Source organism: Streptococcus pseudopneumoniae (assembly GCF_001072375.1).
In the GTDB taxonomy this organism is placed as follows: domain Bacteria; phylum Bacillota; class Bacilli; order Lactobacillales; family Streptococcaceae; genus Streptococcus; species Streptococcus pseudopneumoniae_L.
Genome location: NZ_JVKV01000033.1, coordinates 1 through 50536, shown reverse-complemented (window position 1 = coordinate 50536; position 50536 = coordinate 1). Strand labels below are relative to the sequence as shown.

Sequence of the window (50536 nt, the reverse complement as noted above, 5' to 3'; positions counted from 1 at the left end):
CAAGGCGAAGCTGACGTGGTTTGAATTTGATTTTCGAAGAGTATGAGATCACTCAGCTCCCTGTCAACCTAGTTCATTCTAACAAATAGATTTGTTGAGCAGGTCATAGCATGGCTATTTCGCCGTTCCATAAATAAAAGCAGACCCTAATTAGAGTCTGCTTGTATCCAAAGATTAATCTTCAAATTTTTCATGATTTTTTTCATAGAAATCAATTAATCCAAGGGCTGTTTCAAAGGAAATATTTTTAACTTTTGCACGTCCTTGAGCTAGAGCAATGATAGACATTTCACGTGCATTCGTTTCTTTAGAAATACGATAACCAGTGATCTTCTTATCACGAACCCAGCTAACAACTGATTCTACTTTTTCAAAGTTAGTCTTAGCCATGTTTTTCTCCTATTTTATTCTTTACGATATTTAATTGTATACGTTTTTATGGCATTTGTCAATAAAAAAACATATATCCAATCAAATAAGACGTTAAGATTACATTTACTTAGCTTTCAAAGCCGATAATATATGGGTTCGTATATCTTCAACTCCGTTAGGATTTGCTGGTAAGAAAATTGTATTATTACCTTGTTTTTCTGCAAAATTATTCAATGTATCTAAATACTGGTTAGTTAACAAGATTGACATGATTTGCTCTTCAGTTAATTCAACATTGGCTCCTTTTAACTCTTTAATAGAATCAGCAAGTCCATCAACAATTGCTTTTCGTTGCTCTGCGATCCCCACACCATGTAAGCGATCCTTTTCTGCCTCTGCTTCGGCCGCTGTTACGATCTTAATTTTATCTGCTTCGGCCAATTCTTGTGCTGCTACTCTCTTACGTTGAGCAGCATTGATTTCATTCATCGATTGCTTGACTTCCGCATCCGGCTCTACTTTGGTAATGAGCGTTTTGACGATAATGTACCCATACGTTGACATTTCTTCCGCTACTTGTTTTTGAACTTCTAATGCAATTTCATCCTTTTTCTCAAACAATTCATCCAAAGTTAACTTAGGAACTGATGAGCGCAATGCGTCTTCAATATAAGATTTGATTTGAGCCTCAGGTCTCATTAGTTTATAGTAAGCATCTGTAACATTTTGTTCATTTACTCGGTACTGTGTCGCAACATTCATCGTCACAAATACGTTATCTTGAGTCTTGGTTTCCACAACGATTTCACTTTGCAAGAGACGCAGTTGTACACGAGCTGCAATTTTATCAATCCCAAATGGTGCTCTTAGGTGAATACCACTATTGCTCAATTTTTGATACTTACCAAATCGTTCAATGATAGCTACTGATTGTTGTCGAACAACATAGATTGAGCTCATTAGTATAGCTCCTACAATAAGCATTAGAATAATTAGAACAAGTATAACTTTTAAAACCATGGGAATCTCCCCCTTTCTTCACTTACATTATAGCACTAGTAAATAGGTTAGGCAAATAATATGATAAAAATTTCATAGCATATTAAACAAGCATATTATATAGGGTTTCATTCCCATTTAAGTTAATATAAGACGGGTCGAATTTTTCCATCCGGTGAATCAATCCCGCATAATCATGTTTATCAGCAAGTGCAATCCCTATTAGTACTGGACCAGTTCCCTTGCTAGCTCGTTTGATATATTCAAAACGAGTAATATCATCATGAGGTCCTAAGATATCATTTACAAACTCTCGAAGTGCTCCCGGACGTTGTGGGAAATTCACTACAAAGTAATGCTTAATACCATCATAAATCAAGGCACGTTCTTCCATCTCTGGCATACGGTTGATGTCATTATTCCCTCCAGAAATGATACAACAAATGGTCTTGCCCTTAATATAGTCTGATAATACTTCTAGGGCTGCAACACTAGCAGCACCCGCAGGTTCTGCTACGATACCTTGTTTAGAGTAGAGATCAATTAAGGTCTCAGAAATCAAACCTTCATCCACTCCGATAAGAGTTTCTACATGTTTGCGTGTTGCTTCATAGGTCAACTGTCCTACTTTTTGCACTGCAATCCCATCCGCAAACTTATCAATTTCTTTAAGTTTAACCGGTCCTCCAGCTTCAAAGGCAGCCTTCATCGAACGAGCACCTTCAGCTTCTACTCCGATGACCTCAATCTGAGGATTTGTTTCTTTAATATAAGTAGAAACACCTGAAATGAGACCTCCGCCTCCAACAGGTACCAAGACAGTATCAAATTCAATAGATTCTTTACGAGCTTCTTCTAAAATTTCATAGGCTACTGTCCCCTGACCAGCTTGAACATAGGGATCATCAAAGGGATCAATAAAAGTACGATTTTCAGCTACGGTAAAGTCTTGAGCAGCCTTGGCTGAAGCATCAAAAGTATCCCCTACTAATTTAATGGTTACAAAATCACCACCAAAAAAACGAACCTGACCAATTTTTTGTTGAGGTGTCGTAATTGGCATAAAGATTGTTGCAGGAATCTTCATCTCATTACATGTGTAGGCAACTCCTTGAGCGTGATTTCCCGCTGAAGCACACACTACACCACGTTCACGTTCCTCTTTTGTCAATTGGGAAATTGCGTAATAAGCCCCACGAATTTTAAAAGAACGGACACGTTGAGCATTTTCCTTTTTAAGATAAATTTTCGCTCCGTATTTTTCGGATAAATAATGGTCGTAGTCAAGTGGCGTATTGGCTACTACACCACTCAAAACCTTGTGGGCTTTCACCACATCTTTTGCACTTAGCATAATCTCCTCCTCGATGAGTTTTCAAAATAAAAAGCGAGTTAGGTTCCCCCCAACTCGCCTTCTGTTTATATTCTTAAAAATTAGTTGTAGATCTTGAATGCATCATCGTCGTTTTTACCGACAAATGGCATTGCTTTACGCAATTCTGCACCAACTTTTTCAATTTCAAGGTTAGCTGCTTGTTCACGGTAAGCAGTCAATTTTGGACGTCCAGCTTTGTAGTCATTTACAAAGTCGTTGGCAAATTTACCATTTTGGATGTCCGCAAGAACTGCTTTCATGTTTTCTTTGACTTGTTCAGTGATTACACGTGGACCTGAAACATAGTCACCATATTCAGCAGTGTTTGAAATTGATTGACGCATTTTCTTGAATCCACCTTCGTAGATCAAGTCAACGATCAATTTCATTTCGTGAAGAACTTCAAAGTAAGCCAATTCTGGAGCATAACCAGCTTCTGTCAAGACTTCAAAACCAGCTTCAATAAGGGCAGTCAAACCACCACAAAGTACTGCTTGTTCACCAAACAAATCTTCTTCAGTTTCTTCTTTGTAAGTTGTTTCAAGAAGACCTACACGAGCTGCACCAACACCTTTACACCAGTCCATAGCGATGTCTTTAGCATTTCCTGTTGCATCTTGGTAGACAGCGTAAAGCGCTGGAACACCAAATCCTTCTTCGTAAGTACGACGTACCAAGTGTCCTGGTCCTTTAGGAGCACACATGAAGACATCAACATCTGCAGGAACTTTGATGAATTCGAAGTGGATGTTGAAACCATGTGCAAAACCAACTGCATTTCCAGCTTCCAAGTTTGGTGCAATTTCTGCTTCGTACAATTCTTGTTGGATTTCGTCTGGAGCCAAGATCATGATAACATCAGCTAACTTAGTTGCTTCTGCTACTGTGTATGTATCAAAACCATCTTCTTTTGCTTTGTCAAAAGATTTACCTGGGCGTACACCGATGATCACATCACGACCTGAATCACGCAAGTTTTGAGCGTGAGCATGACCTTGTGAACCATAACCGATAACGGCGATTTTTTTACCGTCAAGTGCTGCTACTTTTACATCTTTTTCGTATTCCATTTGAACTGCCATAGTTTTTTCTCTCTTTTCTATTTTTATTGCCTATTAGGCTAGTTTAACAAATTGAGGTTGGATTTTTAGTCGCGGGTAAATCCAGTTGCACCCGTACGAGCGATATTCTTAATACCATATGGTCGAATCACTCGAATTAAGGCTTCACTCTTTTCTGCATTCCCAGTCATCTGAATGGTAATGGAACTTGGAGCTACATCGACTACTGTTGCACGGAAAGGTTGGATGATAGCCAAAATTTCTGCACGTTTTTCAGCAGGCGCTGAAACCTTTATAAGAATTACTTCTCGTTCTAAGTGGGGCTGATCCGTAATATCACGAATACGAATTACATCAATCTGACGATTCAGTTGTTTGATGATTTGCTCCACCTCATCATGTGAGGCAACATCGATGATAATGGTAATTCGTGACACATTAGGATTTTCCGTTGCGCCAACAGAAATGCTTTCGATATTGACTTGACGTCTCGATAAGACTCCTGTGAAGCGATTGAGAACACCTGAACGGTTTTGAAGTTTGGCTGTTAACATTCTACGCATTAAACTTCACCCCCAACATCTCATGATTACTCTTACCAGCTGGTACCATCGGCAAAACATGTTCTTTCCGAGAAATGTCTACTTCAATAAACATTGGTTCATCTTCCATGATGACTTCCAAATCCTTCTCAAGAGTTTCAGGATTATCAAACTTATAATTCTTAATTCCATAGGCTTGAGCCATCAATTGGAAATCTGGAAGGCTATCAAAGACCGACTCTGAAGTTCGACCATCATAGAAGGCTTCTTGCCACTGGCGAACCATCCCGAGTGAATGGTTATTAAGCATGATGACCTTGATTGGAATCTTGTAAATATTTAAGATTGCCAATTCTTGATTGGTCATCTGGAAACCGCCATCTCCGACAAAGAGAACAACTTCTTTATCTGGATTAGCAATCTTAGCACCAATAGCTGCTGGGACTCCGAATCCCATAGTTCCTAGACCACCTGATGTTACCAATTGACGCTCGTTTTGGTAAGGATAATATTGAGCCGTCCACATTTGGTGTTGTCCAACGTCTGTTACGACAATGGCATCGCCATTGGTCAACTCACCGACGCGTTCAATAACTGCTTGAGGTTGAACCACACGTTCCTTCTTATCATAAGAACGAACACGATTCTTATCTTTGGTAACTTTTTCAATCCACTTTTCAGTATTGTTACGAACGATTGGCTCAGCTAGTAACTGCTGCAAAGCCTTTTTCGCATCACCGACAACTGGAATATCAACTGCGATAATCTTACCAATCTCTGCAGGATCGATATCAATATGCGCTACTTTTGCATTCTTAGCAAAGGTTTTAGGATTTCCAGTCAAACGGTCATCAAAGCGGCAACCAATAGAAATCATAAAATCAGCCTCAGTCATGGCAATATTTGCTGCAAAGGAACCATGCATTCCGCCCATTCCCAAAAACAGTGGATGGCTAGTTGCAATTGTTCCCTGTCCCAAAAGACTTGTCACAACTGGAATTTGATAACGCTCTGCAAATTCATTTAACTCCCCTGCAGCCTCAGCATAGCTAATTCCACCACCAGCTAACAAAACTGGCTTCTTAGCCTTAGAGAGTTGCTTCAAGATCTTCTTGATTTGCATATCATTTGGCTCAAGTGTTGGCTGATAACTTGGTAAATCTATCTCTGGAGAGTAAATGAAGTCTGTCTCAAGCGCAGAAACATCTTTTGGTAGGTCAATGACGACTGGCCCTGGACGACCTGTAGTCGCAATATGCACAGCTTCTGTAATAATTCGTGGAATATCCGCAGTTTCTCGAACCTGATAATTGTACTTAGTGATTGGCATGGTGATACCAACGATATCAGCTTCTTGAAAAGCATCCTTACCGATTCCCGCTCTTGCAACTTGTCCTGTGAAGACCAAAAGGGGAACACTATCGCTCATAGCATCTGCGATCCCTGTAATGGCATTTGTAGCTCCTGGTCCGCTTGTGACAACTGCTACACCCAGTTTTCCTGTTGACTTAGCATAACCTTCAGCTTCGTGAAGACAGCCCTGCTCATGGCGACCTAGAATATGGCGGATTCCCTTAAAATTATAAATAGCATCATATAAAGGAAGTACCGCTCCACCAGGATAACCAAAAATCGTATCGATTCCCAAGTCACGAAGTGTTTCCAAAACAAGATCCGATCCCGACTTAGGTGAGTCTAAAATGATTTTCTCCATCGTTCCCCTTTCTCTTCTCTTAAAAATAGCTTGTTACTATGATACCATTTTTTCAAAAATTTTCAAGGGAAAAGAGCAAATTTTCTGAATTTTCTATCTAGATACTTTACAATATCAAATAGATTAGAAAGTTTATACGTATTTTTATTTTTTTAATAGAAAAAAGGTTGAGACAAACTTGTCTTCAACCTTTCATGTTAAATTATTACTAATTAAAGTGAGTTAACGTCAACCTTGATACCAACACCTTGAGTAGTTGTGATTGTCAAGCTTGTTACGTAAGTTCCTTTAGCAGTAGCTGGTTTAGCTTTTTGGATTGTTTCGTTGAATGCTTTGAAGTTTTCAACCAACTTGTCAGCTTCAAATGAAACTTTACCGATGATGGCTTGTACGATACCTGCACGGTCTGCACGGTAAGTGATTTTACCACCTTTAGACTCTTCAACTGCTTTAGCAACATCCATTGTTACAGTCCCAGTTTTAGGGTTTGGCATCAAGTTACGAGGTCCAAGGACACGTCCAAGACGTCCAACAAGAGCCATCATGTCAGGTGTAGCAATAACTACGTCGAAGTCCAACCAACCGTCGTTGATTTTAGCAACAAGGTCGTCTTCACCAACGAAGTCTGCACCAGCAGCTTTAGCTTCTTCAGCTTTTGCACCACGTGCAAATACAAGAACGCGAGCTGTTTTACCAGTACCGTTTGGCAATACCATTGCTCCACGGATTTGTTGGTCAGCTTTTTTAACGTCGATGTTCAAGTTGTAAGCAACTTCTACAGTTGCGTCAAATTTTGCGAAGTTAGTTTCTTTTGCAAGAGCTACAGCTTCTTCTACGCTGTATGCTTTTGTGCTGTCGATCTTCTCAAGAGCAGCACGAAGTTGTTTGCTTTTTTTAGCCATTTTCTATTCTCCTTGTAAGTGGTTCAATCGATTTTCATCTCCCACGTCACTTCTCGAAATGATGAAGTCTTGCGGGTTATATAGGGATGTTATTGATTAGTCAACAACAGTGAATCCCATAGAACGAGCAGTACCTTCGATCATACGCATTGCAGACTCAATGTTTGCAGCGTTCAAATCTGGCATCTTAGTTTCTGCAATTTCTTGTACTTGTGCACGAGTAACTGTAGCAACTTTAGTTTTGTTAGGTGTACCTGATCCTTTTTCAACACCTGCAGCTTTTTTCAAAAGAACAGCAGCTGGTGGTGTTTTTGTAACGAAAGTAAATGATTTGTCTTCGTATACTGAGATAACAACTGGAATGATCATACCAGCTTGGTCAGCAGTACGAGCGTTGAACTCTTTTGTGAATCCCATGATGTTGATACCAGCTTGACCAAGAGCAGGTCCAACCGGTGGAGCTGGTGTAGCTTTACCAGCAGGGATTTGCAATTTTACAAGTTTTTCGACTTTTTTAGCCATTTTTAAATCCTCCTTTGTGGTTTTGGCGGTAATTTAGAGATTTTTACCTCCCACAAGTATGCTTTACACATACCCATCTATTATACACTATTTTTTAAAAAATGCAAGAGAAATTTTTATTTTTGATATTTCTTTCTGTTACAATTTTTTGGTGAAATCAATCTTTAGAATCTTCTATCACGATGGAGTGAATTCATTCAATCAAAGTCAGTACAAAACTCACTCCATTTTCAGTAGTACCACTTTCCACAAATCCAAGAGACTCAAAACATCTTCTAGAGATACGGTTGAAAGTGTAGATTTCTTGAACTTTCAATTGTTTCCAACCCTTTTGCCGAGCTAGATCAATCAAAGCCTTCAAAACCTTGCGTCCAAGTCCTTGATGTTGATAAGTTGGATTGCCAATCACAATAGGAAGATTTCCCTGAGATAAGGTTACATCCCCAATTGGAAGCCACTCTCCCTTTTCTCGAAACTCAATCCAGAACAAATCCCCGTGTCTTTCTAAATAGGAATACATGGCATTTAATTTTTCTGAACTATAAGGTATTCTAATACCGTCTACAAGTTCCACCAAATCCACATCTTGATACCAGGCCAAAGCTGCATCCTGATGATCTGCTAAAAAATAGGGAACTAGACGCAAGGAATCATCTATCTGAATGATTTTTGTCATCATTTTCTAATCCAAATATTAGCTCCGCTGCTTGATTAAACCCATCACACCAGTTATACCATTTTGCTTCATACTCATCTTGAGGTAAGATATGATTTTTTAAATCCAGAACAGAGCATATCCTTCTTTTCTCACAAGCTTGCGCATAGAGTTGATAGAGTTCATCACCTCCATCTCTATCCCACTCAGCAGAAATCGTATTCTGGCCTATCAATAAAGCCTGATAAGCCCTGTGATGCCCGTCTGTAATCAACAAATAATCTCCAAATGTAAGAACACTGATTGGATTGATATTGTGCTTTTCTACCGATTGATAAAGCATCTGGATATCTTGTAATTTCTTTTCTGATAAGTATAGTTGACTCGGATGAAGATCTTTTATGTTGACTTCCATTTCTTCCTCCTCAAGAAGGGTTAATGCCTACTTCTGCTTTCCTTTGAAGCGCCATTGAAAACGCAGTTTATCGTAGAAAGGAAACTCCATAAACAAAACTCCTAGGCCTACACAAAGGCTGGCAATCACATCTGACGGGTAGTGAACTCCCAGATAAATTCTTGATACCAATACACTGACGATGTATAAACTTAGCAAGATTTGAACGATTTTTCTCCAGACTGTATTCTTAATCCTTTGACTTAAAATCACAATCAAAGTTCCAACCATAATCGTTACTGCCAGAGAATGTCCGCTTGGAAAAGAAAAACCTTTTTCTTCTACCAAGTGTAGAATTTCTGGTCGTGGTCGTTGGTAGATATTTTTAAAAGTTACAATTAAGATTCCAGCTAAAGTCAAATTCCCCAGCATGAGATAACTTTCCATCTTCCATTGCTTACGATAAAATATAAAAGCTACAATTAAAACCCAGCTAATAATGACTGGGATATCAATTAAGTGCGTAATTGCCCGAAAAAGAAGCGTTAAGGTCTCAGGTAAATCACCTCTAATGGCAGTCTGAATCGGCTGATCAAAACTGACCAGCATTTCTGGATAAAACTTGACAATATAGCCAATAATCATAAAAAGTAAAAGGGCAAAAGAGCCCTTCATCATAAATGTTTGTTTATCTTTCATAGTATTTTAAAGTTGGTTTCAAAAGGACAAACAACAACCAGAAAGAGATGGCAAAGATAATACCTTCAATCAGATTAAAAGGCAAAACCATAGTCATCAGGTAGTTGCTCAATCCTAAGATTTTCTCAATATCAAAATTAGCAAACTTAGCGTACAAAGGAACAGCATAAACATAGTTTAGAACTAGCATAGCTAGAGTCAAACCAAGCGTACCAGCTAGTGAAGCTAGGACGAAACGCATGGTTGTTCGCTCTTTTTTCCAAATCAAACCAAAAGCAAGTACAAAGACTCCCAAGGCAACAATATTCATCGGTAAACCAATATAGGTACTAACCCCTTGATTGTTCAGAAGGATTTTCAACAAGGACCGAAGGAAAAGCACTCCAAAAGCTGCTGGTAAATCCAAGATTACCAAGCCCACAAGGACCGGTAAAATACTGAACTCAATCCTCAAGAATGATGCCGCTGGCAAAAGCGGAAAGTCAAAGTACATCAACACAAATGAAAGTGCTGATAAAATTGCAATGGTCGAAAGTCGACGTGTGTTTGTCATAACAGGTTCCTCCAATTTTCTATAAAATCAGAAGAAGTTGGAAAGGATTCCTCTATCTATCCTTTATTTTTATATTCCAAAAGTTCCCCCTCACTCTTTTTTAGCAAGCGGTTGCAATTTACCTATAAAAAATCAATTAGAATAGACAAAGCCATTCTTTCGTCTTCTCCCATCCAGACTATACTGTCGGTTGTGGAATCTCACCACATCAGCTTGCGCTCGCGGACTTATTTGGCTAAGATATTTTAGATTTATCTAGGCGTCGTAGTCGAAGATAATACTTAAAGTATATCGAGACAAGACAACGACGAGAAAGCTAAAATAGCTAGTCAAATTTACCGCCGGTCGGGAATTTCACCCAGCCCTGAAGACCCCTTTATGATAACAAAAAAAGCTTGCAAGCGCAAGCATTTTATCTAAGTGTTTATTTCAACTTATCTGTTTCGTAAGTGTGAACCAGTTCTAGGCCCGCAAAGTTTTGTTGACGAAGTGCCTCATAAACAATCATACAAACTGTATTTGAAACATTGAGACTACGAACATGCTCATCATTCATGGGAATGCGGAGAGCTTTTTCTGGATGCTCACGCATAAATTCCTCAGGCAAGCCCTTATCTTCTCTCCCAAAAAGAAAATAATGATCTCCTTCTGTCGTGAAATCTGCATCTGAATAGACTTTTTCTGCAAACTTGGAAATCAAGTAGAGCTGACCATCCATTTTTTCCATAAAATCAGCCAAACTATCATAAAAATGAATCTCAAGCTTGTCCCAATAATCTAGACCTGCTCGCTTCATCTTACGGTCATCGATAGGAAAGCCCATCGGTTTAATAATATGAAGGGGCGCATTCGTTGCTGCGCAGGTACGAGCAATATTACCCGTATTTTGTGGAATTTGGGGTTCAAATAATACAATGTGATTTGCCATGCCTCGTTTCCTCTCACTAGTGCAAAAAAATAGCCACACTGCCCGGAGTCTAGCTCAGCAAACAGCGTGGTTAAGGCATCGTTAACTTACCTCACAACAGGTTTGAAGTAAATCAGCGAAACTACTGTTTTAGTATATCACTTTCAGCTTGATTGTCAATAGAAATGACTTGATTTTTTCAATTTTTTTACAAACATATTTGCATTAGTTAAAAATACTTCTGTATTCATTAGAATTAGACGAAAATAGCTGATTTATATTTTAAATTTTGAACAAGTAAGATTATCAATGAGACAATTTTCCACCCTAATAATGAAAAGAGTCGGTTGCCGAGTGCATTTTATTCTAAAAAAGAGTATGATAGATACATATTGAAAAAGTAGGTTATATAACATGAAGATTATTCTTGTCGGAGGGGGGAAAGTTGGTTCTGCCCTTTGTCGTTCACTTGTCGCTGACAATCATGATGTTGTCTTAATTGAACAGAACGAAACAGTTCTTAATTACATGACAAGCCGTTTTGATATTATTGGAATTGCAGGTAATGGGGCTGACTTTGCCATGCTAGAAGCTGCCAATGTTCAAGACTGCGATATTTTCATTGCTATGACTCAATATGACGAGGTCAATATGGTCTCTGCTGTCTTAGCTAAAAAGATGGGGGCTAAAGAAACCATCGTCCGTGTCCGCAATCCTGAGTATTCCAACCCTTACTTTAAAGAAAAAAATATTCTCGGATTTTCTCTCATTGTCAATCCAGAACTCCTAGCGGCTCGTGCTATTGCTAACATCATCGACTTCCCAAACGCTCTTTCTGTTGAGCGTTTTGCAGGTGGTTTGGTTAGTTTGATGGAATTTGTTGTCCGTAAGGATAGCAATATCTGTCAGATGTCTATCGCAGACTTCCGGAAAAAGTTTGGTAATGTGATTGTCTGTGCTATTGAGCGCGATCATAAACTGATGATCCCTAGTGGCGACCTTATTTTAGAAGATAAAGACCGTATCTTTGTAACAGGTCATCGTGTCGATATGATGCTTTTTCATAACTATGTCAAATCTCGTGTCGTTAAGAGTTTACTCATTATCGGAGCCGGCAAAATCGCCTACTACCTTGTTGGTATTTTGAAAGATAGCCGTATTGATACCAAGGTCATTGAACTCAATCCAGATCGGGCAGCATTTTTCAGTCAAAAATATCCAAAACTCTATATTGTCCAAGGGGATGGGACTGCAAAAGATATTCTCCTAGAAGAAAGTGCCCAACACTACGATGCTGTCGCAACCCTTACTGGAGTTGACGAAGAAAACATTATTACATCTATGTTCTTGGATAGTGTTGGTGTTCAGAAAAACATTACTAAGGTCAATCGAACTAGTCTCCTAGAGATTATCCATGCACCTGAGTTTTCTAGTATCATCACACCAAAAACCATCGCTGTTGATACGATTATGCACTTTATCCATGGTCGTGCCAATGCCCAGTATTCAGACCTTCAAGCGATGCACCACCTAGCAAATGGACAGGTTGAAACTCTTCAATTCCTTATCAAGGAAGCTAACAAGATGACTGGTAAACCTTTGTCTCAATTGAAACTCAAAAAAGATATTTTAATTGCTGCTATTATCCGCAATGGAAAAACAATCTTCCCAACTGGTGAAGATAGCCTTCAAGTCGGTGATAAGTTAGTTGTCATCACACTACTATCAAATATCACCAAGATCTATGATCTGTTAGAGAGGTAAGCTATGAATAGAAGTATGGTACGATTTCTTCTTGCAAAGCTACTCTTGATCGAGGCTAGTCTACTCTTAGTTCCAGTTAGCATTGCTATTTATTATCGAGAATCGAGTCAATTTTTTACAGCTCTTTTCTCTACCATCGGAATCCTTGTTGTTCTAGGTCTTCTGGGAATTATCAGTAAGCCTAAAAAACAGCGAATCTATGCAAAAGAAGGGGTCTTAATTGTAGCTCTCTGTTGGATTCTCTGGTCATTCTTTGGTGCCCTTCCCTTTGTCTTTTCAGGACAAATTCCCAATATGATAGACGCCTTCTTTGAGATTAGTTCTGGCTTCACAACAACGGGAGCAACCATTTTAAATGATGTTTCTGTCTTAAGCCGTTCCCTTCTATTTTGGAGGAGTTTTACTCACCTTATCGGAGGGATGGGGGTGCTGGTTTTTGCCCTAGCTATCATGGACAATGCAAAAAACAGTCACTTAGAGGTTATGAAGGCAGAGGTTCCTGGACCAGTATTTGGTAAGGTTGTATCTAAGCTAAAAAATACAGCTCAAATCCTTTATATCCTCTACCTGGCTATGTTTGCCCTCTTTGTGGTTATTTATTACCTTGCTGGGATGCCACTCTACGATAGTTTTGTCATCGCTATGGGTACTGCTGGTACAGGTGGCTTTACTGTTTATAATGATGGAATTGCCCACTATCACAGTTCTCTCATTACCTATCTGACAAGTATCGGGGTTTTGATGTTTGGTGTCAATTTCAACCTCTACTACTACCTCATGCTCCGTCGTATCAAGGAATTCTTTTTTGATGAAGAACTCCGAGCCTATCTCTTGATTGTAGCCATATCAACTGGCTTAATCACGCTTAACACACTCCACCTCTATAGTGGCGTTTCGCAAAGCTTTGAGATGGCCTTCTTCCAAGTATCTAACATCATTACCACTACCGGTTTTGGATATGGAGATATCACGAACTGGCCTTTGTTCTCTCAATACATCTTGCTAATGCTGATGGCAATCGGTGGTTCTGCCGGCTCCACTGCAGGTGGTCTCAAGGTTATCCGTGGAGTCATCCTATCTAAAATTGCTAAAAATCAAGTCTTGTCTACCATATCACCTCACCGTGTGTTAACCCTTCAGGTTAATCAAACGGTTATTGATAAGGATACTCAGCACAAGATTCTGAAGTACTTTGTGGTTTACATCATGATTCTACTCAGTTTGATTTTCATCGTCAGTTTAGATACCAATAATTTAATGGTTGTTACGAGTGCTGTTTTCAGTTGTTTTAACAATATCGGTCCTATTTTAGGAACAACTGCAAGTTTCTCAATTTTTAGTCCATTTTCAAAACTTCTACTATCTTTTGCAATGATTGCAGGACGTCTTGAAATTTATCCAATCATACTACTCTTTATGAAACGCACTTGGTCTAAACGTTAGATCACCTATCTCCTCTCTTCAAGGAACCCTTGAAGGGGGATTTTTTAGTTTCAAAAGACAAGTCAGCTCTAAAAATCGACAATTGGGAATTTAAGGACTTTTCTCTCCTATCTTTTAGCTATAATAAGAAAAAAATATAGGGGATACTTTATGGAAAAAGTCATAAAATCAATTCGACTACTCTTGTTCTTTGCCTTAATCCAACTGGCACTTTGTAGTTGTATCTTTTGGTCTGGAACCTCTCTGGCCCTCAAACAATCCTGTTTTTATTTTCTACTGGCTTTATTGGGCTTATCTGGGTCTTGTGCCTTTATGCATTATTTATCTAGTCACAACTTAAAAAGAGATAGACTGATTGACAGGAGTCGCTTTATCTTTTTATTTTATAGTATGATGATTATGGTCAACCTCTGCGGGGTTGGGCTGGTTCTATCAGAGACTATCGTTACTGTCAACTTACTTCAAAAAGAAGCCGTGGAACTCATCCTACCCTCCTTCTTTTTTCTCTTTGGAGTTGATATCGTTACCTTTCTCCCCTTGAAAAAATGGAGAAGGTTACAAAAAAATTCCAGTAGCAAGGAAGTGAGATTTTCCATCATCATCATTTCCATTTTAATCTTCCTACGTAATCCAATTACCATTTTATCGATTGCTTTTTATATTGGTCTTGGTGCTCTATTTCTCAGTTTTTTATTCCCCAAAAATTTGAGACAGGAGGTATCATTCTACAGTCATTTGATTCGGGATATTCTATTCGTCGTCTGTACGTTCCTCTTATGGTAACAAATAGAATCCTTGCAATAATTATGTTATAATTAATAAAAATTTTTTAGGAGATATATGAATGAATTTTTTAAAGATTATCGTAAACGATTGATTTGGCTAGGAATCTTTCTTGTCGCTATGTGCCTATCGCAAGTTCCTATCGTAACTTTAATGTTACTTCAAAAAACTCAGCTTGGATCTATATGGTCATCTCTAATAGTGGGGTTTGTATCTACTGCTATTGTTACACTCTTTTTATATGGTGCTCACAAAAGTAAGTTATTAAACCTAAAATCGAAACTCTTTACTATTAATGACGCCCCTCGAATCGCTCTTAGTTATGTAGCCGTTGTCGCTGGAAATATGATTGGTGCGATTTGGTTGCAACTTCTGAAGCAAACAACTACTTCGAATCAAGAGGCTATTAATAGCCTCATGTCAGAAACTTCTATCATTTCAAGCTTTTTCTTAATTGCAATAGTGGCACCTATTTGTGAGGAGATTATCTGTCGAGGTATCATACCTAATAAACTCTTCGAAGGATACAAAAAAATTGGGTATATTTTCGGTTGGTTTATCTTCACTATAGCACATACCCCAACAAATCCACCTTCTTTCTTGATCTATGGCTGGATGTCTGCCGTCCTAACTTGGACTGCTTATCGCACCAAACGTCTAGAGATGTCTATCTTCCTCCATTTAGTAATTAATGGAGTCAGCATTCTCATGCTTATCCTTCTGACAATTCTTATCAAGGTTGTTGGTATAGATGCCATTCAATAAATGAAGGTTCCACTACTAATATAATTTAAAATAAAAAGACTAGAAATCTATCTAATTTCTAGTCTTTTTTTGTCTATTTAAGAACGAAACACGAATTAAGTGTGAGAAGTTGCGACACGGAGTTAGTGAGGTAGTTAGCTAGGCCACTCGTAAATGTTACGATACGAAGAGGCGAAAACGATTATTTTTCGCCGATGAGTTAGTGGGGCAGTCAGGCCACTTTCTACCCATCACGACGTAAAGTTTTACGAATCGATAATATTCGTAAAACTTTACTAGTGGAGCGCCTAGCCAAGTCCATAAAAACTTGGCGTTAGTTACTTAGATTGTTATACAACCACATAAATTTACTGAACTACGACACGGAGTTTGGCAAATCGATTTTATTTGCCAAACGCAGTTGGTAAGGCAGTTAGCTAGTCCGCTTCCTTTCTGTTACGACGGTAAAACCCACGAATCGATACCATTCGTGGGTTTTGCCTAGTGAAGCGTTTAGGTAAACCGCCATAGCGGTTACCGTCAAATGACAGCAACTTTGTGTTGCTAGTCATTTGTAACGATTTACATCTTCTCTTCTAACTCTACATCCGGATACTTGTCCGCAAACCAGCGGAGGGCAAAGTCGTTTTCAAAGAGGAAGACAGGTTGGTCAAAGCGGTCTTTAGCCAAGATGTTTCGACTTGAAGACATGCGCTCATCCAAATCTTCTGGTTTAATCCAGCGAACGGTCTTTTTACCCATTGGGCTCATAACCACTTCTGCATTGTACTCATTTTCCATACGGTGTTTGAAGACTTCAAACTGCAATTGACCAACGGCCCCAAGCATGTATTCACCCGTTTGGTAGTTTGTATAAAGCTGAATAGCTCCTTCTTGAACCAATTGCTCAATCCCTTTGTGGAAGGATTTTTGCTTCATAACGTTCTTAGCAGAAACTTTCATGAAGATTTCAGGGGTAAAGGTTGGCAGTGGTTCAAATTCAAATTTGTTTTTCCCAACTGTCAAAGTATCTCCCACCTGATAAGTACCAGTATCGTAAACTCCGATAATATCTCCTGCTACGGCATTAGTGACATTCTCACGACTTTCCGCCATAAACTGAGTCACATTCGACAGTTTAGCACCCTTACCAGTACGAGGGAGATTAACACTCATACCACGCTCAAATTCACCTGACACGATACGGACAAAGGCAATACGGTCACGGTGACGAGGGTCCATGTTGGCTTGGATTTTAAAGACAAATCCTGAGAAATCCTTGTCGTAAGGATCCACAATTTCGCCATCTGTTTTCTTGTGACCGTGTGGTTCTGGAGCAAACTTGAGGAAGGTTTCAAGGAAGGTCTGCACCCCAAAATTAGTAAGAGCTGAACCGAAGAATACTGGAGTTAATTCACCCGCAAGGATGGCTTCTTCTGAGAATTCATTCCCAGCTTCTTGCAAGAGTTCGATGTCATCCTTGACTTGCTCGTAGAATGGGTTGCTAGCAAATAGCTTGTCCCCATCTTCCAGACTAGCAAAGCGTTCATCCCCTTTGTAAAGTTCCAAGCGTTTATTGTAAAGGTCATAGAGTCCCTCAAAAGCTTTCCCCATCCCAATCGGCCAGTTCATCGGATAGCTAGCGATGCCCAAGACTTCTTCCAATTCTTGCAAGAGGTCTAGTGGCTCACGGCCATCACGGTCAAGCTTGTTCATAAAAGTGAAGACTGGAATGCCTCGGTGTTTCACAACCTCAAACAATTTCTTGGTTTGGGCCTCGATACCCTTAGCAGAGTCCACAACCATGACAGCCGCATCCACCGCCATCAAGGTACGGTAGGTATCTTCTGAGAAGTCCTCGTGTCCTGGTGTATCTAGAATGTTGACACGTTTGCCATCATAGTCAAACTGCATCACAGATGAAGTTACCGAAATCCCACGTTGTTTCTCGATATCCATCCAGTCTGACTTGGCAAAGTTTCCTGTTTTCTTTCCTTTTACAGTACCTGCCTCACGAATCTCTCCCCCAAAGTAAAGCAATTGCTCAGTGATAGTCGTTTTACCAGCGTCCGGGTGGGAGATGATGGCAAAGGTACGGCGTTTCTTAATTTCTTCTTGAATGTTCATAAGTTCTCTTTCTTTGATTATAGGATAATAGTGAATGTTTGTATGTGTTTCTTATTTCTACATTGGACTCTAACATTCCTTTCAACACTCCATTATATCGGATTTTAGGGAGTTTTTCAATCGCCTACACAAGAAAAAGCAGGTCTCTATAATAGACTTGCTTTTAAATAATGGATGTTGTAATTTGTATTTTGTGATTAGTAGACTCAAATTCTATATCTTCTTTTAGCTTACAATCTAAATCATGAAAGAGTTGATTCTAGTGCCATTTTCTTTTGCCAGCGTCTCTTAAACAAGATATCAAAGAGCACCAAGGCTGAATATAGAATGATTGAAACCAAAAGGTATTTTATCAAAATAGGAGCATCTGGGATAAAAGGCGTGGTATTCAAGAGTCCGTAATTTCCACCTGTGACTTGATTAACTCCAACTAGAAATAGATTGAGAATAAAAGTGTAGGCGATAATGCGATACTTTTTAAGGAGGGTTTTATCGTAGTGGTTCATGAGATAGACAAGTGAATTTACCAGGAGAGCATAATGTCCAATCAGGAATGAAAAACTAGTAATATGCGGAAAGTCATATGGATCAAAAACCGGATAACCCAAGGCAAATACTGCTCCACTAGCTCCCATAAGGGCAAAATACTGTTTGGTTTTCCATTTATCTGGCAAGAAAACTACTGCAAACATGGCCAAGCGGCAATGGTATAAAGGTAAACTATTTGAAAATGGAATACTAAAACCAATATACCAAGTGTAAAGAGCTAGCAGTTGCGCTATTTGAATCCACTTAAACAATCGAACAAATTTGGGATTTTTGTAGTAAGTAAGAGATCCATAGATAGACAGTGCAAGAAGGCCTATCATGACACCGTACCAAAAAATCGGAATAGGCGGTGGTGTGGTTTGGGTTCTTGTAATAAAATGATGCATAAGATCTCCTTAATTTATTAGCTGACGATTCTTCAGTTTATATTTAACAAATTGATTGATGAGAATGAGGATTCCTGTCATCAGACTGGTTACTATCAAATAATTAACCAAGGCGCTATGATCCCCAATCACAGGGGGATTACTCAAAAAGCCATAATTCCCTCCTGTCAAGAGGTTGGCTAGAAAGATAATTGCATTGACACCAAAGGTCATCTGACATATTTTCCAAGTATCCCCTTTTTCAACTTTATAATATCTAATAAGATAAATCAAGCAGTTAGCCAAGAGGGCCCAGTGTCCGAAAACATTGTTGACCGAGGAAACATGAGGGAAAGGAAACGGATAAAAAACTGGATAAACTAAAGCCATAATAGAACCAAATACTCCAACCAAGGCAAAGTATTGTTTGAAAAAGGTCTTATTAGGGGCAAAAAGAATCATCCACATAGCCATGCGACTATGGTAAAAAGGGAGAGCCTCCGACAAGGGCAGGCGTGCCGAAATATACCAAGCGTTGATAATCAGCAGTTGAATCAATTGACCCCAATACCAAAAATCTCGATAAGGTTTAGAGGAGGCATAGCGAATTGATAGAGCAGCTATGACTAGCAAAGAAGTAGGTAACAAAATGTACCATGTCCCCAAGTCTGGAGGGACTGTTTTTTACTGGTAAAAAGTAATTCCCAAATTGTCATATTTCATCCTTAACTTATTCGAATCGGTAAATGTCTCCATCTTGTTTGCCGACTAAAAACCAATGCTGTTCTTGCTTCTATTTTCAACCATTATATCGAATTAAAATCCTTTTTTCAATTTCTACTTCTTTTCAACTTGACTTACCTTATTTATAGGAAAATATGGTAAAATAGAACAGATAAATAATCATCATTTCACGAAAGGATGCAAGATGAAAATTACGCAAGAAGAGGTAACACACGTTGCCAATCTTTCAAAATTAAAATTCTCAGAAGAAGAAACTGCTGAGTTTGCGACAACCTTGTCTAAGATTGTTGATATGGTCGAATTGCTCGGCGAAGTCGACACTACTGGTGTTGAACCAACGACTACCATGGCAGATCGCAAGACCGTTATTCGCCCAGACGTAGCCGAAGAAGGAACTGACCGTGATCGCTTATTTAAAAATGTACCTGAAAAAGACAATTACTATATCAAGGTACCAGCTATCCTGGATGATGGAGGAGATGCCTAATGACTTTTAACAATAAAACCATTGAAGAGTTGCACACCCTCCTTGTATCTAAGGAAATTTCTGCAACCGAACTAACGCAAGCAACGCTTGAAGATATCAAGGCGCGTGAAGAAGCTATCAATGCCTTTGTCACTATCGCTGAAGATCAAGCTCTTGCTCAAGCCAAAGCTATTGACCAAGCTGGAATAGACGCTGACAATGTCCTTTCAGGAATTCCGCTAGCAGTTAAGGATAATATCTCTACAGACGGCATCCTCACAACTGCAGCCTCAAAAATGCTTTATAACTACGAGCCAATCTTTGATGCGACAGCTGTTGCCAATGCAAAATCTAAGGGCATGATCGTTGTTGGGAAAACCAACATGGACGAGTTTGCCATGGGTGGTTCTGGTGAAACATCTTACTACGGTGCAACTAAAAATGCCTGGGACCACAGCAAGGTTCCCGGTGGATCATCTAGTGGTTCCGCAGCTTCTGTAGCTTCAGGACAAGTCCGATTGTCACTTGGGTCTGATACTGGTGGTTCTATCCGCCAACCGGCTGCCTTCAACGGGATTGTTGGTCTCAAACCAACCTACGGAACAGTTTCACGTTTCGGTCTGATTGCCTTTGGTAGCTCATTAGACCAGATTGGACCTTTTGCTCCTACCGTTAAGGAAAATGCGCTCTTGCTCAATGCTATTGCTAGCGAAGATGCAAAAGACTCTACTTCTGCTCCTGTCCGCATTGCCGACTTTACTTCAAAAATCGGACAAGACATCAAAGGCATGAAAATTGCTTTGCCTAAGGAATACCTTGGTGAAGGGATTGACTCAGAAGTTAAGGAAACTATCCTCAACGCCGCTAAGCACTTTGAAAAACTTGGTGCTATCGTTGAAGAAGTTAGCCTTCCTCACTCTAAATACGGAGTTGCCGTTTACTACATCATCGCTTCATCTGAAGCTTCTTCAAACTTGCAACGTTTTGACGGTATCCGCTATGGTTTCCGTGCTGAAGACGCTAAAAACTTGGACGAGATTTACGTTAACACTCGTAGCCAAGGATTTGGTAACGAAGTGAAACGTCGTATCATGCTTGGTACTTTCAGTCTTTCATCAGGTTACTACGATGCTTATTATAAGAAGGCTGGTCAAGTTCGTACCCTCATCATCCAAGATTTTGAAAAAGTCTTTGCAGATTACGATCTCATCCTTGGTCCAACAGCTCCAAGCGTAGCCTTTGACTTGGATTCACTCAACCACGATCCAGTTGCCATGTACTTGGCAGACCTCTTGACAATCCCAGTCAACTTGGCAGGCCTCCCAGGAATTTCAATTCCTGCAGGATTTGCTCAAGGACTACCTGTCGGTCTACAATTAATTGGTCCTAAATACTCAGAAGAGACTATCTACCAAGCTGTTGCTGCTTTTGAAGCAACAACAGACTACCACAAACAACAACCCGTGATTTTTGGAGGTGATAACTAATGAACTTTGAAACAGTCATTGGACTTGAAGTCCACGTAGAGCTCAACACCAATTCAAAAATCTTCTCACCTACTTCTTCCCACTTTGGAAATGACCAAAATGCCAATACAAACGTGATTGACTGGTCTTTCCCAGGCGTACTGCCAGTTCTCAATAAGGGTGTTGTCGATGCTGGTATCAAAGCAGCTCTTGCCCTCAACATGGACATCCACAAGAAGATGCACTTTGACCGTAAGAACTACTTCTATCCAGATAATCCTAAAGCCTATCAAATTTCTCAATTTGATGAACCAATCGGTTATAACGGCTGGATTGAAGTGGAGCTAGAAGACGGAACAACTAAGAAAATCGGTATTGAGCGTGCCCACTTGGAAGAAGATGCTGGTAAAAATACTCACGGAACAGATGGTTTCTCTTATGTTGATCTTAACCGACAAGGGGTGCCATTGATTGAGATTGTATCTGAAGCCGACATGCGCTCACCAGAAGAAGCCTATGCATATCTTACAGCCCTCAAGGAAGTTATCCAATACGCTGGTATTTCTGACGTTAAGATGGAAGAAGGTTCCATGCGTGTAGATGCTAACATCTCCCTTCGTCCTTATGGTCAAGAGCAATTTGGTACCAAGACTGAGTTGAAAAACCTCAACTCCTTCTCAAACGTGCGTAAAGGTCTTGAATACGAAGTGCAACGTCAGGCTGAAATCCTTCGTTCAGGTGGTCAAATCCGCCAAGAAACACGTCGTTACGATGAAGCTAATAAAGCAACTATCCTCATGCGTGTCAAGGAAGGTGCTGCAGACTACCGCTACTTCCCAGAACCAGACCTACCACTCTTTGAAATCTCAGATGAGTGGATTGAGGAAATGCGCACTGAATTGCCAGAGTTTCCAAAAGAACGCCGTGCTCGCTATGTCTCTCAACTCGGATTATCAGACTACGATGCTAGCCAGTTGACTGCCAATAAAGTCACTTCTGATTTCTTTGAAAAAGCTGTCGCCCTCGGTGGTGATGCTAAACAAGTTTCTAACTGGCTCCAAGGTGAAGTCGCTCAATTCTTGAACGCGGAAGGCAAGACACTGGAACAAATCGAATTGACACCAGAAAACTTGGTAGAAATGATTGCCATCATCGAAGACGGTACTATTTCGTCTAAGATTGCCAAGAAAGTCTTTGTTCACCTAGCTAAAAATGGTGGTGGAGCGCGTGAATACGTAGAAAAAGCTGGTTTAGTTCAAATATCAGATCCTGATGTTTTGATTCCAATTATTCATCAAGTCTTTACGGATAATGAAGCCGCTGTTGCCGACTTCAAGTCAGGAAAACGTAACGCTGACAAGGCCTTCACAGGATTCCTCATGAAAGCAACCAAGGGTCAAGCTAACCCACAAGTCGCTCTTAAACTACTTGCCCAAGAATTGGCTAAGTTGAAAAACGATCAATAATCAATCTCAATATAACTGTCACAAGTTGATGAAGTCAGTCATTGCTTGATGCCTTGCACTTTGTACTCACATAGTTAGGAGACATATGAAAAAGTTATATACTCTTCTCGCCACTTGTTTATTGTTGTTCTTCTTCACACCATTTAACTCAATTGATGCTGGCGTTGGCCATTCGCGAAGTGGTAGCTCTAGCCGAAGCAGTTCAAGAAGTAGCAGCCGCAGTAGCTCAAGTCGCAGCTCCTCTTATAAAAGTAGCTATCGCTCTGGAAGTAGCTCCTCTAGTTCAGGTGGTTCTTTAGGTACTGGTATGAACATGCTTATCATGTTTGGTGTTGGAGGATTCTTACTCTACATGTTCGTCAAATATCTAAGCGACCAGAATTCATCTTCTGGCAAGTCTTACGGCAGTTCAACTGGATATAATCCACCTAGCCATCGCCGAGTAGAACACAACACACTAGCTGTTAATCGTGTCAAATATTGTGATCCAAACTTTGATGCTGATGCCTTCGCTTCATGGGTTAAAGAAGTCTATATTCAGTTGCAGGCAGCCTGGACTAAAAAGGATTGGAATTTGGTCCGCTCTCTCGAAAGTACTAGTCTCTATTCCCAACATAGTACTCAACTCGAAGATCATATTCGGGCAAAAACAACCAATGTTTTAGAAAAAGTCTATGTTGAAAATATCCGCATTAAAGATTTCTACGAAAATCCAGATGGAAATGATACTTTAGTGGTTATCCTTTCATCTACACTCAGAGACTATGTTATCGATGATGAGACTCGTAAGGTTATCGAAGGAGACCCTAAACAAGATCTATTTACAGTTTATCAAATGAACTTCATCCGCAAACATGGTAGCCAAACCGAAAACAATGTTCAAGATGAAGCTGTTAGCGACCACTGTCCAAACTGTGGCGCTCCACTTAAAATCTCAGCTATTAGCCAATGTGAATACTGCGGAGCTGATCTCACACGTAGTCCAAACCAATGGGTTCTTGATACCTATGAAGTTGTGGATGAAGACGAACTTTATAATTAGGAGGAAATTATGGGATTTATTCGTGCCGCCCTATCTTCAGGGCTTAATAGTTTCAACGATAGCAAATTTAAAGAAGCGATCGTACTTCCAAATAACCTAACAGCCGATGCTTTGGCCATTAAAGGCCAACTTCTTTCAAAAGATCCAGATGGCAAATCTAGACAAAGCAATCAAAACACTGGACTACTAACAGATGGTAGTGTCGTTATTGTTCCTCAAGGCTATGTCGCTATTCTAGTGAACAACGGCACCTTCCTTGGAGACGTCTTAGAAGCTGGTAGCCACGAATGGCGTTCTGGAGACAATGCTTGGCTTCTTGAAAAAGGTGGCCTAAAGGGTACTTGGGAAAATTTCAAAAATCGCTTCTCATTTGGTGGTCAAGTCATTACCCAACAAGAAATCATCTTTATTCGTATGCAACCCGTTGCCGGAAATAAATTCGGTACACAGAATGCTGTAGAATACTTCAGTGAACGTTATCAACAATTACTTAACATCCGCTTCTACGGTTTGTTTGATATCAAAGTTGCTGATCCAGTCCTATTCTATGTCAGCTCCATCAGTCAACAAATTGAAGACCATAAAGCCTTTACATTGCAAAATGTAGCTCAAGGAACACTTCGACAAAATATCGCACCAAAGATTGCTATTGCGATTGCTAAATTTACCAATGAAAACAAGGTCGATATCTATAGCCTTAATGCCAATCAGGATACTTTCAATGAGCTAGCAAAACAAGAAGTTAACAAGGTATGGGCAGGACTTTATGGGATTGAAACAACCAACATTCTACTTGAAGATTTGAGCTATGATCAAGAAAGCTTAGATATTGTCCGTAAGCTTGATAGCGAGCTTGTCGCTATGAAGTACAATACGATTGAGATTGAAGAACGTCGTGCTCGTAATGAAGCTCTCATCGCTGCTGCTAACAATGAAGGCAATGGCAATGGTATGAACATGATTATGGGAATGAATCTAGGACAAACACTTGGCAATCAACTCAACCAACAAGCCCAAACTCAAGCCCCTGTTCAAAATAACGGGCAAACTGCAAGCAAGAACTTTTACATCGAGGTAGACGGTAAGTATGTTCTCGTAACCAAAGATGAAGAAGGAAATATCGTACCAGTCAACTAATTCAAGCTCATCTGATATTTGAGAATTATTGCATTTTATGGTACAATAAAGAGTAAACTATTTATTAAAGAGGTAAAAACATGATTGAAGCAAGTAAACTAAAGGCTGGTATGACTTTTGAAACAGCTGAAGGAAAATTGATCCGCGTTTTGGAAGCTAGCCACCACAAACCAGGTAAAGGAAACACTATCATGCGTATGAAATTGCGTGATGTCCGCACTGGTTCAACTTTTGAAACAAGCTACCGCCCAGAAGAAAAATTTGAGCAAGCGATCATCGAAACAGTTCCAGCTCAATACTTGTACAAAATGGACGACACAGCTTACTTCATGAACACAGAAACTTACGACCAATACGAAATTCCTGTTGTGAATGTTGAAAACGAATTGCTTTACATCCTTGAAAACTCAGATGTAAAAATCCAATTCTACGGAACTGAAGTAATCGGTGTAACTGTACCAACTACTGTTGAATTGACAGTTGCTGAGACACAACCATCTATCAAAGGTGCTACTGTTACAGGTTCTGGTAAACCAGCAACAATGGAAACTGGTCTTGTTGTGAACGTTCCAGACTTCATCGAAGCAGGTCAAAAATTGATTATCAACACTGCAGAAGGAACTTACGTTTCTCGCGCCTAATCTCTAGAAACTAGAAAGAGGTCATTCTATGGGAATTGAAGAACAACTTGGCGAAATCGTCATCGCCCCACGTGTACTTGAAAAAATCATTGCTATTGCAACTGCGAAAGTTGAAGGCGTACACTCTTTTTCAAACAAATCAGTATCTGACACCCTTTCAAAACTTTCTCTTGGTCGTGGCGTATATCTAAAAGAAGCAAACGATGAGCTCACAGCTGATATCTACCTCTACCTAGAGTACGGTGTCAAAGTTCCTAAGGTTGCTATGGCTATCCAGAAAGCTGTTAAGGATGCTGTCCGTAACATGGCTGATGTTGAAATCTCTGCTGTCAACATTCACGTTTCAGGTATCGTTCCAGATAAAACACCAAAACCAGAATTGAAAGACTTATTCGACGAGGACTTCCTCAATGACTAGTCCATTATTAGAATCTAGACGTGAACTACGTAAGTGTGCTTTCCAAGCCTTGATGAGTCTTGAATATGGTTCAGATCTAGAAACTGCTTGTCGCTTCGCCTACACACATGATCGCGAAGATACAGACGTACAACTTCCTAACTTCCTTGTAGAGCTCGTTTCTGGTGTCCAAGCTAAGAAGGATGATCTGGACAAACAAATCACTCAACATTTGAAAACTGGTTGGACCATCGATCGTCTGACTTTGGTAGAAAAGAATTTACTACGCCTAGGAGTTTTTGAAATCACTTCATTTGATACTCCTCAACTCGTAGCTGTTAACGAAGCTATTGAACTTGCTAAGAGCTTTTCAGATCAAAAGTCAGCCCGTTTCATCAATGGACTCCTCAGTCAATTTGTGACAGAAGAAGATTAAATAATATAGAAAAAGTGTTTGACAATTATCAAACACTTTTTTCTTTGCCTTCCACTATCTAAAAAAGTGGTAATAGACATAATTATAAACAAAAATCCAGATGGGCTTGGCATAAGTGAGAAAGTTGAAAAAACTATGGCACAGGATTGTGATTTTTAGATTCTTTGTCCAACGGTAGACCAGGGCAAAGAAAAGGCCTCCTAAACTATAAATGATCAAACTGATAGGATCGCGATGGGAAAACACCAAATGACTGATTCCAAAGATAAGGGCTGATAAGATAACATCCAGATAATACTTAGAGTTTGGAAAGAAGGTATTCATAAAATATCCTCTCAGAACTATCTCCTCCAATATAGGTGCGACGACTACTATTAAACTAAACTTGAGAACAGTTGATAGAAAAGTTGGTTGTCCATTGGAGTATAGGACCGAAAGAAGGTCTTGAAAGATATACTTATTGTCAGTTAAGTGGTGGAATCTTAAGTCAAAAGCATCCACCAACTGACGAACAAAATAAGTAGCCGCTAGACTAACTACAAGGAAAAAGAATCTTGACTTCTTCGAGCCCTTTTTTTCAAAAATATAAATCATTTTTTTCTTTTTCAACCAGCAGACAAACATCACTAAAAGAGTTACTTCCCCAACTGCTGAAATGCTATAATAGCCATCTATCCCCCATCCTAAAAACTTAGTCAGATGAAGACTACTAAACTCTAGTAGATAAACTGAGAGGAATACAAAGAATGTATAGACTCCCAAATGTCCTAGTTTTTTCATACTCACTCCTTAAAAAATTAAAATTACCTTGATGGAGGAAAAAAATAACACCCCCTTATTCAGTTTATCAGTTACATACTGACCAAACACAGCATAAAATCTATAAAAACTTAGTCTATTCTCTGTAGCACTTATAGATTATCATTCCTTATTATATAATATACATCTTTTTTTAACGACTCTCAGTTCCATTTCCTCAACTGTCAATTTTTAATCCTGAAATGAATTTTTGAGAGAAACCAAAAAGCTAGAACCTTTTTTAGTTCTAGCTTACTTTTTAATACTTTCTAAAGCGTTGATAACGCTCTTCCAAAAGTTTCTCCAACGGTAATTGTTTTAATTGTTCAATTTCTGTTTGAAGTTCATTTTTTACACGAGCTAGCAGCTCTTTGGCAGAGAGGCCTCTCTCTGAAATAACCTTATCTACGACTTCCATCTCCAAAAGTTCATGGGAAGTGATTTTCATCAACTCAGCTGCTTCCATGGCACGCGTGCCATCTTTCCACAAGATGGAAGCAAAGCCTTCGGGACTGAGAACTGCATAGATAGAGTTTTCTAGCATCCAAACATGGTCAGCCACTGCTAGAGCTAGAGCTCCACCAGAGCCACCTTCTCCGATAATAATGGCAATAATGGGCACTTTTAGGTCGCTCATTTCAAAGAGATTGCGAGCAATGGCTTCACCTTGACCACGTTCTTCTGCGCCTACACCAGGATAGGCACCAGCAGTATTGATAAAGGTTACAATTGGACGACCAAACTTTTCTGCTTGCTTCATCAAACGAAGGGCTTTTCGATAACCTTCAGGATGAGGTTGACCAAAGTTACGGTTAAGATTATCTTGTAAACTTTTACCTTTTTGGATTCCAACAACAGTCACTGCTTGGTCTCCCAACCAACCGATACCACCAATAATAGCACCATCATCACGGAAGGAGCGATCCCCATGCAGCTCAATAAAATCATCAAAAATTCCTGTTGCGAAATCCAAGGCTGTTAGGCGAGTTTGTTCACGAGCTTCTCTAACGATTTTCGCAATATTCATCAACTCTCCCTCCTGTGTAGTCTTACTAATCGAGCAATCGTATCTGGCAATTCTCGCCGTTTAATAATTGCATCCACAAAACCATGTTCCAGTAAAAACTCTGCTTTCTGGAAGTCTTCTGGTAGGTCTTCTCTTACTGTATTTTCAATCACACGGCGTCCAGCAAAACCTACCAAACTTTGAGGTTCCGCCAAGATGATATCCCCTTCCATAGCGAAGGAAGCTGTTACTCCTCCAGTCGTCGGGTCGGTAAGGATTGTCAGATAAAAGAGACCTGCATTGGAATGACGTTTGACTGCGGCAGAGATTTTGGCCATCTGCATCAAGCTCATGATTCCTTCCTGCATTCGTGCTCCACCAGAAGCTGTAAACAATACTACAGGTAATTTTTCAGCAGTCGCATATTCGAACAAGCGAGTGATTTTCTCACCAACAACTGTCCCCATCGATGCCATGATAAAGTTAGAATCCATGATACCAAGGGCAACCTTCTCTCCCTTAATCAAAGCTGTTCCTGTTACAACAGCCTCATCAAGACCTGTCTTTTCACGCATCAAAGTCAATTTTTTACGATAACCTGGAAAATTCAAAGGATCCTGAGTCTCAATCCCTTTAAACATTTCCAAAAACGTACCCATATCAATGGTTAAAGCTAAACGCTCTTGAGCTGAAATACGGAAGGTATAGCCACAGTGAGGGCATATCCGCTCACTCCCCAAGTCCTTTTGGTAAATCGTATATTTGCAACCTGGACATTGGGAGAAGAGCTCATCTGGAACCTCTGGCTTGATCTGAGGTTGATTTACAGTCGAACGATTGGGATTGATTCGAATATATTTATCTTTTTTACTAAATAGAGCCATACATCCCCCTTTTCGGTCTCATAGTCTTTTTACATTATTCTTTTTCTTGATAGTGTGGTAAGAAGGTCTCCATCAAGAATGAGGTGTCATAGTCTCCTGCTATCACTCGACGATCTGAAATCAGATCCAGTTGGAAATCAGCATTGGTGACAACCCCTTCAATTTCGAGTTCATAAAGAGCTCGTTGCATTTTCATGAGTGCATCAAAACGATTTTCACCATGAACAATAATTTTAGCAATCATACTATCATAGTATGGCGGAATGGTATAACCAGGATAGACTGCTGAATCCACACGCAAGCCCACACCACCACTCGGTAGATACAGATTGGTAATCTTACCTGGACTTGGTGCAAAATTAAAGGCTGGGTTTTCCGCATTGATACGACACTCAATAGCATGTCCTTTTAGAACAATATCTTCTTGTTTTAAAGTCAAAGGTTGACCTGCTGCGATACGGATTTGTTCCTTGACAATATCCACACCAGATACAAATTCGGTTACTGGATGTTCTACTTGGACACGCGTATTCATCTCCATAAAGTAGAATTTACCAGTCGCTTCATCTAGCAGGAATTCAATGGTACCAGCATTCTCGTAACCAACAGACTCCGCTGCACGAACTGCCGCTGCACCAATTTCATTACGAAGGGTTTTTCCAATAGCAATGGAAGGACTTTCTTCTAAAACCTTTTGGTTATTCCGTTGAAGCGAACAGTCACGTTCACCAAGGTGAATAACATGTCCCATCTGGTCAGCAAGAATCTGTACTTCAATATGGCGAGCAGGATAAATCACACGCTCAAGATACATAGCCCCATTACCAAAGTTGGCTTTGGCTTCACTAGAGGCTGTTTCAAAGGCTGACACGAGATCTTCTGCTTTTTCAACCTTACGAATCCCTTTACCACCACCTCCAGCTGAAGCTTTGAGCATAACTGGATAACCAATTTTTTCAGCAATAGCAAGGGCCTCTTCTGCAGTATGGACTTCTCCATCTGAACCCGGAATGACGGGTACGTTAGCCTTAATCATTTGAGCACGGGCGTTAATTTTATCACCCATGACATCCATGACACGAGCTGATGGTCCGATAAATTTGATACCAACTTCTTCACACATGGTTGCAAATTTGGAATTTTCACTTAAAAAACCAAATCCAGGGTGAATAGCTTCAGCTTCAGTCAAGACCGCAGCTGATAGGATGGCATTGATGTTCAGATAAGATTCTGTAGCCTTCCCAGGGCCGATACAGATAGCCTCATCAGCCAAAAGCGTGTGGAGAGCTTCCTTGTCAGCAGTCGAATAGACAGCGACTGTTGCAATTCCTAATTCTCGTGCCGCACGAATAATACGAACAGCGATTTCACCACGATTGGCAATTAAAATCTTACGAAACATGGAAAACCTCCCTAGTTTCCAATAGCAAAAGTTAGAGTACCGCTTGCTGCAAGCTTACCATCTACTTCTGCCTTCGCTTCTACTACGGCGATTGTGCCACGACGTTTGACGAAAGTTGCTGTCATGACAAGCTGATCACCAGGAACAACTTGTTTTTTAAATTTCACTTTGTCCATACCAGCATAGAAAACGAGCTTCCCTTTGTTTTCTGGTTTAGACAATTCCAAAACACCTGCTGTCTGAGCCAAGGCTTCCATAATGAGGACTCCAGGCATAACTGGGTATTGAGGAAAATGACCATTGAAGAAAGGTTCGTTAATCGTCACATTTTTAATGGCAACAATTGTATCTTCGCTAACTTCCAAAACACGATCCACTAAGAGCATTGGATAGCGGTGAGGCAATGCTTCTTTAATTCCTTGAATATCAATCATTTGATACGTACCAAGCCTTTCCCGAACTCAACCATTTCTTCATTTTCAACTAGAATTTCTGTTACAACACCATCTTTAGGTGCTGGAATTTCGTTCATGACTTTCATGGCTTCGATGATGACCAAGGTTTGACCTTTTTTAACAGTATCTCCGACTGAAACAAAATTAGGTTTGTCTGGTCCAGCAGCCAAGTAAGCAACTCCAACCAGTGGACTCTCTACTAGATCTCCTTCAGCTACAGATTCAGTAGCGCTTGTTTCTGAAACTACTTCTACAGCTGGTGTTGAAGTTGGAGCTTGTGGTGCAACTGTAGGTGCAGTTGCTGGAACCACAGGTTGAGGTGCTGGACTTGTTTCTGTAACAAGTTTTGCTTCATTCTTGCTGAAGAGCAACTCATCCGTTCCATTTTTATAAGAAAATTCTCTCAAGCTCGACTGGTCAAACTGCGCCATCAAGTCTTTGATTTCATTTAAATTCATCTTTACTTATTCTCCCAACGTTTGAAAGCAAGAACTGCATTATGCCCACCAAATCCAAAAGTATTTGAGATAGCATAAGGAATTTCACGTTCCAAGCCTTGTCCATAAATAACATTTGCTTCAATGTAGTCTGATAATTCTGTTGTTCCAGCTGTCATTGGAACATAGTTGTTACGGATGGCTTCAATTGTTGCAATTGCTTCAACTGCACCAGCTGCACCGAGCAAGTGTCCTGTAAATGACTTCGTTGAAGATACAGGAACTTCCTTACCAAGAACAGCTACAATCGCTCCACTTTCTCCCTTTTCATTAGCAGGAGTTGAGGTACCGTGAGCATTGACATAAGCTACTTGGTCTGGTGTGATTTCAGCTTCCTCCAAGGCAAGTTTGATAGCTTTAATAGCCCCTTGTCCTTCTGGATGTGGTGAAGTCATATGGTAGGCATCACAAGTGTTACCGTAACCAACAACTTCAGCTAAGATAGTTGCACCACGTTTTTCAGCATGCTCTAAACTTTCAAGTACCAACATACCTGATCCTTCACCCATGACAAATCCATTACGATCCTTATCAAATGGAATAGAAGCACGAGTTGGGTCCTCTGTTGTTGAAAGAGCTGTTAAGGCTTGGAAACCAGCAATCGCAAATGGAGTAATAGATGATTCTGAACCTCCAACCAACATGATATCTTGGAAACCAAACTTGATAGAACGGAAAGCATCTCCGATAGCATCATTTGATGAAGCACAAGCTGTATTGATAGATTTACAGATACCATTTGCTCCAAAGCGCATAGCAACATTACCTGCAGCCATATTTGGCAAGGCTTTTGGAAGTGTCAATGGTTTTACACGTTTTGGTCCCTTATCATGAAGTCGAAGCACTTGATCTTCGATTTCTTTAATCCCACCGATACCTGATGCAACGATGACACCAAAGCGGTCTCTATCAAGAGTCTCTACATCAAGATTAGCATTGTTCACTGCTTCTTGAGCTGCATACAAGGCATACAAAGAATAGTCATCAAAACGATTGGTATCTTTTTTTACAAAGTATTTATCAAACGGAAAATCCTGGATTTCTGCCGCATTATGAACGTCAAAAGTACTGTGATCAAACTTGGTGATTTCACCAATTCCAATCTTTCCATTTTTAAGACTGTTCCAAAATTCTTCTGGTGTGTTCCCAATTGGAGATGTTAATCCATAACCTGTTACTACTACTCGATTTAGTTTCATTTTCATACCTCTATTTTAACTCTTATTGCATGGTTAGTCCACCATCAATTGCAATGACCTGTCCCGTTAGATAATCTTGACTTGCAAGAAAGGCCGTGACCTCTGCGACTTGCTCAGCTTGGCCAAATTGTTTCATCGGAATTTGTGCCAACATGGCATCTTTGACCTTATCAGATAGAACAGCAGTCATATCTGATTCAATCATTCCTGGAGCAATGGCATTGACACGCACATTGCGATTAGCAACCTCACGTGCTACTGATTTAGTAAATCCAATCAAACCAGCTTTGGATGCAGCGTAGTTTGCTTGACCGATATTACCCATCAGACCAACAACACTAGACATATTGATGATAGCACCTTCGCGAGCTTTTATCATCGGTTTCAAGACTGATTGTGTCATATTGAAAGCCCCTGTCAAATTGACTTTCAAGACCTTCTCAAAATCTTCTTCCGTCATCTTGAGCATGAGAGTGTCTTGAGTAATACCAGCATTATTCACTAAGATATCAACTGAACCCAGCTCTTCAATGGCTTGGTCTACCATACGTTTTGCGTCCGCAAAATCAGAAACGTCACCAGAAATAGCAAGAACCTTCACCCCGTATGGTTTAAATTTGGCTAGAAGCTCCTCGGAGATTTCACCACGACTATTCAAGACAACATTGGCTCCCAAGCTGGCAAATTTATGAGCAATGGCAAGACCAATTCCTCGACTTGAGCCTGTAATAAAGACATTTTTCTGTTCTAGTTTCATTTTTCTCCTTTCAGAACTTATACCATTTTGGTCTAATTTTCTAAGAGTGCTTGTAAGCTTGCTTGATCTTCCACATTAGAAAGCTGAGCTGTTTTATCAATTTTTTTGACGAATCCTGACAAGACTTTACCAGGTCCAATCTCGATAAAACGAGTGACACCCGCTTCTTGCATGACTGCAATACTTTCATAAAAACGGACAGGCTCCTTGACTTGACGAGTCAAAAGTTCTGCAATACGTTCTTTTTCCATGACCTTCGCTTCTGTATTACCAACAAGTGGACAAGCAAAGTCAGAAAATTCAACTTCTGTCAGGGCTTGAGCTAATTTTTGACTAGCAGATTCCAATAAAGCTGTATGGAAAGGCCCAGAAACATTGAGCGGAATCAAACGTTTTGCTCCTGCTTCTTGCAAAAGTTCAACTGCACAATCTACTGCAGCTACCTCCCCACCAATAACAATTTGACTCGGCGTATTGTAGTTGGCTGGAGTTACAACACCAAGTTGAGAAGCTTCTTGACAAGCTTTTTCAATCACTTCAACCGGTGTATTAAGCACAGCTACCATTTTCCCTGATCCTGCTGGTGCTGCTTCTTCCATATAAGACCCACGTTTAGCAACTAGAGCTACTGCATCTTCAAAATCCAAGGCACCACTAGCTACAAGGGCAGAATATTCTCCAAGAGACAAACCTGCCACCATATCAGGCTGGTAACCTTTCTCCTTTAGTAGTCGGTAAATAGCAACTGATGTAGCTAAAATAGCTGGCTGCGTGTAACGAGTCTGATGTAGCTTTGTTTCATCATTATCAATCAAGTCACGGAGGTCATAGCCTAATACTTGGCTAGCTTGGTCAATTGTTTCCTTGACGATAGCATATTGGTCGTATAGTTCATGTCCCATTCCAAGGTACTGGGCTCCTTGACCTGCAAATAGAAAGGCTGTTTTAGTCATTTCTTATAACTCCTGCCCAACGAGCAGCTTCTGCTTGAATCTTTTCAGCTGCACCGTAGTAAATATCTTTTAAGATTTCTTCAACAGTTTCTTCTTTCGAAACCAGACCTGCAATCTGGCCGGCCATCACTGAACCGCCATCCACATCCCCATGGACAACAGCTTTAGCTAAGGCTCCTGCACCCATTTGTTCAAAGATTTCTAAATCTGGATTTTCTTGTTTAAAGGCATCTTTTTCAGCTTGCTCGAAATCACGAGTCAATTTGTTTTTAATGGCACGAACTGCGTGTCCAAAATGTTGTGCCGAAATCGTTGTATCAATATCACGAGCTTTTAAAATTTTAGCTTTATAGTTAGGATGGGCATTTGATTCTTTAGCAACTACAAAACGAGTTCCTACTTGCACAGCCTCTGCACCAAGCATAAAGCCAGCAGCAGCTCCTTCACCGTCTGCAATACCACCAGCAGCGATAACAGGAATAGAAACAGCAGCTGCAACTTGACGAACCAAGGTCATAGTTGTTAGTTTACCGATGTGTCCACCTGCTTCCATACCTTCTGCAATAACAGCGTCTGCACCGATTTTTTCCATCCGTTTAGCCAAAGCAACACTAGGAACTACTGGAATAACGGTGATTCCCGCTTCATGGAATCGCTCCATGTATTTACTTGGGTTTCCTGCGCCAGTTGTGACTACCTTAACCCCTTCTTCAATGACGAGGTCGACAATATCATCAACAAATGGAGACAGAAGCATAATGTTGACACCAAAAGGCTTGTCTGTTAAAGATTTAATCTTATCGATATTAGCCTTAACCACTTCTTTAGGAGCATTTCCTCCACCGATGATACCTAGACCACCTGCTTTTGAAACAGCTCCAGCAAGGTCACCATCTGCAACCCAGGCCATTCCACCTTGGAAGATAGGATATTTAATATTCAATAATTCTGTAATACGTGTTTTCATAGTGCCTCCATATGTCTTGCTTACGTAATAGTTCGACTACATTATAATTTGACAGTCAAACTATTACCTAAACAAGAGGGAGCGGGTTCCCCCTACTCCTTCTTCATTTATTTTAATTATTTTGTTTGCTCTTCAACGTAAGCAACCAAGTCACCAACTGTTTTCAAGTTGTCTTCAGCTTCGATTTGGATATCAAAAGCATCTTCAATTTCTGAGATCACTTGGAACAAGTCCAATGAATCTGCATCCAAATCATCAAAAGTAGATTCAAGTGTTACTTCTGATGCATCTTTTCCAAGTTCTTCAACGATAATTTCTTGTACTTTTTCAAATACTGCCATGATAGACTCCTTTAAAATTAATAGTTTTTATAACAATGTGTTCACCACATGATTACCTAAATTGTAACAATAAGCGTGCCCCATGTCAAACCTCCACCGAAGCCTGACAAGAGAATATTTTGGCTACCATCTAAACGAATGAGCCCTTCCTCTACACACTCTGAAAGTAGGATCGGAATACTTGCCGCACTGGTATTTCCATACTTGGTCATATTGGCAGGAAGCTTGTCTCGATCTACACCGATCTTTCTAGCCATCTTATCTAGAATGCGGATATTAGCTTGATGAAGCAGGAGATAGTCTAGTTCTTCTGCCGACAGAGGACTCTCTTCTATGGTGTTTTTTATAGACTTAGCAACATCTCGAATCGCAAAATCAAAAACTGCTCGGCCATCCATTCTCAAGAAAGCATCGGGCTTTTCTTGATTTGAAAATGGTGAAGTTAAACCAGTCTGTCCAAAGGTCAAACACTCACTACGCGAACCATCGCTATTGAGACTCTCCGCTAGGAAATGTGGCTCTTCGCTTGCTTCTAACAAGATGCCCCCAGCACCGTCTCCAAATAGGACAGCTGTTGAGCGATCCGACCAGTCTAAAGCTTTTGACATGGTTTCACTTCCGATAACTAGACCCTTACGATAACCTCCTGAAGAGATAAGCTTCTCTGCAGTTGATAGGGCAAAGATAAAGCCACTACAGGCAGCCGTTAAGTCATAGGCAAAAGCCTTGTGAGCGCCGATTTTAGCCTGAACACGAGCGGCTGTTGAAGGCATCATCGAGTCAGGTGTCATCGTAGCTAGAATGATAAAATCCAACTCTTCAGCAGAAATCCCTGACTTCTCTAGGAGTTGTTTTGCAACTGCCGTTGCCAAATCTCCTGTTGATTCTGTCTTAGAAATGCGACGTTCCTTAATCCCAGTTCGACTTGAAATCCATTCATCACTCGTATCCATAACCTGAGCTAAATCCTCATTTGTGATAATCTGCTCTGGTACATAATGAGCAACCTGGCTTATTTTTGCAAAAGCCATTATTTCAAATCCTCCAAAAATTGATAAAGATTGGTCAAACCTTTACTCATGACGTCCATTTCCTCTGGGCTCATGCCTTCAATAATTCTTTCGACCATGGCCTTGTGGAAACGTTTATGGAGACGATGTACGAGTCGACCTTTCTTGGTCAAATGCAGATGTACTACACGACGATCCTGATCTGAACGTAAGCGTTCGATGTAACCTTTTCGTTCCAAGTTGTTCAAGCTAGTTGTCACTGTTCCTAGAGTTACCATCAGCTCTTTGGACACTTGACTTGGTGTCACATCTGGAAACTTACCAATCACATCAATCGTGTGCATTTCCTTGATAGAGATGTCCTTGAAACGACTACCTCGCAAACTCACTTCCTCAATCACCAGGACGTTATTAAAAATAGATGTTAAATAGTCATTGATCCGTTGGTAGTCCAATTCTCTTCCCTCCCTTATCAAAAAAGTTTAAATATCAAAACATTTGACAAAAAAAGTATATCAAACTTCAAAGAATTGTGCAAGTATTTTTTTATTTTCCGATAAATTTTGGACGTCTTCTCTCAGAATGTGCACGAACACCTTCTTTGAAATCCTCCGTATAAGATAGAGATTTTTGCAATTCCAATTCTAGCTGTGCGTACTCGTGCCACTGCTTAAATTCGCTCTCCCAGACTAACTTCTTAACAGCAGCATAGGAGTTAGAAGAACCTCGTCTCAACTTCTTCAATAGTTGCTCTCTTGTCTTTTCTAATTGATCACTAGCACAAAGACGATAGACAGCTCCAGCTTCCAGTGCTTTTTCTGCTGTGAAAGCTTCACCCGTCATAGCTAATTGCGTTGCCCGAGTCGCACCAAGCGATCGTGTAAGCAAGAATAAACCTCCCGCATCGGGAGCCAAGCCCACACCTACAAAGGCCTGGATGAATTTAGCTTTGTCAGAAGCAATACAGAAATCAACTGCCAAAGCCATATTAGCTGCTGCCCCAGCAACTGCTCCATCCACCTCCATAATGACTGGTTTAGGAATTTGTTTAATCTTATAAGAAATCGTATTTACCAACTCCGCGATTTGGGTGAGTGAAGCAATATCATCCTCATCTACAGCACGTTTCATTTCTACTAGATCGCCCCCAACAGAGAAGACTTTGCCGGCAGCATTAATGAGAACAAACGAAACCGAAGCATCTTTTTCAGCCAATTCCAATGCTTCTAGAATTTCTTGACACATAGGAATATGAAAACCATTGGCCACCTCAGGACGATTTAAAGTTAGTATCGCTAAATCGTCTTGAACTTGATAGAGAATATGATCCATAGGCACTCCTTTCAATTTACAACGAAGATTAAATTATTTTATTTTCAAATTATATCTTTTTCTGGATTTTAAAACAAGAGAAAAATCGACCAAAAGTGTATCGGCCGATTTTAAAAACTTAGTTTGGTCTCTAAAAATAAAGGAAAACCAGTACTTGCATCATATTTGAAATCATAAATGACTTCAAGCATCCGCCCTCCTTCTCTCTGATAGAGCTGTTCTTTGTTGAATCCTTTATGGTAGAATTCTCCTGAAACCATGTAAAAAATACGATTGGGATCTTCTAGGTAGGCAAAAAGATTCCCTGTAAAAGGAGCTTCCTTATCCCCGTCCTTGTTGACCAGACTTGCAGCTAAGAGTTTCGTGATTCCTCTAAATTGTCCACTTTCATCTGTTCGACAGTAAAACTTGACTCTAGCTTCATAGTTAGGATTGACGATAACCTTTTCAGAGAGAATTCGATAAGTCCTTGACTTACTATCTGAAAAATCGATAGATAAGATATTTTTAGCCCTCTCAACTGATATCTGACCTTCCTGAGCATACTCAATCGCTAATTCTTCTCCGGTCAAACGACCACTGGGAGGAGAATGATAAGTTGCTCCGATACTTGTAGGAAGCATCACGAAGGTAAAGAATAGTATTAAACAAAACACTCTTTTAATCATCTTGCTCAACTCCTTTATATGTGAAGAGTTTTCCCCCTACTCCTTTATTATAAGCTTTTCTGATGAGACGTTCAAACAATTATATAGGACATTTTCCAGATTGAAAAAAGCCCCTCTTTCTGCTATAATCGTATAAAATACTTACTTTAGGAGTTCTTATGAAGGTTGTTAAATTTGGTGGAAGCTCGCTTGCCTCTGCTAGCCAATTAGAAAAAGTTTTAAATATTGTCAAAAGTGACCCAGAACGTCGTTTTGTGGTTGTATCTGCCCCTGGTAAACGTAATTCTGAAGACACTAAGGTTACAGATGCCTTGATTAAATACTACCGCGACTATGTGGCTGGAAATGATATTAGCAAAAGCCAAAACTGGATTATTGATCGCTATGCTGCTATGGTTAGCGAATTAGGTCTTAAACCAGCCGTTTTAGACAAAATTTCAAAAAGCATTCGCTCTCTAGCTACTCTTCCAATTGAAGATAATAAGTTTCTCTATGATACCTTCCTGGCTGCAGGGGAAAATAATAATGCCAAGCTAATTGCTGCTTACTTCAATCAAAACGGAATTGAAGCACGTTATGTCCATCCAAGAGAAGCTGGAATTGTAGTTACTAGTGAGCCTGGAAATGCTCGTATCATCCCTTCAAGTTATGACAAAATTGAAGAACTCAATAATAGTTCAGAAGTTCTTGTTATCCCTGGTTTCTTCGGTGTTACGAAAGAAGATCAAATTTGTACCTTCTCACGTGGGGGTTCAGATATCACTGGTTCTATCATTGCTGCTGGTGTCAAGGCTGACCTCTATGAAAACTTTACGGATGTAGATGGAATCTTTGCAGCCCACCCTGGTATTATCCATAAGCCACACTCTATCCCTGAATTGACCTACCGTGAAATGCGTGAATTGGCCTATGCTGGATTCTCTGTACTCCATGACGAAGCTCTCTTGCCAGCCTACCGTGGGAAAATTCCTCTTGTCATTAAAAATACCAATAATCCAGACCACCCAGGTACTCGCATTGTGCTACAACATAGCAGCGACAAATTCCCAGTTGTTGGGATCGCTGGTGATTCTGGCTTTGTCAGCATTAATATGTCTAAGTATCTGATGAACCGCGAAATCGGTTTTGGTCGTAAAGTTCTTCAGATCCTTGAGGACCTTAATATTGGTTGGGAACACATGCCAACTGGTATCGATGACCTGTCTATCATCTTACGTTCACGAGAATTGACTCCGATCAAGGAAGAAGAAATCCTTCGTCAATTAGTCCAAAAAGCAGAGGTAGACCACGCTGAAATCGAACACGACCTCTCTATCATTATGATTGTTGGGGAAAAAATGAAGCGTCATATCGGGGTAACTGCTACAGCCACTCGTGCCCTATCTGAGAACAACATCAACATCCAAATGATGTCACAAGGCTCTAGTGAAGTTTCTATCATGTTTGTTGTCCATAAAGACCAAGAAAAAGCCGCCCTTAAAGCTCTCTACCAAGCATTTTTCGGTGAAAATAAGGAAGACTAAACATGGCACAATCCCTCAACAAGGTCGTCGACTTGCAAACAACTGGAACTTCCTATCTCTCCATTACAGGAAAGGTTGGAAAATTTCTGGTTGGAGATCATGCGCTAGAATTTTACGCAGATCGAAATGTCGAGGACTATATTCAAATTCCATGGTCCAGCATTAATCAAATCGGAGCCAATGTTTCAGGCCGCAAGGTTAGTCGTCATTTTGAAATCTTTACAGATCAAGGAAAATTTCTCTTCGCCTCAAAAGACTCTGGAAAAATTCTTAAAATAGCTCGTGAAAAACTGGGAAATGACAAGGTAGTCAAACTTCCTACCTTAGTCCAAATCATTGGTCGAAAAATTAAAAATCTATTTGCAAAAAAATAGAAAGTTTAGTATAATCATAGAAACGGATAAGTAGGTTACTTCCTTCTTTCAGAAAGTCTGCGGGTGCTGCGAGCAGATAGAAGATTTAATTGAAATTCTACCGTTGTTTTAAATCAAATACAGAATCAAGTGCACACCTGTGAAGTTGGATGGAACCGTGGCCCTGCCACTCCAACGCTTTGTCAGGTGTGCTTTTTTCATAAAGGAGTTTATATGTTAGATATCAAACGTATTCGTACAGACTTTGATGCTGTCGCAGAAAAACTAGCTACACGTGGTGTAGATGCTGCTATCTTGAACGAGATGAAAGAAATCGATGCCAAACGACGTGACATCTTGGTTAAGGTTGAAACCCTCAAGGCTGAGCGTAACACGGTTTCTGCAGAAATTGCTCAAGCTAAGCGCAACAAGGAAAATGCCGATGATAAGATTGCTGCCATGCAAACCCTATCTGCTGAAGTCAAAGCACTCGATGCAGAATTGGCTGAAATCGATGCTAAATTGACAGAATTTACCACTACTCTTCCAAATATCCCAGCTGACAGTGTTCCAATTGGTGCCGATGAAGATGATAATGTAGAAGTTCGCCGTTGGGGAACTCCTCGTGAGTTTGACTTTGAACCAAAAGCCCACTGGGATCTCGGTGAAAATCTTGGTATTCTTGACTGGGAACGTGGTGGAAAGGTAACTGGAGCGCGCTTCCTCTTCTATAAAGGACTTGGGGCTCGTTTGGAACGTGCTATTTACAACTTTATGCTAGATGAACATGGTAAAGAAGGTTACACTGAAGTCATCACACCTTACATGGTTAACCATGATTCTATGTTCGGTACTGGTCAATATCCAAAATTCAAAGAAGATACGTTTGAATTGAAAGATACGAACTATGTCCTCATTCCTACAGCTGAAGTTCCTCTGACCAACTACTACCGTGATGAAATTCTTGATGGAAAAGACTTGCCAATCTACTTTACTGCTATGAGTCCATCATTCCGTTCTGAAGCTGGTTCAGCTGGTCGTGATACTCGTGGTTTGATTCGTTTACACCAATTCCACAAGGTAGAAATGGTGAAATTTGCCAAACCTGAAGAATCATACGAAGAATTGGAAAAGATGACAGCCAACGCTGAAAACATCCTTCAAAAACTCAACCTTCCATACCGTGTAGTAGCTCTCTCTACAGGAGATATGGGCTTCTCTGCTGCTAAGACTTATGACTTGGAAGTATGGATCCCTGCGCAAAATACCTACCGTGAAATCTCAAGCTGTTCAAATACAGAAGATTTCCAAGCTCGTCGTGCCCAAATCCGTTACCGTGATGAAGCCGATGGTAAGGTTAAACTTCTTCATACTTTGAATGGTTCTGGACTTGCTGTTGGACGTACAGTCGCTGCTATCCTTGAAAACTATCAAAACGAAGATGGTTCTGTGACCATTCCAGAAGTTCTTCGTCCATACATGGGTGGAGCTGAAGTTATCAAACCATAATTAATTGAATGTAAAAAGAGGAAGCTGAGCTCCCTCTTTTTGAGTAATTCAAAAGAAACAGGTAGAAATCTTTCATTCTACCTGTTTTTATTTATTTCTTAGTAGCCACCCATCATAGATGGATCCATAGCTGGCGCTGGTGCAGCGGGTTCTGGTTTGTTAGCTACGACTGCTTCTGTTGTTAGAATCAAGCTTGCTACTGAAGCTGCATTCTGAAGGGCTGAACGGCTAACCTTAACAGGATCGATAATTCCTGCTTCAATCATGTTGACCCATTCACCTGTTGCAGCATTGAAGCCTGTTCCAAGCTCTGCATTTTTCAAACGATCAATTACGATTGAACCTTCATAACCTGCATTATAAGCGATTTGACGAACAGGCTCTTCTAAGGCGCGAAGAACAATATTGCGACCTGTTGCTTCATCGCCTTCTAACTCCAAGGCAGCAACAGCAGAGATAACATTGACAAGGGCAGTACCACCACCTGCAACGATACCTTCTTCAACAGCTGCGCGAGTCGCATTGAGGGCGTCTTCGATGCGGAGTTTCATTTCTTTCAATTCTGTTTCAGTCGCAGCTCCGACCTTGATAACTGCTACCCCACCTGACAACTTAGCCAAGCGTTCTTGGAGTTTTTCACGGTCAAATTCTGAAGTTGTTGTTTCAATTTGTGATTTGATGACAGCAACACGGTTAGCAATTGCTTCAGGATTACCTGCACCTTCTACAATGACTGTACTATCTTTATCAACAGACACTTTAGCTGCTTGACCAAGCGCTTCGATAGTAGCATCTTTCAATTCAAGACCAAGATCTTCTGTAATAACAGTTCCGCCTGTCAAAATCGCGATGTCTTCCAGCATAGCCTTACGACGGTCACCAAATCCAGGTGCCTTAACAGCAACTACGTTGAAGGTTCCACGAATTTTGTTCAAAACAAGAGTTGGAAGAGCTTCACCGTCAACATCGTCTGCAATAATCAAGAGTGGACGACTGCTTTGAAGGATGCTTTCTAGTAGGGGCAAGATTTCTTGAATATTTGAAATCTTCTTATCTGTAATCAAAATGTATGGATTTTCAAGGTCTGCAACCATTTTTTCATTGTCAGTGACCATGTACTGTGATAGATAACCACGGTCAAATTGCATTCCTTCTACAACTTCAAGCTCTGTTTCCATCCCACGTGATTCTTCAATAGTGATAACTCCATCCTTGCCAACTTTTTCCATGGCTTCAGAGATGTACTCACCTACTTTTTCAGAACGAGAGGATACGGCAGCGACTTGTGCAATAGCTTCCTTGCTTGATACTGGAATGGCATTGTTCTTCAAGGCTTCTACAGCAGTTGCAACCGCTGCTTCAATCCCTCGACGAATACCGATTGGATTTGCTCCTGCTGTAACGTTTTTGATCCCTTCACGAACAATAGCTTGGGTCAAAACTGTTGCAGTTGTTGTCCCGTCACCAGCGATGTCATTGGTTTTAGAAGCCACTTCTGACACCAACTTGGCACCCATATTTTCAAAATGGTCTTCTAGTTCGATTTCTTTAGCGATGGTCACACCATCATTGGTAATCAATGGTGAACCAAATGATTTTTCAAGAACAACGTTACGACCTTTAGGTCCCAAGGTTACTTTAACCGTATCAGCTAGGATATCAACACCACGTACCATAGCTGAACGAGCATCTGATGAAAATTTAATGTCTTTTGCCATACTTACTTCCTCCTATTATTCTTCCACGATTGCTAAGATGTTAGCTTCACCAACGATGACATATTTTTCGTCACCATCTTTGACCTCGATACCTGCATGAGCTTCAATCAAAACCTGATCTCCAACTTTTACACTTGGGGCAACCAAATCACCGTTCAAGGTGCGAACACCTTGTCCAGTAGCCACTACTGTAGCTGTTTTCGTTTCTTCTTGGGCTGATTTTGCGAGGACAAAGCCTCCGACTGTTTGTTCTTTCTCTTCAATTTTCAAGACCACACGGTCCCCTAATGGTTTCAACATCTGTTTTCCTCCATAAGATAATCATATTGTTAGCACTCTTTACAAACGAGTGCTAAACCATAGTTCTATTGTATCACTTGGTCAAAAATAGTCAAGAAAAAAGTCTGATTTATAACACAAAAAGAGTTGGAGAAAATTCTCAAACTCTTGTCATTTTAAAACGGAAGTTCCTCTTCTTCCAAGACCAAATCTGCCAAGTCTTGTCCTGCATTATTTTCACGCATAGCACGTTGGGCGCGACTTTCTAAGAGTTGGAAACCTGTACAGAGAACTTCTGTTACATAGTTGGTCTGGCCATTCTTCTCAAACTTACGGGTACGAAGTTCCCCATCCACAGAAATGAGACTGCCTTTGCTACCATAACTTGCCAAGGTTTCAGCCAATTTGCCCCAGACCACAATATTGATGAAGTCTGCTTCACGTTCCCCGTTTTGGTCTTTGTAACGACGGTTCACTGCGATAGTTGCTCGTGCAACGGACTTGTCATTGTTGGTTTTGTGCAATTCTGGTGTTGCCACGATTCTTCCAATAAGAATAATTTTATTAAACATTTTTTCATCCTCCTACTTATCTATTCGAAGGAAATCAAAAAAAGTTACAAAATTTGTAACTTTTTTAAATAATATTAATCTCTGTGAATCATAAATCCAGTGGCTTGTTGATTGGCCATGATGGTCATATCTGTGATTTGCACACGACGAGGTTGGCTGGTCACATAAACTACAGTATCTGCAATATCTTGCGCCTGCAAGGCTTCAAGTCCCTGATAGACCGTTGCAGCCCGTGCCTCATCTCCATGGAAACGGACTTTTGAAAAGTCAGTCTCTACAATACCTGGCTGAATAGTCGTCACCTTGATATCCGTTGCGATGGTATCAATCCGTAATCCATCTGAAAATGTTTTGACTGCAGCCTTGGTTGCTGAATAGACTGCTGCACCAGCGTAAGCGTAAATACCTGCGGTTGAACCCATATTAATGATATGGCCTTGATTGGCTGCTACCATAGAAGGCAAGAGACAGCGAGTAACAGCCATCAGGCCCTTGACATTGGTATCCAGCATGGTCAGCATATCCAACTCTTCATAGTCCTGATAGGGAGCTAAGCCAAGAGCCAGCCCAGCATTATTAACTAAAATATCAATCGAACCTACTGCTTCAAGAATTTCTGAACAAACAGTTTTAACCATTGTCATATCGGTCACATCAAGGGGAAAGGTCCAAACTTTTTGATTTGGAAAGGCTTCTGCGAACTCAGTTTTGAGAGCTTCAAGTCTTTCTGTTCGACGCCCTGTGAGAACGATATTCTCACCTTTTTCTAGATAGGCACGCGCGATTGCTTCCCCAATACCTGATGTTGCACCTGTGATCACAACATTTTTTGCCATCTTACTTTCTCCTATCTAACTGAACAAATTTAAGCTGTCCAATGTTTGGCTGGGTCAAATGGTGTTCCAACAACTTGGTCTTCTGACAATTCAATAACACCACGCTTTTGTGGAGCGTTTGGTAAGGCAAGTTCACGAGGACTGCACATCATCCCAAAACTCTTTTCCCCACGAAGTTCCCCTGGGAAAATGAGATTCCCTTTTGGCATCATAGCTCCCGGAAGAGCTACAATGGTTTTCAAACCAAGACGCGCATTTGGAGCACCTGCCACGATTTGCACTGTCTTATCATTTCCAACAGCAACTTGACAGATGTTCAAGTGATCACTATCTGGATGTGCAACCATTTCTACAATCTCACCAACCACAAATTTCGGTTCCTTGTCATTGATAATCTCTTCGGTAAAATCTTGAGCTTGCAATTCTTGGTTCAAACGAACTACTTGGTCGTCAGTTAAAAAGACTTGCCCGCGCTCAGCGATTTCAAACATGCTAGAAACTTCAAAAATGTTCCAAGCAACAGTTTCACCTGTTTCCTTTAGGAAAACACGCGCCACATTGCCTTTACGTTCAACATCTAGTTTAGCATCGCCACTGTTTTTCACGATGACCATAAGGACATCACCGACATGTTCTTTGTTATATGTAAAAATCATTCTTTCTTTTCTCCTATTTTAATCCTGCTAAAAAGTCGTTAATTTGTGCCTTGGTTTTACGGTCACGATTGACAAAGCGTCCAATCTCCTTGTCCTTATCTAAGACAACAAGACTTGGAATCCCGTAGACATCCCAAAGTTTGGCTAAGTCCATGTACTCATCACGGTCTACTCGTATAAAGGTAAACTCTGGATTTGACTCTTCAATCTCTGGCAATGCAGGGTAGATATAACGACAATCGCCACACCAATCCGCAACAAAAAGGAAGACCTTCTTGCCATCCTGTTCAACTAGATTAGCTAGTTCTTCCAAACTATGAGGAATTATCATAAGACTTCCTCCTCATAGATAAGATCTTCATCTTCATAGACAAAGGTATAGTGACGACCATCCTCAAAAATGACACCACCAACGAGACGTTCTAGGCTACTTTCATACACTTGGACATAGAGAGTCGCTATCTCACCCATCTCTGAAAAGGAGTCACGCACAATAGCGGTCAACTCTTCCTGCGTTTTCATGAGTTTGTGATCATCGGCTACTTTCTTAGCTCCAAAAGCAAGTGCTCCGAGGCCTACTAATGCCAAACCTGTTTTAATGATATTTTTCGTTTTCATGCTAACATTGTAACACAAAAAGATAAGTAGGACAAATCGTGAATGCTATTTTCGTTTGAACTATAGTTCCTCATTTCAAGAAATATTGACTCCTATCTCCTCCTATGGTACAACACCTCAAAGTAATGATTTACTTATCTATAAAATTCTAAGGAGACTCTATATGAACAAAGAAAGTTATTTTGACGGTGGATTACTCAGCTTTATTGGGCACTCAATTGTCGCTTTTTTCATCATCGCCTTAACTCTAGGAATTGCCACACCTTGGGCCGTTTGTTTTATGCAAGATTGGAAAATCAGACATACTGTCATCGATGGTCAGCGTTTATACTTTGATGGAACTGGCGCCCAGTTATTTGGAAATTGGATCAAATGGTTCTTACTGACGATTATCACTCTTGGAATCTATTCATTTTGGTTAAAAATAAAAACAGAACAATGGATTACCAAACATACCCATCATATGTAAAAAGTGCGGTTTATAGACCACACTTTTTTTATAGCTCTTAATAATGTCTCTCACCAAACAAATCCTCTGGCAATTCATGGAAACCCTTGCCTGCCTTGAAGTTTTCAAATTTGCCTAGCAAGAACTGGTAAGCATCCAAGCGGCTTTCATAGCGAATCATGGCATCTTTAGCACGCTCATCTTGATCTTCTTCATAGACCTTTTGGCTTTCCTTGAGCGCCATATCATTAATCATGATTTGGGTATTAACCCAAGCTTCAAATTCTTTCATAAATTCTTGTTCGTAACTCATTTTTTCTCCTTATTCTAATCCACGGAAATAGTCTGTATCAATCTCACGGTAAGGCTGGATATCCTGAACATACTCCAATACACCTTGAAATTCTCCATTTTTATCGTGTACTGCAGCATAGGTGATATGGACAAACTTACCTCGTGACTCGGACTTGAACCACATCTCATACTTGTCCTTGACCCCGTCACGAAGACCTTTCATAATGGTCTTTACCTTATCAAGGTACTTGGGCGGGTGACAAAGCTCAACATTTCGCCCTACTTGAGAAGGTGTCCGCTTGAAAATCATCTCATCTGCTGGCGTATTGTCATTGTAATACTGGAAAATATCATCCTTATTAACAAAGGTAATTTCCATTGGCAGATGGTTGAGAATAAGATTAGCCTGCTCGACTGAGAGATAGCCATTACCGAAAGCCTGTTGGCTATGGCGGTCCAGCACTGCTTCCTTTTCCTTAGGTGTGAAGGTGATGGTAAACTGACCTTCTGGCGTATCGATAACCTTCTGAACTTGGCCTTCTGCTGCGTCTAGTTGCACGGGCTCTTCTGCACTCTTTTCCTCAACAAAGCTTTTACGTTCTGGCACCCATTTTTCAGAAGGTCGGATGATAGCATAACCATAAGCATCACTTTCCTCGGCAATCTGAATCCAGTCATCCTGGGTAAAGGATTCGAGTAGAATCATGAGGAGGATGGATTCTTCCTTGAAAATCATACTTTCAAACTCTGTCGCAAAAGCTTCAAAAGCTTCCTTTACAGTGCTAATGGACACTTCTGGTAGGGACTTGGCTGTCGCCAGGGCTTTCTGAAAAAGTTCCCTGATCTGGTCATCGACTCCCCACATGACTTTTGGTGGTGAATCATGTCCATAACGCTCCATAATAGGAAAGAAGAGTTCTTCCTTACGCTGGTAGTGACGGTCAAACTGGCCTACAAGCCCCATCTGACGAACCAAACCCTTACGCATTTCCGCCAGCATTTCCTCGTCTTCCATAGACTCATATGTATCTAATAATCTACGAACACGAATCAAGGCAGCACGAAGGGCTAGATTTTCATCCTTAAAGACACGCACGGGATGACCTGGATGCTCGGTATCTTCAACTTCGATACCCTTAACAGCATTTTTAAAGAGATTGGCATGGACATCACAGAGCTCCATGACGTCTTCAAATGTCACACCTGAGTCAGAGTTCATCAACTCATGCTCCATGAGAGAAATCTCGATAGCTGATACACCTGTAAAGGTCGCATCAAAGCGCTCCTGAACGGATTCAGGTGAGGCTCCATTATGCAATTCTAATAAAATATCCCGTAGGACATGAATTCGTTCATCTGCCATTAGTCTAATCCAATCACTTCGTAACCATTTGCTTCCAGTGTGCGTACAATCTTATCCATAGGAGTTCCCTCCAGCTTAGACCCCTGTTTGAGCGATACTTTTCGTCCGACTGTATTTCGCATCAAGGGATTTGCAAGAGGTTTAAAACCAAGTTCTACTAGGATATCTAAAACTTCTGGATGTTTGTCCACCACTTCCGCAACAGGAATAGATACATCAATGATATTGTCCATCATAACCTCCATCATATTCTCTAACAGTTTTTTCTTTTTTATTATACCACAAGGGCAAAGATTAAAAAACTAGCAATAGAAGACTTGCTAGTTTATTTCGTATTACTTCATTATTTCTAATTATATAGACTCTTACTAGTAAAACCTCAAAGTCTTATCCTTACCATGATCATCAGAGAAGTTTGAAAAACCAGTCTATGATCTTGAAAAGAATCTTATAAAACAACAATTGGAAGGCGAAAGAGATTAGGAACCAGAGAATTTTTATCAGACCAACAATTGGTGTTATAAAAAGAAGAGTAAAGAATCTCCAAAAAGATTTCATTCTTTATCCTCCGGCTTCATCAACCAAGTAGCTGTATCCATAAGCTTATCTACGAGAACTAATTTCGCCAAACTAACGACTGTGTTTTCATCTTTTTTTATGGTTTCTGCAACTTTTAAAGCTTGGGTTGTAAGAAGATAATTGCCATAAGTTTTGGCCAATACTTTTATGATCCCCATGTCAATCTCCTTCGATGATTTCAACCTCTTTTTGGATAGTGGCAACATCTCTTTGATATTGTGCTTCATCGTAGTTAATCAATTTGGACAATTCTTTTTGCAATCTTTCTCCCATGGGTTTCATGGTCGCAAAGGTTAAGCCACCTGATAGGACTCCACCTAAGATAGGGATAACTTTCCCCATCCCCTTAGCCAATCCTCCCTTGGTCAGATTCACTCCAAAGATTTTCAGAACTTTTTCCAAAATTGGATACCAAAGAGTCTTTGTCAAAGCCTTTCTGTTTACAATTTTCATCACTTGCTTAGCAACTGAAACACCACCAGAACGAAGTAGAGCGCCCGCACCATTTACTCCCAACATCACTCCCAGATAGAGCAAGAGGGTATTTTTAGCTTCTTCGCTCAGCTCATTTCGCGAAGCCCAGAGATCATCGTAGCCGTAAATATAGCCTAGCTCCTGGGCTAGTTTTAATGAAAATGCGTAAAACTGGGCTACATCTGTCGGAATGGTAACTGCCATGGCAATACCTCCAGGCAAACCTGCTAAAACAGATGTCCCACTTGCCAGTAAAACACTGTCTTTAATACAGGCATTGGCCACTCGATCTAAGGTTTCCTGAGGTAATAAAGCTGTCGGCCCTTCTTCCAATAATCTAGGAATATCCTTTGAAGCCACTTCCTTAGAGAATTTATCCATTAAAAATTTTGACCGGTTCACTTTGACGACAGGAAGTTTTACTACCTGTTGCAACACTTGCATCGCCACATCTTCTTTAGCCATCTCTATCTCCGTTTTTCATTCATATCAAGCTTTATCTTATCATATTTATGGAATAAATGATATTTTCAAGATCTATTTTATTTCCTTGATTTCTACTCATCTAATCTGATTAGACAACGACCTACTTATAGACACACAAAAAAGAGGGTTGCCCCTCTTTCTTATACTCAATGAAAATCAAAGAACAAACTAGGAAGCTAGCCGTAGGTTGCTCAAAACAGTGTTTTGAGGTTGTGGATAGAACTGACGAAGTCAGTAACCATACCTACGATAAGGCGACGCTGACGTGGTTTGAAGAGATTTTCGAAGAGTATT

At 40.3% G+C, this 50536-nt stretch carries 58 protein-coding genes, 1 pseudogene and 1 riboswitch; of the genes and pseudogenes, 15 read left to right on the top strand and 44 right to left on the bottom strand.

Translation table 11 applies throughout. From position 1 onward, the window contains the following. Positions 1-174: 174 nt before the first annotated feature. The 13 genes from ADH31_RS02980 to ADH31_RS02920 form a co-directional block, all read right to left on the bottom strand. Positions 175-390, bottom strand: a complete 216-nt coding sequence (locus ADH31_RS02980) for a hypothetical protein (RefSeq protein WP_001140700.1) — start codon at positions 388-390, stop codon at positions 175-177. Positions 391-495: 105 nt separating this feature from the next. After that, positions 496-1392 carry an SPFH domain-containing protein gene (locus ADH31_RS02975; RefSeq protein ID WP_000243418.1) on the bottom strand — a complete coding sequence of 299 codons (897 nt, stop codon included), beginning with the start codon at positions 1390-1392 and terminating at the stop codon, positions 496-498. An 82-nt stretch (positions 1393-1474) separates the two neighbouring features. Then, positions 1475-2725: a threonine ammonia-lyase IlvA gene (ilvA, locus tag ADH31_RS02970; RefSeq protein ID WP_045763620.1), complete on the bottom strand. Its 1251-nt coding sequence runs from the start codon at positions 2723-2725 to the stop codon at positions 1475-1477. A gap of 80 nt (positions 2726-2805) precedes the next feature. Then, a complete protein-coding gene (gene ilvC, locus ADH31_RS02965; protein ID WP_045763621.1) occupies positions 2806-3828 on the bottom strand; it encodes a ketol-acid reductoisomerase in 1023 nt (340 codons plus the stop codon). A 65-nt stretch (positions 3829-3893) separates the two neighbouring features. After that, positions 3894-4370, bottom strand: coding sequence for an acetolactate synthase small subunit (ilvN, locus tag ADH31_RS02960; protein ID WP_001253809.1), 477 nt, complete (start codon positions 4368-4370; stop codon positions 3894-3896). Further along, positions 4363-6063 (bottom strand): acetolactate synthase large subunit, encoded by a 1701-nt coding sequence (locus ADH31_RS02955; RefSeq protein WP_049508947.1) that lies wholly within the window; start codon positions 6061-6063, stop codon positions 4363-4365. Before ADH31_RS02955 ends, ilvN begins: the two co-directional genes overlap by 8 nt. A 212-nt stretch (positions 6064-6275) precedes the next feature. Continuing rightward, positions 6276-6965 (bottom strand): 50S ribosomal protein L1, encoded by a 690-nt coding sequence (gene rplA, locus ADH31_RS02950; protein ID WP_001085672.1) that lies wholly within the window; start codon positions 6963-6965, stop codon positions 6276-6278. A 96-nt stretch (positions 6966-7061) separates the two neighbouring features. Beyond that, on the bottom strand, positions 7062-7487 hold the full coding sequence (rplK, locus tag ADH31_RS02945) for a 50S ribosomal protein L11 (RefSeq protein ID WP_001085808.1): 426 nt from the start codon (positions 7485-7487) through the stop codon (positions 7062-7064). A gap of 193 nt (positions 7488-7680) precedes the next feature. Further along, entirely contained in the window at positions 7681-8163 is a 483-nt protein-coding gene (locus ADH31_RS02940) for a GNAT family N-acetyltransferase (protein ID WP_049508948.1), read from the bottom strand. Beyond that, positions 8138-8557 (bottom strand): ParB N-terminal domain-containing protein, encoded by a 420-nt coding sequence (locus ADH31_RS02935; RefSeq protein WP_049508946.1) that lies wholly within the window; start codon positions 8555-8557, stop codon positions 8138-8140. Before ADH31_RS02935 ends, ADH31_RS02940 begins: the two co-directional genes overlap by 26 nt. A gap of 27 nt (positions 8558-8584) precedes the next feature. Further along, complete coding sequence (locus ADH31_RS02930) at positions 8585-9235, bottom strand: phosphatase PAP2 family protein (protein WP_049508945.1); 651 nt, start codon at positions 9233-9235, stop codon at positions 8585-8587. Beyond that, complete coding sequence (locus tag ADH31_RS02925) at positions 9225-9788, bottom strand: ECF transporter S component (protein ID WP_049508944.1); 564 nt, start codon at positions 9786-9788, stop codon at positions 9225-9227. Before ADH31_RS02925 ends, ADH31_RS02930 begins: the two co-directional genes overlap by 11 nt. 157 nt (positions 9789-9945) lie before the next feature. Next, positions 9946-10164, bottom strand: a riboswitch (FMN riboswitch). 48 nt (positions 10165-10212) lie between these two features. Beyond that, positions 10213-10716 (bottom strand): tRNA (cytidine(34)-2'-O)-methyltransferase, encoded by a 504-nt coding sequence (locus ADH31_RS02920; protein WP_045763706.1) that lies wholly within the window; start codon positions 10714-10716, stop codon positions 10213-10215. Between the two features lie 393 nt (positions 10717-11109). On the opposite strand from ADH31_RS02920, the gene trkA reads away from it, so the two are divergent. From trkA to ADH31_RS02900, 3 genes are all read left to right on the top strand, one after another. Continuing rightward, complete coding sequence (trkA, locus tag ADH31_RS02915) at positions 11110-12459, top strand: Trk system potassium transporter TrkA (protein WP_045763705.1); 1350 nt, start codon at positions 11110-11112, stop codon at positions 12457-12459. Positions 12460-12462: 3 nt separating this feature from the next. Next, entirely contained in the window at positions 12463-13902 is a 1440-nt protein-coding gene (locus ADH31_RS02910) for a TrkH family potassium uptake protein (protein ID WP_049508943.1), read from the top strand. A gap of 840 nt (positions 13903-14742) precedes the next feature. Then, entirely contained in the window at positions 14743-15450 is a 708-nt protein-coding gene (locus ADH31_RS02900) for a CPBP family intramembrane glutamic endopeptidase (RefSeq protein ID WP_049508941.1), read from the top strand. Between the two features lie 416 nt (positions 15451-15866). Here ADH31_RS02900 and ADH31_RS10300 read toward each other — a convergent pair whose 3' ends face one another. From ADH31_RS10300 to ADH31_RS02885, 4 genes and pseudogenes are all read right to left on the bottom strand, one after another. After that, positions 15867-16001, bottom strand: a complete 135-nt coding sequence (locus ADH31_RS10300; protein WP_275043521.1) for a hypothetical protein — start codon at positions 15999-16001, stop codon at positions 15867-15869. Between the two features lie 10 nt (positions 16002-16011). Beyond that, positions 16012-17556, bottom strand: a complete 1545-nt coding sequence (locus ADH31_RS02895) for a peptide chain release factor 3 (protein ID WP_049508940.1) — start codon at positions 17554-17556, stop codon at positions 16012-16014. 242 nt (positions 17557-17798) lie between these two features. After that, positions 17799-18491 (bottom strand): TIGR02206 family membrane protein, encoded by a 693-nt coding sequence (locus tag ADH31_RS02890; protein ID WP_049508939.1) that lies wholly within the window; start codon positions 18489-18491, stop codon positions 17799-17801. 9 nt (positions 18492-18500) lie between these two features. Further along, positions 18501-19186 (bottom strand): annotated as a pseudogene (locus ADH31_RS02885) (TIGR02206 family membrane protein). A gap of 212 nt (positions 19187-19398) precedes the next feature. On the opposite strand from ADH31_RS02885, the gene gatC reads away from it, so the two are divergent. The 8 genes from gatC (at position 19399) to nusB (ending at position 26265) form a co-directional block, all read left to right on the top strand. Next, positions 19399-19701, top strand: coding sequence for an Asp-tRNA(Asn)/Glu-tRNA(Gln) amidotransferase subunit GatC (gene gatC, locus ADH31_RS02880; protein ID WP_049508938.1), 303 nt, complete (start codon positions 19399-19401; stop codon positions 19699-19701). Next, positions 19701-21167 (top strand): Asp-tRNA(Asn)/Glu-tRNA(Gln) amidotransferase subunit GatA, encoded by a 1467-nt coding sequence (gene gatA, locus ADH31_RS02875; protein WP_049508937.1) that lies wholly within the window; start codon positions 19701-19703, stop codon positions 21165-21167. Before gatC ends, gatA begins: the two co-directional genes overlap by 1 nt. After that, positions 21167-22612, top strand: a complete 1446-nt coding sequence (gatB, locus tag ADH31_RS02870) for an Asp-tRNA(Asn)/Glu-tRNA(Gln) amidotransferase subunit GatB (protein ID WP_049508936.1) — start codon at positions 21167-21169, stop codon at positions 22610-22612. The genes gatA and gatB overlap by 1 nt, the downstream gene beginning before the upstream one ends. A gap of 85 nt (positions 22613-22697) precedes the next feature. After that, positions 22698-23654, top strand: coding sequence for a zinc-ribbon domain-containing transport protein (locus ADH31_RS02865; protein ID WP_049508935.1), 957 nt, complete (start codon positions 22698-22700; stop codon positions 23652-23654). Positions 23655-23663: 9 nt separating this feature from the next. Then, positions 23664-24791 carry an SPFH domain-containing protein gene (locus tag ADH31_RS02860; protein ID WP_049508934.1) on the top strand — a complete coding sequence of 376 codons (1128 nt, stop codon included), beginning with the start codon at positions 23664-23666 and terminating at the stop codon, positions 24789-24791. Between the two features lie 80 nt (positions 24792-24871). Next, the gene (efp, locus tag ADH31_RS02855; protein WP_000568646.1) at positions 24872-25432 is read left to right on the top strand and encodes an elongation factor P; all 561 of its coding nucleotides are present in this window, start codon (positions 24872-24874) and stop codon (positions 25430-25432) included. Positions 25433-25460: 28 nt separating this feature from the next. Further along, complete coding sequence (locus ADH31_RS02850) at positions 25461-25850, top strand: Asp23/Gls24 family envelope stress response protein (protein ID WP_000510582.1); 390 nt, start codon at positions 25461-25463, stop codon at positions 25848-25850. Next, complete coding sequence (gene nusB / locus ADH31_RS02845; protein WP_000203647.1) at positions 25843-26265, top strand: transcription antitermination factor NusB; 423 nt, start codon at positions 25843-25845, stop codon at positions 26263-26265. The genes ADH31_RS02850 and nusB overlap by 8 nt, the downstream gene beginning before the upstream one ends. 54 nt (positions 26266-26319) lie before the next feature. On the opposite strand, the gene ADH31_RS02840 is transcribed toward nusB, so the two are convergent. From ADH31_RS02840 to ADH31_RS02770, 15 genes are all read right to left on the bottom strand, one after another. After that, positions 26320-27045: a CPBP family intramembrane glutamic endopeptidase gene (locus ADH31_RS02840; protein ID WP_049508933.1), complete on the bottom strand. Its 726-nt coding sequence runs from the start codon at positions 27043-27045 to the stop codon at positions 26320-26322. Positions 27046-27322: 277 nt separating this feature from the next. Then, positions 27323-28090, bottom strand: a complete 768-nt coding sequence (locus ADH31_RS02835) for an acetyl-CoA carboxylase carboxyl transferase subunit alpha (RefSeq protein ID WP_049508932.1) — start codon at positions 28088-28090, stop codon at positions 27323-27325. Beyond that, positions 28090-28953 (bottom strand): acetyl-CoA carboxylase, carboxyltransferase subunit beta, encoded by an 864-nt coding sequence (accD, locus tag ADH31_RS02830; RefSeq protein ID WP_049503080.1) that lies wholly within the window; start codon positions 28951-28953, stop codon positions 28090-28092. Before accD ends, ADH31_RS02835 begins: the two co-directional genes overlap by 1 nt. A gap of 34 nt (positions 28954-28987) precedes the next feature. Continuing rightward, positions 28988-30355 (bottom strand): acetyl-CoA carboxylase biotin carboxylase subunit, encoded by a 1368-nt coding sequence (gene accC, locus ADH31_RS02825; RefSeq protein WP_049508931.1) that lies wholly within the window; start codon positions 30353-30355, stop codon positions 28988-28990. Between the two features lie 11 nt (positions 30356-30366). Beyond that, positions 30367-30789: a 3-hydroxyacyl-ACP dehydratase FabZ gene (gene fabZ / locus ADH31_RS02820; protein ID WP_000565515.1), complete on the bottom strand. Its 423-nt coding sequence runs from the start codon at positions 30787-30789 to the stop codon at positions 30367-30369. Beyond that, the gene (gene accB / locus ADH31_RS02815) at positions 30786-31268 is read right to left on the bottom strand and encodes an acetyl-CoA carboxylase biotin carboxyl carrier protein (protein ID WP_049508930.1); all 483 of its coding nucleotides are present in this window, start codon (positions 31266-31268) and stop codon (positions 30786-30788) included. Before accB ends, fabZ begins: the two co-directional genes overlap by 4 nt. A gap of 2 nt (positions 31269-31270) precedes the next feature. Further along, positions 31271-32506 (bottom strand): beta-ketoacyl-ACP synthase II, encoded by a 1236-nt coding sequence (gene fabF, locus ADH31_RS02810; protein ID WP_049508929.1) that lies wholly within the window; start codon positions 32504-32506, stop codon positions 31271-31273. 22 nt (positions 32507-32528) lie between these two features. Beyond that, a complete protein-coding gene (fabG, locus tag ADH31_RS02805) occupies positions 32529-33263 on the bottom strand; it encodes a 3-oxoacyl-[acyl-carrier-protein] reductase (RefSeq protein ID WP_049508928.1) in 735 nt (244 codons plus the stop codon). 32 nt (positions 33264-33295) lie between these two features. Next, the gene (fabD, locus tag ADH31_RS02800) at positions 33296-34216 is read right to left on the bottom strand and encodes an ACP S-malonyltransferase (RefSeq protein ID WP_049508927.1); all 921 of its coding nucleotides are present in this window, start codon (positions 34214-34216) and stop codon (positions 33296-33298) included. Continuing rightward, a complete protein-coding gene (fabK, locus tag ADH31_RS02795) occupies positions 34209-35183 on the bottom strand; it encodes an enoyl-[acyl-carrier-protein] reductase FabK (RefSeq protein WP_049508926.1) in 975 nt (324 codons plus the stop codon). Before fabK ends, fabD begins: the two co-directional genes overlap by 8 nt. A gap of 116 nt (positions 35184-35299) precedes the next feature. Further along, positions 35300-35524, bottom strand: a complete 225-nt coding sequence (locus ADH31_RS02790) for an acyl carrier protein (RefSeq protein ID WP_000257840.1) — start codon at positions 35522-35524, stop codon at positions 35300-35302. Positions 35525-35580: 56 nt separating this feature from the next. After that, a complete protein-coding gene (locus ADH31_RS02785; RefSeq protein WP_049508925.1) occupies positions 35581-36555 on the bottom strand; it encodes a beta-ketoacyl-ACP synthase III in 975 nt (324 codons plus the stop codon). After that, positions 36555-36989 carry a MarR family winged helix-turn-helix transcriptional regulator gene (locus tag ADH31_RS02780; protein WP_000386343.1) on the bottom strand — a complete coding sequence of 145 codons (435 nt, stop codon included), beginning with the start codon at positions 36987-36989 and terminating at the stop codon, positions 36555-36557. The genes ADH31_RS02785 and ADH31_RS02780 overlap by 1 nt, the downstream gene beginning before the upstream one ends. 91 nt (positions 36990-37080) lie before the next feature. Then, entirely contained in the window at positions 37081-37866 is a 786-nt protein-coding gene (locus ADH31_RS02775; RefSeq protein WP_049508924.1) for an enoyl-CoA hydratase, read from the bottom strand. Between the two features lie 110 nt (positions 37867-37976). Beyond that, on the bottom strand, positions 37977-38534 hold the full coding sequence (locus ADH31_RS02770; protein WP_049503069.1) for a hypothetical protein: 558 nt from the start codon (positions 38532-38534) through the stop codon (positions 37977-37979). Between the two features lie 158 nt (positions 38535-38692). On the opposite strand from ADH31_RS02770, the gene ADH31_RS02765 reads away from it, so the two are divergent. From ADH31_RS02765 to serS, 3 genes are all read left to right on the top strand, one after another. Further along, a complete protein-coding gene (locus ADH31_RS02765) occupies positions 38693-40057 on the top strand; it encodes an aspartate kinase (protein ID WP_049508923.1) in 1365 nt (454 codons plus the stop codon). A gap of 2 nt (positions 40058-40059) precedes the next feature. Beyond that, positions 40060-40431 carry a DUF956 family protein gene (locus ADH31_RS02760; protein ID WP_049508922.1) on the top strand — a complete coding sequence of 124 codons (372 nt, stop codon included), beginning with the start codon at positions 40060-40062 and terminating at the stop codon, positions 40429-40431. A 213-nt stretch (positions 40432-40644) separates the two neighbouring features. Continuing rightward, positions 40645-41919 (top strand): serine--tRNA ligase, encoded by a 1275-nt coding sequence (serS, locus tag ADH31_RS02755; RefSeq protein ID WP_049508921.1) that lies wholly within the window; start codon positions 40645-40647, stop codon positions 41917-41919. 98 nt (positions 41920-42017) lie between these two features. Here the strand turns inward: serS and groL are convergent, their stop codons facing one another. The 7 genes from groL to ADH31_RS02720 all read right to left on the bottom strand — a co-directional run bounded on the left by groL (position 42018) and on the right by ADH31_RS02720 (position 46598). Further along, complete coding sequence (gene groL, locus ADH31_RS02750) at positions 42018-43637, bottom strand: chaperonin GroEL (RefSeq protein ID WP_001030003.1); 1620 nt, start codon at positions 43635-43637, stop codon at positions 42018-42020. A gap of 15 nt (positions 43638-43652) precedes the next feature. Beyond that, positions 43653-43937 carry a co-chaperone GroES gene (gene groES / locus ADH31_RS02745; RefSeq protein WP_049508920.1) on the bottom strand — a complete coding sequence of 95 codons (285 nt, stop codon included), beginning with the start codon at positions 43935-43937 and terminating at the stop codon, positions 43653-43655. A 155-nt stretch (positions 43938-44092) separates the two neighbouring features. After that, entirely contained in the window at positions 44093-44488 is a 396-nt protein-coding gene (locus ADH31_RS02740) for a single-stranded DNA-binding protein (protein ID WP_049508919.1), read from the bottom strand. Positions 44489-44562: 74 nt separating this feature from the next. Further along, positions 44563-45324, bottom strand: a complete 762-nt coding sequence (locus ADH31_RS02735) for an SDR family NAD(P)-dependent oxidoreductase (protein ID WP_049508918.1) — start codon at positions 45322-45324, stop codon at positions 44563-44565. Positions 45325-45353: 29 nt separating this feature from the next. Next, positions 45354-45980: a YtpR family tRNA-binding protein gene (gene ytpR, locus ADH31_RS02730; RefSeq protein ID WP_049508917.1), complete on the bottom strand. Its 627-nt coding sequence runs from the start codon at positions 45978-45980 to the stop codon at positions 45354-45356. 13 nt (positions 45981-45993) lie between these two features. Continuing rightward, a complete protein-coding gene (locus ADH31_RS02725; RefSeq protein WP_000586527.1) occupies positions 45994-46311 on the bottom strand; it encodes a thioredoxin family protein in 318 nt (105 codons plus the stop codon). Then, the gene (locus ADH31_RS02720; protein ID WP_000850670.1) at positions 46308-46598 is read right to left on the bottom strand and encodes a DUF4651 domain-containing protein; all 291 of its coding nucleotides are present in this window, start codon (positions 46596-46598) and stop codon (positions 46308-46310) included. The genes ADH31_RS02725 and ADH31_RS02720 overlap by 4 nt, the downstream gene beginning before the upstream one ends. A 163-nt stretch (positions 46599-46761) precedes the next feature. Between ADH31_RS02720 and ADH31_RS02715 the strand changes: the two genes are divergently transcribed. Continuing rightward, a complete protein-coding gene (locus tag ADH31_RS02715; RefSeq protein ID WP_001031486.1) occupies positions 46762-47067 on the top strand; it encodes a DUF6693 family protein in 306 nt (101 codons plus the stop codon). 37 nt (positions 47068-47104) lie between these two features. On the opposite strand, the gene ADH31_RS02710 is transcribed toward ADH31_RS02715, so the two are convergent. The 5 genes from ADH31_RS02710 to ADH31_RS02685 form a co-directional block, all read right to left on the bottom strand. Further along, the gene (locus ADH31_RS02710; RefSeq protein WP_000119716.1) at positions 47105-47359 is read right to left on the bottom strand and encodes a DUF1912 family protein; all 255 of its coding nucleotides are present in this window, start codon (positions 47357-47359) and stop codon (positions 47105-47107) included. A 9-nt stretch (positions 47360-47368) separates the two neighbouring features. Further along, positions 47369-48703 carry a DUF438 domain-containing protein gene (locus tag ADH31_RS02705; RefSeq protein ID WP_000752903.1) on the bottom strand — a complete coding sequence of 445 codons (1335 nt, stop codon included), beginning with the start codon at positions 48701-48703 and terminating at the stop codon, positions 47369-47371. Then, positions 48703-48936, bottom strand: coding sequence for a DUF1858 domain-containing protein (locus ADH31_RS02700; protein WP_000368732.1), 234 nt, complete (start codon positions 48934-48936; stop codon positions 48703-48705). The genes ADH31_RS02705 and ADH31_RS02700 overlap by 1 nt, the downstream gene beginning before the upstream one ends. A 321-nt stretch (positions 48937-49257) precedes the next feature. Then, complete coding sequence (locus tag ADH31_RS02690) at positions 49258-49440, bottom strand: hypothetical protein (RefSeq protein ID WP_000511389.1); 183 nt, start codon at positions 49438-49440, stop codon at positions 49258-49260. Between the two features lies 1 nt (position 49441). Then, positions 49442-50221 (bottom strand): hypothetical protein, encoded by a 780-nt coding sequence (locus tag ADH31_RS02685; RefSeq protein WP_001040188.1) that lies wholly within the window; start codon positions 50219-50221, stop codon positions 49442-49444. Positions 50222-50536: the final 315 nt, after the last annotated feature.

What these genes read in the sequence shown, in the direction of transcription:
- ADH31_RS02980 (WP_001140700.1), bottom strand. Translation starts at nt 390, where the DNA reads ATGGCTAAGACTAACTTTGAAAAAGTAGAATCAGTTGTTAGCTGGGTT.
- ADH31_RS02975 (WP_000243418.1), bottom strand. Translation starts at nt 1,392, where the DNA reads ATGGTTTTAAAAGTTATACTTGTTCTAATTATTCTAATGCTTATTGTA.
- ilvA (WP_045763620.1), bottom strand. Translation starts at nt 2,725, where the DNA reads ATGCTAAGTGCAAAAGATGTGGTGAAAGCCCACAAGGTTTTGAGTGGT.
- ilvC (WP_045763621.1), bottom strand. Translation starts at nt 3,828, where the DNA reads ATGGCAGTTCAAATGGAATACGAAAAAGATGTAAAAGTAGCAGCACTT.
- ilvN (WP_001253809.1), bottom strand. Translation starts at nt 4,370, where the DNA reads ATGCGTAGAATGTTAACAGCCAAACTTCAAAACCGTTCAGGTGTTCTC.
- ADH31_RS02955 (WP_049508947.1), bottom strand. Translation starts at nt 6,063, where the DNA reads ATGGAGAAAATCATTTTAGACTCACCTAAGTCGGGATCGGATCTTGTT.
- rplA (WP_001085672.1), bottom strand. Translation starts at nt 6,965, where the DNA reads ATGGCTAAAAAAAGCAAACAACTTCGTGCTGCTCTTGAGAAGATCGAC.
- rplK (WP_001085808.1), bottom strand. Translation starts at nt 7,487, where the DNA reads ATGGCTAAAAAAGTCGAAAAACTTGTAAAATTGCAAATCCCTGCTGGT.
- ADH31_RS02940 (WP_049508948.1), bottom strand. Translation starts at nt 8,163, where the DNA reads ATGACAAAAATCATTCAGATAGATGATTCCTTGCGTCTAGTTCCCTAT.
- ADH31_RS02935 (WP_049508946.1), bottom strand. Translation starts at nt 8,557, where the DNA reads ATGGAAGTCAACATAAAAGATCTTCATCCGAGTCAACTATACTTATCA.
- ADH31_RS02930 (WP_049508945.1), bottom strand. Translation starts at nt 9,235, where the DNA reads ATGAAAGATAAACAAACATTTATGATGAAGGGCTCTTTTGCCCTTTTA.
- ADH31_RS02925 (WP_049508944.1), bottom strand. Translation starts at nt 9,788, where the DNA reads ATGACAAACACACGTCGACTTTCGACCATTGCAATTTTATCAGCACTT.
- ADH31_RS02920 (WP_045763706.1), bottom strand. Translation starts at nt 10,716, where the DNA reads ATGGCAAATCACATTGTATTATTTGAACCCCAAATTCCACAAAATACG.
- trkA (WP_045763705.1), top strand. Translation starts at nt 11,110, where the DNA reads ATGAAGATTATTCTTGTCGGAGGGGGGAAAGTTGGTTCTGCCCTTTGT.
- ADH31_RS02910 (WP_049508943.1), top strand. Translation starts at nt 12,463, where the DNA reads ATGAATAGAAGTATGGTACGATTTCTTCTTGCAAAGCTACTCTTGATC.
- ADH31_RS02900 (WP_049508941.1), top strand. Translation starts at nt 14,743, where the DNA reads ATGAATGAATTTTTTAAAGATTATCGTAAACGATTGATTTGGCTAGGA.
- ADH31_RS10300 (WP_275043521.1), bottom strand. Translation starts at nt 16,001, where the DNA reads ATGACTAGCAACACAAAGTTGCTGTCATTTGACGGTAACCGCTATGGC.
- ADH31_RS02895 (WP_049508940.1), bottom strand. Translation starts at nt 17,556, where the DNA reads ATGAACATTCAAGAAGAAATTAAGAAACGCCGTACCTTTGCCATCATC.
- ADH31_RS02890 (WP_049508939.1), bottom strand. Translation starts at nt 18,491, where the DNA reads ATGCATCATTTTATTACAAGAACCCAAACCACACCACCGCCTATTCCG.
- gatC (WP_049508938.1), top strand. Translation starts at nt 19,399, where the DNA reads ATGAAAATTACGCAAGAAGAGGTAACACACGTTGCCAATCTTTCAAAA.
- gatA (WP_049508937.1), top strand. Translation starts at nt 19,701, where the DNA reads ATGACTTTTAACAATAAAACCATTGAAGAGTTGCACACCCTCCTTGTA.
- gatB (WP_049508936.1), top strand. Translation starts at nt 21,167, where the DNA reads ATGAACTTTGAAACAGTCATTGGACTTGAAGTCCACGTAGAGCTCAAC.
- ADH31_RS02865 (WP_049508935.1), top strand. Translation starts at nt 22,698, where the DNA reads ATGAAAAAGTTATATACTCTTCTCGCCACTTGTTTATTGTTGTTCTTC.
- ADH31_RS02860 (WP_049508934.1), top strand. Translation starts at nt 23,664, where the DNA reads ATGGGATTTATTCGTGCCGCCCTATCTTCAGGGCTTAATAGTTTCAAC.
- efp (WP_000568646.1), top strand. Translation starts at nt 24,872, where the DNA reads ATGATTGAAGCAAGTAAACTAAAGGCTGGTATGACTTTTGAAACAGCT.
- ADH31_RS02850 (WP_000510582.1), top strand. Translation starts at nt 25,461, where the DNA reads ATGGGAATTGAAGAACAACTTGGCGAAATCGTCATCGCCCCACGTGTA.
- nusB (WP_000203647.1), top strand. Translation starts at nt 25,843, where the DNA reads ATGACTAGTCCATTATTAGAATCTAGACGTGAACTACGTAAGTGTGCT.
- ADH31_RS02840 (WP_049508933.1), bottom strand. Translation starts at nt 27,045, where the DNA reads ATGAAAAAACTAGGACATTTGGGAGTCTATACATTCTTTGTATTCCTC.
- ADH31_RS02835 (WP_049508932.1), bottom strand. Translation starts at nt 28,090, where the DNA reads ATGAATATTGCGAAAATCGTTAGAGAAGCTCGTGAACAAACTCGCCTA.
- accD (WP_049503080.1), bottom strand. Translation starts at nt 28,953, where the DNA reads ATGGCTCTATTTAGTAAAAAAGATAAATATATTCGAATCAATCCCAAT.
- accC (WP_049508931.1), bottom strand. Translation starts at nt 30,355, where the DNA reads ATGTTTCGTAAGATTTTAATTGCCAATCGTGGTGAAATCGCTGTTCGT.
- fabZ (WP_000565515.1), bottom strand. Translation starts at nt 30,789, where the DNA reads ATGATTGATATTCAAGGAATTAAAGAAGCATTGCCTCACCGCTATCCA.
- accB (WP_049508930.1), bottom strand. Translation starts at nt 31,268, where the DNA reads ATGAATTTAAATGAAATCAAAGACTTGATGGCGCAGTTTGACCAGTCG.
- fabF (WP_049508929.1), bottom strand. Translation starts at nt 32,506, where the DNA reads ATGAAACTAAATCGAGTAGTAGTAACAGGTTATGGATTAACATCTCCA.
- fabG (WP_049508928.1), bottom strand. Translation starts at nt 33,263, where the DNA reads ATGAAACTAGAACAGAAAAATGTCTTTATTACAGGCTCAAGTCGAGGA.
- fabD (WP_049508927.1), bottom strand. Translation starts at nt 34,216, where the DNA reads ATGACTAAAACAGCCTTTCTATTTGCAGGTCAAGGAGCCCAGTACCTT.
- fabK (WP_049508926.1), bottom strand. Translation starts at nt 35,183, where the DNA reads ATGAAAACACGTATTACAGAATTATTGAATATTAAATATCCTATCTTC.
- ADH31_RS02790 (WP_000257840.1), bottom strand. Translation starts at nt 35,524, where the DNA reads ATGGCAGTATTTGAAAAAGTACAAGAAATTATCGTTGAAGAACTTGGA.
- ADH31_RS02785 (WP_049508925.1), bottom strand. Translation starts at nt 36,555, where the DNA reads ATGGCTTTTGCAAAAATAAGCCAGGTTGCTCATTATGTACCAGAGCAG.
- ADH31_RS02775 (WP_049508924.1), bottom strand. Translation starts at nt 37,866, where the DNA reads ATGGATCATATTCTCTATCAAGTTCAAGACGATTTAGCGATACTAACT.
- ADH31_RS02770 (WP_049503069.1), bottom strand. Translation starts at nt 38,534, where the DNA reads ATGATTAAAAGAGTGTTTTGTTTAATACTATTCTTTACCTTCGTGATG.
- ADH31_RS02765 (WP_049508923.1), top strand. Translation starts at nt 38,693, where the DNA reads ATGAAGGTTGTTAAATTTGGTGGAAGCTCGCTTGCCTCTGCTAGCCAA.
- ADH31_RS02760 (WP_049508922.1), top strand. Translation starts at nt 40,060, where the DNA reads ATGGCACAATCCCTCAACAAGGTCGTCGACTTGCAAACAACTGGAACT.
- serS (WP_049508921.1), top strand. Translation starts at nt 40,645, where the DNA reads ATGTTAGATATCAAACGTATTCGTACAGACTTTGATGCTGTCGCAGAA.
- groL (WP_001030003.1), bottom strand. Translation starts at nt 43,637, where the DNA reads ATGGCAAAAGACATTAAATTTTCATCAGATGCTCGTTCAGCTATGGTA.
- groES (WP_049508920.1), bottom strand. Translation starts at nt 43,937, where the DNA reads ATGTTGAAACCATTAGGGGACCGTGTGGTCTTGAAAATTGAAGAGAAA.
- ADH31_RS02740 (WP_049508919.1), bottom strand. Translation starts at nt 44,488, where the DNA reads ATGTTTAATAAAATTATTCTTATTGGAAGAATCGTGGCAACACCAGAA.
- ADH31_RS02735 (WP_049508918.1), bottom strand. Translation starts at nt 45,324, where the DNA reads ATGGCAAAAAATGTTGTGATCACAGGTGCAACATCAGGTATTGGGGAA.
- ytpR (WP_049508917.1), bottom strand. Translation starts at nt 45,980, where the DNA reads ATGATTTTTACATATAACAAAGAACATGTCGGTGATGTCCTTATGGTC.
- ADH31_RS02725 (WP_000586527.1), bottom strand. Translation starts at nt 46,311, where the DNA reads ATGATAATTCCTCATAGTTTGGAAGAACTAGCTAATCTAGTTGAACAG.
- ADH31_RS02720 (WP_000850670.1), bottom strand. Translation starts at nt 46,598, where the DNA reads ATGAAAACGAAAAATATCATTAAAACAGGTTTGGCATTAGTAGGCCTC.
- ADH31_RS02715 (WP_001031486.1), top strand. Translation starts at nt 46,762, where the DNA reads ATGAACAAAGAAAGTTATTTTGACGGTGGATTACTCAGCTTTATTGGG.
- ADH31_RS02710 (WP_000119716.1), bottom strand. Translation starts at nt 47,359, where the DNA reads ATGAGTTACGAACAAGAATTTATGAAAGAATTTGAAGCTTGGGTTAAT.
- ADH31_RS02705 (WP_000752903.1), bottom strand. Translation starts at nt 48,703, where the DNA reads ATGGCAGATGAACGAATTCATGTCCTACGGGATATTTTATTAGAATTG.
- ADH31_RS02700 (WP_000368732.1), bottom strand. Translation starts at nt 48,936, where the DNA reads ATGGACAATATCATTGATGTATCTATTCCTGTTGCGGAAGTGGTGGAC.
- ADH31_RS02690 (WP_000511389.1), bottom strand. Translation starts at nt 49,440, where the DNA reads ATGGGGATCATAAAAGTATTGGCCAAAACTTATGGCAATTATCTTCTT.
- ADH31_RS02685 (WP_001040188.1), bottom strand. Translation starts at nt 50,221, where the DNA reads ATGGCTAAAGAAGATGTGGCGATGCAAGTGTTGCAACAGGTAGTAAAA.